Annotated in this window: 29 protein-coding genes, 3 tRNA genes and 2 pseudogenes; 20 read left to right on the plus strand and 14 right to left on the minus strand. The window is 44.9% G+C overall.

What is annotated here, in order from left to right:
• The 4 genes and pseudogenes from AACX68_RS20135 to AACX68_RS07100 form a co-directional block, all read left to right on the plus strand.
• Positions 1-94 (plus strand): annotated as a pseudogene (locus AACX68_RS20135) (IS982 family transposase); the annotation flags it as partial.
• 379 nt (positions 95-473) lie between these two features.
• Positions 474-1,136, plus strand: a pseudogene (locus AACX68_RS20140) (trypsin-like serine protease); the annotation flags it as partial.
• A gap of 237 nt (positions 1,137-1,373) precedes the next feature.
• Positions 1,374-2,657 (plus strand): hypothetical protein, encoded by a 1,284-nt coding sequence (locus tag AACX68_RS07095; protein ID WP_228858632.1) that lies wholly within the window; start codon positions 1,374-1,376, stop codon positions 2,655-2,657.
• A gap of 901 nt (positions 2,658-3,558) precedes the next feature.
• A complete protein-coding gene (locus AACX68_RS07100) occupies positions 3,559-4,470 on the plus strand; it encodes a hypothetical protein (RefSeq protein WP_228858633.1) in 912 nt (303 codons plus the stop codon).
• Between the two features lie 118 nt (positions 4,471-4,588).
• On the opposite strand, the gene AACX68_RS07105 is transcribed toward AACX68_RS07100, so the two are convergent.
• The 6 genes from AACX68_RS07105 to AACX68_RS07130 form a co-directional block, all read right to left on the minus strand.
• Positions 4,589-5,554 (minus strand): SphA family protein, encoded by a 966-nt coding sequence (locus tag AACX68_RS07105; protein ID WP_228858634.1) that lies wholly within the window; start codon positions 5,552-5,554, stop codon positions 4,589-4,591.
• Positions 5,555-5,610: 56 nt separating this feature from the next.
• Complete coding sequence (locus tag AACX68_RS07110) at positions 5,611-7,212, minus strand: phytoene desaturase family protein (RefSeq protein ID WP_228858635.1); 1,602 nt, start codon at positions 7,210-7,212, stop codon at positions 5,611-5,613.
• Positions 7,209-8,009, minus strand: a complete 801-nt coding sequence (locus AACX68_RS07115; RefSeq protein WP_228858636.1) for a cyclase family protein — start codon at positions 8,007-8,009, stop codon at positions 7,209-7,211. The genes AACX68_RS07110 and AACX68_RS07115 overlap by 4 nt, the downstream gene beginning before the upstream one ends.
• Positions 8,006-8,584 (minus strand): flavin reductase family protein, encoded by a 579-nt coding sequence (locus tag AACX68_RS07120; RefSeq protein WP_228858637.1) that lies wholly within the window; start codon positions 8,582-8,584, stop codon positions 8,006-8,008. Before AACX68_RS07120 ends, AACX68_RS07115 begins: the two co-directional genes overlap by 4 nt.
• A gap of 60 nt (positions 8,585-8,644) precedes the next feature.
• Positions 8,645-9,895, minus strand: a complete 1,251-nt coding sequence (locus AACX68_RS07125; RefSeq protein ID WP_228858638.1) for a styrene monooxygenase/indole monooxygenase family protein — start codon at positions 9,893-9,895, stop codon at positions 8,645-8,647.
• 94 nt (positions 9,896-9,989) lie between these two features.
• The gene (locus AACX68_RS07130; protein WP_228858639.1) at positions 9,990-10,778 is read right to left on the minus strand and encodes an SDR family oxidoreductase; all 789 of its coding nucleotides are present in this window, start codon (positions 10,776-10,778) and stop codon (positions 9,990-9,992) included.
• A 931-nt stretch (positions 10,779-11,709) separates the two neighbouring features.
• On the opposite strand from AACX68_RS07130, the gene AACX68_RS07135 reads away from it, so the two are divergent.
• The 5 genes from AACX68_RS07135 (at position 11,710) to AACX68_RS07155 (ending at position 34,072) form a co-directional block, all read left to right on the plus strand.
• On the plus strand, positions 11,710-19,437 hold the full coding sequence (locus tag AACX68_RS07135) for a non-ribosomal peptide synthetase (protein ID WP_228858640.1): 7,728 nt from the start codon (positions 11,710-11,712) through the stop codon (positions 19,435-19,437).
• A 2-nt stretch (positions 19,438-19,439) separates the two neighbouring features.
• Positions 19,440-31,229 carry a non-ribosomal peptide synthetase gene (locus AACX68_RS07140; RefSeq protein ID WP_228858641.1) on the plus strand — a complete coding sequence of 3,930 codons (11,790 nt, stop codon included), beginning with the start codon at positions 19,440-19,442 and terminating at the stop codon, positions 31,227-31,229.
• A gap of 369 nt (positions 31,230-31,598) precedes the next feature.
• On the plus strand, positions 31,599-32,936 hold the full coding sequence (locus AACX68_RS07145; RefSeq protein WP_228858642.1) for a cytochrome ubiquinol oxidase subunit I: 1,338 nt from the start codon (positions 31,599-31,601) through the stop codon (positions 32,934-32,936).
• Positions 32,926-33,933: a cytochrome d ubiquinol oxidase subunit II gene (gene cydB, locus AACX68_RS07150; protein WP_228858643.1), complete on the plus strand. Its 1,008-nt coding sequence runs from the start codon at positions 32,926-32,928 to the stop codon at positions 33,931-33,933. The genes AACX68_RS07145 and cydB overlap by 11 nt, the downstream gene beginning before the upstream one ends.
• A complete protein-coding gene (locus tag AACX68_RS07155) occupies positions 33,914-34,072 on the plus strand; it encodes a DUF2474 domain-containing protein (protein ID WP_228858644.1) in 159 nt (52 codons plus the stop codon). Before cydB ends, AACX68_RS07155 begins: the two co-directional genes overlap by 20 nt.
• 209 nt (positions 34,073-34,281) lie before the next feature.
• Here AACX68_RS07155 and phoH read toward each other — a convergent pair whose 3' ends face one another.
• Both phoH and AACX68_RS07165 read right to left on the minus strand, forming a co-directional pair.
• Complete coding sequence (gene phoH, locus AACX68_RS07160; protein WP_228858645.1) at positions 34,282-35,079, minus strand: phosphate starvation-inducible protein PhoH; 798 nt, start codon at positions 35,077-35,079, stop codon at positions 34,282-34,284.
• A 401-nt stretch (positions 35,080-35,480) separates the two neighbouring features.
• The gene (locus tag AACX68_RS07165; protein ID WP_255705369.1) at positions 35,481-36,485 is read right to left on the minus strand and encodes an endonuclease; all 1,005 of its coding nucleotides are present in this window, start codon (positions 36,483-36,485) and stop codon (positions 35,481-35,483) included.
• A gap of 269 nt (positions 36,486-36,754) precedes the next feature.
• On the opposite strand from AACX68_RS07165, the gene AACX68_RS07170 reads away from it, so the two are divergent.
• Positions 36,755-36,943, plus strand: a complete 189-nt coding sequence (locus AACX68_RS07170; RefSeq protein WP_228858646.1) for a hypothetical protein — start codon at positions 36,755-36,757, stop codon at positions 36,941-36,943.
• 141 nt (positions 36,944-37,084) lie between these two features.
• On the opposite strand, the gene AACX68_RS07175 is transcribed toward AACX68_RS07170, so the two are convergent.
• The 5 genes from AACX68_RS07175 to adiA form a co-directional block, all read right to left on the minus strand.
• Positions 37,085-37,474 (minus strand): nuclear transport factor 2 family protein, encoded by a 390-nt coding sequence (locus tag AACX68_RS07175; RefSeq protein WP_228858647.1) that lies wholly within the window; start codon positions 37,472-37,474, stop codon positions 37,085-37,087.
• A gap of 113 nt (positions 37,475-37,587) precedes the next feature.
• The gene (locus tag AACX68_RS07180; RefSeq protein WP_099111437.1) at positions 37,588-38,025 is read right to left on the minus strand and encodes a universal stress protein; all 438 of its coding nucleotides are present in this window, start codon (positions 38,023-38,025) and stop codon (positions 37,588-37,590) included.
• Between the two features lie 172 nt (positions 38,026-38,197).
• Positions 38,198-38,626, minus strand: coding sequence for a universal stress protein (locus AACX68_RS07185; RefSeq protein ID WP_228858648.1), 429 nt, complete (start codon positions 38,624-38,626; stop codon positions 38,198-38,200).
• A 270-nt stretch (positions 38,627-38,896) separates the two neighbouring features.
• On the minus strand, positions 38,897-40,225 hold the full coding sequence (gene adiC / locus AACX68_RS07190; RefSeq protein ID WP_228858649.1) for an arginine/agmatine antiporter: 1,329 nt from the start codon (positions 40,223-40,225) through the stop codon (positions 38,897-38,899).
• A 3-nt stretch (positions 40,226-40,228) separates the two neighbouring features.
• Complete coding sequence (gene adiA / locus AACX68_RS07195) at positions 40,229-42,511, minus strand: arginine decarboxylase (protein WP_228858650.1); 2,283 nt, start codon at positions 42,509-42,511, stop codon at positions 40,229-40,231.
• Positions 42,512-42,956: 445 nt separating this feature from the next.
• On the opposite strand from adiA, the gene AACX68_RS07200 reads away from it, so the two are divergent.
• The 10 genes from AACX68_RS07200 (at position 42,957) to AACX68_RS07245 (ending at position 49,404) form a co-directional block, all read left to right on the plus strand.
• Positions 42,957-43,565 carry a histidine phosphatase family protein gene (locus AACX68_RS07200; RefSeq protein WP_228858651.1) on the plus strand — a complete coding sequence of 203 codons (609 nt, stop codon included), beginning with the start codon at positions 42,957-42,959 and terminating at the stop codon, positions 43,563-43,565.
• Positions 43,566-43,758: 193 nt separating this feature from the next.
• Positions 43,759-44,532, plus strand: coding sequence for a thioesterase II family protein (locus AACX68_RS07205; protein ID WP_228858652.1), 774 nt, complete (start codon positions 43,759-43,761; stop codon positions 44,530-44,532).
• 122 nt (positions 44,533-44,654) lie between these two features.
• On the plus strand, positions 44,655-45,029 hold the full coding sequence (locus AACX68_RS07210; RefSeq protein WP_228858653.1) for a hypothetical protein: 375 nt from the start codon (positions 44,655-44,657) through the stop codon (positions 45,027-45,029).
• Positions 45,030-45,163: 134 nt separating this feature from the next.
• Complete coding sequence (locus AACX68_RS07215; protein ID WP_228858654.1) at positions 45,164-45,565, plus strand: GFA family protein; 402 nt, start codon at positions 45,164-45,166, stop codon at positions 45,563-45,565.
• Positions 45,566-45,889: 324 nt separating this feature from the next.
• Positions 45,890-46,531, plus strand: a complete 642-nt coding sequence (gene uvrY, locus AACX68_RS07220) for a UvrY/SirA/GacA family response regulator transcription factor (protein WP_228858655.1) — start codon at positions 45,890-45,892, stop codon at positions 46,529-46,531.
• Positions 46,532-46,577: 46 nt separating this feature from the next.
• A complete protein-coding gene (gene uvrC, locus AACX68_RS07225) occupies positions 46,578-48,410 on the plus strand; it encodes an excinuclease ABC subunit UvrC (protein ID WP_228858656.1) in 1,833 nt (610 codons plus the stop codon).
• Positions 48,411-48,466: 56 nt separating this feature from the next.
• Positions 48,467-49,015 carry a CDP-diacylglycerol--glycerol-3-phosphate 3-phosphatidyltransferase gene (pgsA, locus tag AACX68_RS07230; protein ID WP_228858657.1) on the plus strand — a complete coding sequence of 183 codons (549 nt, stop codon included), beginning with the start codon at positions 48,467-48,469 and terminating at the stop codon, positions 49,013-49,015.
• A 142-nt stretch (positions 49,016-49,157) separates the two neighbouring features.
• Positions 49,158-49,233, plus strand: a tRNA-Gly gene (locus tag AACX68_RS07235).
• Between the two features lie 4 nt (positions 49,234-49,237).
• A tRNA-Cys gene (locus AACX68_RS07240) sits at positions 49,238-49,311 on the plus strand.
• Positions 49,312-49,317: 6 nt separating this feature from the next.
• Positions 49,318-49,404 (plus strand) — tRNA-Leu (locus AACX68_RS07245).
• A gap of 273 nt (positions 49,405-49,677) precedes the next feature.
• Here the strand turns inward: AACX68_RS07245 and AACX68_RS07250 are convergent.
• A partial coding sequence (locus AACX68_RS07250) for a tail fiber assembly protein (protein WP_228858658.1) occupies positions 49,678-49,933 on the minus strand: 256 nt, incomplete at its 5' end.

Consider the following 49,933-nt stretch of genomic DNA (forward strand, 5'->3'; position numbering starts at 1 on the left):
ACTGCTTTCCCACACGTTGGGTATTTTTGCTAATTTTAAACAAGGTAAAAGTCAACGCGACTGGCTTCAACAATCCAACGTTATAGGATGTTAAAGTCGAGCATCGCGTTATTTTAAATATTTTCATCAAAAAAGGGGGCGATATGAACGTCTTATTTAATATAAATTTTGATGGACTTATCTTTGATCAGCCAACTCTGACCAACCTATTTGATCGGAGAACATCAAAATGCATCCTACTCACTATCTGAATGCCCGTGTAAAGGGCAAAATTCACGCTGCGAGACTCATCATGCAGCCTGTACAAACTCGTCAGATAAGTTGCCATGCTGGAGTTCCTGATTGTATTTCTACGGGCTACCAGCCGCTCGTCACAGACAAAACACTCTCTTGCCAGTTCCGAATATTTATTCTTACCTTTTTTATTTCAAGAATACGGGAGGCTTATTATCATGAATAATCATGAACTTATTATGAGCCATGCTCCTATAAATCCTCAATTATATCCTTGGATAGTTCGAATAATCATCAGATATACAGAAGAGGAAACCCATCAAAGAGTCCGTGGAGTGGCAACCGGTATAGCCATCAGTCCCCATATAGTTTTGACAGCTTTACATGTATACCCAGATAACGACGATCCTAATGAAGATCTGTCCATTAGAATATATTGGCGTCGAAATTATCTTGGAAGACCAGCTAATCCTGACTACGGTATCAGTATCGAGTATGACAATTTTATAGAGGAAGGGAGGGACGGTGATATCATAGCACTACGCTTAAGTACCCCCCTTCACTTAACGTCATATGCACCGTTAGGTCTATTCTATCGGCTGCCTATCTCCCCTGATGGTAACATTGCACCAGTTGAAATCATGGGGTTTGGCTTTGGGGCCGGCTCAGGTGATCGACGCGCGAATACGGTGATTCCACCCGATACCTTTCACGGGTTCCGGGCGACTCTGGACAGAGTCCAGCCTAATGTGCTTAGAGGAGGACGTGAAGTGTGGGCAGCCTTCGGGCCTGGAACGGGATCATCTACGTATGGAGACTCGGGTGGACCTATAATGTTTAATGATCCGCAACGAGGCCCTGTAGTTATTGGGCTCATCTCTGGGGGAGAGCCGCCAGGATCGAGCACACCGACACACATCTATTTTACTCCTTTAGAAGATAACATTGCTCTTATTGAACATCTTCAGTTGGAATCAGTATCGATAGGATACGCAATAATAATCGCCACTTTTTTCCTTAGCTGGAGGAGAGCTCACTTTCGATATGGAGGAGGGTCTGGAGGAAGCGGAGGATCCAGCATAGCCGATAGTTCAATATCAAATTCTGATTTATCCGGTTGGCGTGTGTTCTGGCAGGAGGTGAAGGACGGGACATCATGGTCGAGTGCGAAATACAAGGATATCCTTGATCCTCAGGCAGAAAAAGCGGAACTAAAGGTAGAACAGGGTGCATTATGGCGGGCAACGGTGTTGCCGTTGATTGGAAACCCACCCCAATTAGTGGGCAAGAATCACTTTCCAGCGGCTAACCTGCCGAGCAGCCTTGTAGGCTCGATTACAGATAAGTACACGATGCCAACTAACCTGAAAGTGATTGCTGCCAACAACGCAGGAAAAAACTCTGTTCACGCATCCTGGGATGAAGCTCTGGCGGCGTCGGGCATACCGGCAGCAGGGTATCGCGTATTCTTTCAGGGGAAAACGGCAAGCGGTGCATGGTCATCGTGGTCACACTTGCCGGATACGGACAAGCGCGAAGCCATGTTTCAGGTGACCAGTGCCACGGATATAGGCCCGTGGCGAGTCGTCGTGTTACCACTGTATACATTACCCAACGTCACTGCTGTCGTGGGCGCCGATGAACACGGCAATCCGTTTGCAGCAGATGCAGACACTCGCGGTGTGCAGATCGATAAACCAATACTATTCAGCCAGTTCCCAAAACCAGAAGAAACGCTCTATATCACCACTGGGACTATAGGTTCGAACTCAGTGATAGCATTATTCAACCATGTGAACCCCGAAGAGAAGGAAGGTTCCCTGCAATGGGAGTGGGCGGATAGCGCGGACGGGAAGTTTATACCCGGTGGCCGGTGGGTAGGAATGTCAGGGCAGAACAATGTGCAGATGGTGTTCGGAACAAAGGATGATCCAGCAACCGAAAACAACTCAGGATGGTACCGCCTGCGAGCAACCAATAACCTGGGTGAAAGCATAAGTCAGCCAGTACATGTGGTCATCAGCGAGCAGGTGTTACCACAGTTACTGGAACAATCTCCACTCTCCTATGGAGAAGCGGTGGGATATACCGACAGTGCCGGGGATGCGGAAATCGAGGTGTTATTTACCGCTTATCCAGCCCCGACCGATGCACAGGTAATGTGGGAAAAATTAGACCCGGCAACCCAAAAATACACTCCGAGCATTAGCGACCGCTTATTCCCATTACCGCTTCAATCATACGGAAAAGAGAAAGAACATAAATACATTGCCACTTTGGTTTTCGGGCAGGAAGACACCTACCCGACTGAAGAGGATTCAGGCTGGTATATCGCTCATATCAAGACCACATTCGCCGACAAAAGTGAGCACGAAACCTATTCGCTTCCCGTCTTCGTCAGTATCGGCGCATCTGTCAACTGAGCTATGAAAACGAAGGAGTAAAACAATGAATAAAAATCGGACAATAGGAGTAAAAAACTCCGCAATACGAGACAACATGTCGACACTACTGCGAATTCTGGCAGGCGGGTTGATGGCCATAGTTCTGGGCTTCGGGTTGAATGCTGCGCCTGCACATGCAGCCGGAACGTGGACGATGTTTATGACAAATTTTTCCGATAAGACTATTACTCTCCACCCTAGCAATTCCACGTGTATGTATAGTACAGGCGGAGAACAGACGGTTCTGCCCAACGGGACAAATACCTTCACGTTCGAGGACTCGAACGCACTTTTTGGTGGTTGTTCATTTAGAGAAAAGTATATCGATTGGGAGGTAACGATCGAGGGCTTACCGGCACCAACCGGCTCCGGTCGCTTCAGTCTGCGCTGGGACCATGTGTATTACTGGTCTGGCTCAGAATGGCGCACAAAGATAACAAGCCCTGATTCATCCTTAGGTATACCGGTAACGGGAGCGAATTGCACCGAAATGGAGGGATTCCCCGAATCTGAGTATAGTTGTTTGAATGTTTGGCAAAAGGCACCGAATAACGATGGAGGTAAAATTTGGCTCTACTTCAACTTCGCACATATCAACCAGCAAGGTGAAAACGCGACTTATATGTATGAAGACGAGGCAAAATTCAGCGGTATTGGCGACATCAGAAATACCATTACCTTACATCAAGGATCTCCTCATGGAAATCCACTCCCCGGCTGCGAGAACATATCTGTCAGTCAAGATCAGGGGGGATACAATGGTAATTGGTCTTGCACTTCGAGCTCCCTTCCCTACGGCATAACTCAGATTGTTGCCGTTCAGAATGATGGTATCTCTTCGCACTCTTCAACACCATACACTATCCTTGCGGAGCTAAAGGTGCATTCCCCCAGAGATAACGAAATTATCTTCAAAACCCTTGGCCCCTATGAGATTAGAGGCCGGGCGACTCCCGGTGCGAAAATCGAGGTGACACCTCGCGAGGGAGGAACTCCGGCAGGAGCATCCCCCTTTAGCTGCTCGGCAACTGCCGATGAATCGGGCGGTTGGTATTGCAAAAAGAAATTCCCCGCGCTTATTGATGGCACCTATCAGTGGGATGTCACACAAACTTTCAATGGATATGGCAGTCAAATCAATACACATACAGGATATTACCACCTGACTGTCGGAGAGCTTAAGGTTTCGATTGATCCGATTGGGGTGGATGGAGTTGTGCCTGACTGGGGTGAGTTCTTGCAGATCCATGGACTGGGAACACCTCGCGATACCGTACACCTTCTTGTACAGAAGGACGGAGATTCTAAGACGATACTAAAATCTCAAAACTGCAGAGAAAGCTCAGATTCCGATCAACCTGATATACACCCCATTTCTGACACGAGTACCTGGGGATGCAACTATCCCATTCCCCCGGTAGGAACTACCTGGGACGTCACTGCTACACAATATCGCCCCCACGGAGAGGAAGTACAGGATCCCGCAAAAACGTCTTTCAGCGTCAAAACTGCGGCTCCTCTCTTAGTACATAAACAAAAGGACTCAAGCGACCGGAACGATAAGATAACCCTCTCTGGAACAGCAACTCCGGGTGCTACCGTCAAAGTTACCACTAAACAAGGGCCTCGGTGTCTGGTTAAAGTGACCGCAAACGCTTCAGGATTGCACATCCCTATGCCTTGGTCATGCACATTGGACAACGCTAATGCCGGAGGATTAGATTTCTCGGCTGTCCAGATATACGGTTCTATCATCAGCGCCCCAATTACTGGTTCAACAAATAACCTATAATGTAGCCCCATTTTAGTGAACACAGAGATAGGCATAATTACCGGCTGACTTCATCGTCAGCCGGTAGCTTCCTTTACTGGAGCACGCGATGATAATGATGAAACATGAAAAATCATTTCTAAAATGGAAGGGCGACTTTTAAAAAGAGTTGCGAGCCTGCCGGGCGATTAGTCACGATCAGGTCTTTTTGCCATTTCAGGGCCACCAGCAAGCCTTTATCATTAGCGTAACGGACGGAAGGACCCAGACCAAATGCGCTCGCTTTACCCTGCGCTGAATTAGGCCCGCTGTCATTTGTGACCTGCTGGAATGCATAACCACCAACCCCAGCGACCAAACCATTACCGAATCCCCAGCCCAGTGCATAATCTATATGAAAAGCCCGACCGGATGTTGTATTGGTCTTTTTATTTTTCAGATTAAAGTCATACATCACTTTTAAGTCAGTATTGTAACCGTAAGCCGGAAAGTAGCTTATCGCCCAGACAGGCTGAAATGCCCAGTGATTTTTCCCCGGACTGGAAGGATCATGGCGATTATAGCTGCCTGTTGGTGCACTGATATCAAGACCGATAACATAACCTAAATCCGGAGCCGGATGATACCCAAGAGCCGGGCCAAAAGTGATATCCCCAATCCCTTTACTGTCGCTGCGTTTACCCCCTGCTTCTGCTGTCACACTCAGTAAAGGCACAATAGTATGATAAGCCAGTTGCCCCCCCATAATTTGTTGATCTGTGACCAGAACCAGCCGGGGAGCAAGAACACTCACATTCACTTTAAAACCGGGAACAGGAAGCCGGGAACCAGTATTTCCCCTGAGTTGGTTATAGTGAATATTGCCACCATAAAGCAGTACATGGACACCCGGCGGAGGCAAGACGCCTGACAGATAATTATCTAACCCATCCGGATAGATACCAACACCACCGCCTTCTGTCGCCATAACAGAATGGCTTACAACTAAAGCACTCATAACGGAAATACTGAGTAGTGATAAAATGGTAAGCTGAATCACTCTCCGATACTTCATTATTGCTGTGTTTATCAGTTTTGCTTTTATTGCTGTGTATATTTTTATCATGACAGATCCTCCGAAGTGGGAAGTGAACAGATATCGCATATGAGGAATGAATGTGATCAGTGCCGCGCAAGCCTGCGAGCAACCAGATAGCCGGAGGTTCCTGCTAATCCGGGTCCGGGATGTGCTGATGCTCCAATATGAAAGACATTACAAATAAAAGTCTGATGTGCTTTCGTCCTTTTTGAAGACGCAAAGGGACGCAGCCAGAAAAATTGGTCAGGGGTACAAATCCCTGAATAGAGATCTCCCTCCACCAGATTACAGTTCAGTGTCTGTAAATCTGCCGGAGAATATGCCCTGCGGCCAACAATAGTGGATGAAAAACCCGGAATGACGCTCTCCAGACGAGCCTGTACGCGATCTGCGAACGCTTCACGAACAGCATCATTCCATCTGCCATCTTCAGAAATAGTGATTTCTCCCAGTGCATCCCCTTTCAGATGAGTGGGCAACTCCTGCATCTGAATCCATAAAATCCATCCACCTTCAGGAGCACGACCCGGATCAAGCGCAACCGGCTGGCCTATAGCTAATGTCGGGTGCTCCGGCAAATAACCATTATTAGCCTGTGTTACCGACAGACAAATTTCTTGCATACTTTCTGCTAAGTGAATAAGCGGTACATGACATAATTCGGGATTACTCCATGACGGGGGAGAATTCAGGGCAAAGTGAACCTGCATTCCACCACGCCCATAGCGATATCCCTGCGCATATTGTTGAACTGTCTGAGGAACGTTATCCAGTAAGTGACCATAAAGCTGTTGCGGAGTGACATTGCAGACCACGGCATCGGTAGCGTGATAAACCCTTTCTCCGGCGATGACACCAGAAGCACGGTACTTTCGCCCCCGCTGATGAGTGATAATGTGATCAACATTGGTATGCGTGAGAAGCTGTCCCCCATGCTGCTCTATGATCGTTTTCAACGCTTCAACAATGCTGATACTTCCCCCTTTAACTACCGGCATTCCTCCCGCTACCACCGCAGCAAAAGTGAGTTTTCCAATCAGGGCTGAACTGGCATCATCCGGTCCCAGACCTGTATGCAAGGCCCATGGCGCAATCAGGGTACGGATGAAATCGGACTGCAATTCACGTTCAGACCAGCGCCGGAATGTTTCCAGTGAATGACCGGCAAATTCCACCAGACCATCAATACCGCGTTTTCGCCATTCACTAAACAGTAACCGGAGTACGCTGAAACCATAAGGGTTTTGCCCCAGCAAACTGAATACCAATTCAGCATCATCATGAAGAATTTGCTGCACCATGTAGCGAAACGCTTTTCCGTCTTTTCCGGCAATTTCATCAAGCTGCAATGCAGCAGGTAAAACGCCCCGCTTTAACGCAATTCCCCGGCCATTCGGCTGAACCAGACCAGTGGAATAATCACTTTGTATGAACTCTACACCCGCTTTTTCTAATTCCGGCTTCAGCACCTGATAAGCCGGGCTACTCAAAAATAACGGATACCAGCAGGAGAGCACATCATGGATATAACCGGGAAAAAGTTCTTCTGTACGGATACATCCTCCCAGCACCGCATTCCGTTCCAGTACCAGAACAGATTTTCCCCAGATAGACAGTAGTGCGGCACATACCAGTGAGTTTATTCCACTGCCGATGATAATGACTTGTGGTTTAGAACTGTTCATAGGGTTGTTCCATCAGGCTGTTCAACCAGTGCCAGAACTCGCAGCGGACTTCCCGAGCCTCCTTCAATTTTAAGGGGAGCGGCAATAATAACGGTTCCGACTGGTGGTAATAAATCGAGGTTTTTCAGGCATTGCAAACCGTATTTATTTGCTCCGTGCATCAGGGTGTGACAAGGATAAGCCACGGGCCATGAATAAGACTGCCCGGCATCAGTATTGATAGTTTCCACCCCAAAGCCCCGGATATTACGTTTATGGATAAGCCACTCTACTGTTTCCTGATCAGGCCCCGGTGTATGGGCTCCGTCATCACGCATATTGAGGAAACGGCTGGGATTATCCGCCCGTTTTGACCAGTCAGTACGGAACAGCAGCCACGCTCCAGCAGGGATCTGCCCGTGTCGATTTTCCCATTCAAGCAGGAAGTCAATTGTCAGCAACCAATCCGGATTGTTTGCCACCTGTTGGCTGGCATCCACAACGACTGCGGGTGCTACAAAATTATGCAGCGGAATGCTATCAACGGTATTATCTGAATAATCTTTGCCGCTCACCCAATGCGCCGGAGCATCAAAGTGTGTGCCTGTATGTTCTCCACAACTGAAATTATTCCAATACCAGCCCGGCCCGTTTTCGTCGTAACACGAAATACGCTCCATTTTGAATGACCAGACTTGCCCATATTGTTCAGGTAACTGTAAAGCCGGAAAATCAGGCGATAAAGTCTGTGTAAGATCAATCACCTTCACTCCCCCCTGATCCAACGCTGTAGTGAACATATTCAGCAGGTTTTTCATGCATCCTCTCCCAGATTGCTTCCCACATCATGCAACTCCGTAAACATACCGCAGTGAAAAACCAACGGCTTACCTTCGAGGCTGGCAATACGTTTCACCTGACCAATCATCAACAAATGATCACCGACATGGGTTTGCTGGTGGTTCGAACAAACCAGTGTTGCTATCGCGCCACAAATTGCTGGGATCCCTTCCGGCGTTTCCTGCACAGGAATATCCTGAAACTTGTTTTCAACCCTCGGATTAGCAAAACGCAGGGCCAGTTCCTGATGGTCGCAACTAAGAATGCTGATCGTGAAATATTCACAGTTCTGGAATACAGCCAGATTGGGAGAGTGGTTGACCAGACTCCAGAGTATCAGCGGTGGCTCCAGTGAAAGTGATGCAAATGAATTGATGGTCAGGCCTACATTGCGCCCGTCAGCCGTTCGTGTTGCCACAATGGCAACACCGGTTGGGTAGCTCCCAAGAATGGTACGCAATGCCCTTGCCTCAAATTCGGTTATTCCCCATTCAGTACCGGGTAACATTGCTTCGCTGTTCTGGATATTCATGGTCATGTTGACTTTTTCCACACTGAAATTCTCCACACTAAAACCCTGCTTTTCAGGTAGCTTGTTAAATCGCTTCCTTAATTAAGAATTAGCCGCCTGTGCATGCTGTGTCTGTGAGTTAATGTAGGCTTCACAGGCATCACTGTCCCGCCACCACGGAAACAGTACAGGGGGATGATTGAAAGCATTGGCAATTGTGCTGGCAAGTGCCGGCAACTGCTGAGCTGCGCCTAATAGATGCAGGATATGAGGTTTGGGTGGGATGAGCAGACTGTTTGTCCATTCCACAACATACTGGCTGTAATCCCAGAATCGCTCAAAGGTATCGTTCATCCACTCTGCCGTAAAAGGTTTGTCACCACGGGCAAGAATCGATTCGTAATAGACCTGGCAGGCTTTGGTCGCATTGTTGGAGCCTTGTCCGGTAAGCGGATCGTTTGTCACTACCGCATCACCCAGTCCAAAGACCTGACGACCAGACGGTAATGTCAGTACTGGTTTGCGCACTACCGGTGCGAAACGTCCGGCCAGAATGCCGTTCTCATCGGTCAGTTCTACTTTTTCGCAACGTGCGGCTTCCCACGGCAGAAAGGTTTTAAGGATGCGGAGGCTATAAGTCAGATGCTCCTGCGGTGTTCTGGCTTCCTGCCAGCCATCCATTGCTCCCCCCGGTATTCCTTCAAAAACCATAATGTCACAGGGACCACTCAGAGTCAGAGCAGGAAAAACGAAATACTCGCCCACTCCGGGGATCAGGTTGAAAGAAACGCGAGAATATTCAGGCACCGGCAGCATACCATTCACATAAGTCAGTGCCAGTGCACGCTGCGGCTTATCATAGGGGGAACGGGTTGCATCACGCTCCAGCAATCTCACAACTTCCCCTTTCCCGCCCGCCAGAATAACCAGCTCATGGGTCGATGCCAGCTGCTCCAACTCATTAACACCTACATCGCGAATCTCCAAATTACCGCCACGGGCAGCAAACAACTCCATCCAGAAAGGCATTTTAATGCGCTGATCAACCGCCTGTGCGTACTTATCGAGCCGGGCGCTCCAGTCAATGACTTTAGCATTCGGCATTTCCGGATGCGGAACAGCGAAACCGATACCTTCAACTGGCGGGCATAGTGCTTCCCATTTATTCAGCTCCAGCTTCCGCTCAAACTGTAAAGAAGAATCGAACATACACTGACTCGACATCACCCGACCATTCCGGACATCATCAGGGGTGCGATTGGTAACTACGGTTACCTGATAGCCCTTGTCAAGTAGACCAAGGGCCAGAGGCAGTCCGGCCTGACCACCTCCCACAATAGCGATACGACGCATGGTATTTTTCTCCTACCTTATGTTTCATTCCGACGATGTTTTGTAACAATCGTGTTTTGTGACAAGCGTGTTTTGTGACAAGAACGATTTGCGACTATTCCGCCAGACGGCAAATGGCAGGTTTTGCCTGCTCAGGTCCCATCACTGAATAACCACCATCAACGGAGTAATCGGCTCCGGTCACAAAACTCGACAAATCAGAAAGAAGAAAGGACACGACCTGGGCAATCTCTTCAGGATCGCCCGCACGGCCAAGTAAGTGATAATCTGCGGCAACTTCATCTGTTTTCCGGCGACTGCCCTGAGTCAGTTCATCCATGACCCGTGACCAGGTCCAACCCGGTGAAACGGAGTTAACACGAATGCGATCAGCGGCATAGTCCATTGCCATGCTGCGGGTAGCTTGTAATAAAGCGGCTTTTGAGGCGGGATATAGCCAACGGCCTGTCTGGGCAACAGAGGATGAAACGCTGGTGAAGTTAACAATTGCTCCGCCTCCGGCCGCCATAAAATAAGGATGTGCAAACTGAGCTGCCTTGATTGCGCTGACCACATTAATATTCAGTGCCGTCAGCCACATTTCGCGGCCGGAGTCAGCACCATTATCCAGATAAGTTGCAGCAAGATTAACGAGACAGTTAAGGTGGCCATAGTAAGCTGCAACCTCTTGTATCCCCTGAGAGAGCTGTTTGTCATCAGTAATATCAACAGGCCAGAAATGAATATCATCAGGTCGGACATCGCAGGCTTTTTTTCCACCTTCACGATCAATATCAAAAATAGCAACCTTAACACCATACTCACTCAATACTCTGGCAACAGCCGCACCTATTTTAGTTGCACCACCAGTAACAATAGCGACCTTATTACTTAATCCTTTCATGAGTGATCCCCTTGTACATATATCTGCCACTATTCAGGGCAAACTATCAGGACAAATTATTCGGTCGGAATTCAGGGCATTAAGAAAAAACAAAATTTTGACTGAATAACTTTTGTTCGATAGATCGTGACTGAATAGCCGATCAGAGATATAAACACCGAATATCCAATATTTTGTATATTTAGTGTTTTTATAATTAATAAATCATGGTGGGTATCATTACGTGAAAAAGATAAGAACAATTAGCCGATATTTGCAGGAAATATCCATCCAGCGCAGGTATTCAAAAATGTATTAATTAGATTTCAGAATTTAGAAATAATATATTCTTTGTTTAACTTATTCCATCACCGAACACGCTGAAATAGTAACCCACGGAACTAATCATCCTGAAGTTCCGGATCTCGTTGATGACATCATGGTTGTGAGTTGCGACTAATCCGTCTCTGGTTTACCGAAGAAAAATACTCCCATCTTGAGCTAGACAATTATAACTTTTGGCTATAAATATATTTCACCCAACACTTCACTAACAATAAAAAGCATCAATAATTAAATTTTCCTATAAGCAATAAAAAAACAAGGATAATAAAAAACAACATAGACATTAATTAAAATAACAACCAGCATTACACTATAAATAACAGCATCCATAAGTAATATAAAACAATTATATTCACATAAAAAATACACTCTGGTATTTTGGGGGAGCAAAATACTAACTATTAAATAAGAACTCTATTTCACGAGGATGAGTGTTGAAAGATTGCAAGGTTATTTGTAAGGACATCATGAGAGATGATGCTACGTTCTAACGTGCAAATTAAGGTCAGGCAAATCATCAGCCCTATTCATTTTGTACTATCAACTATGACTAACTTGTAAGCAGAACACACTCATATAAATAATTATGAGAAAAGCTGAGGATCATTTGAATCCAGATTTATATCACCTCCACCCTGCTCAGGAGAATATATTCTACGAACAACTTCTTTATGAGAATAGCCCAGTACATACCCTAAATTGGTATACCTTAATAGAGGAAAATGTTGATATTACCCTCTTGCAAAAAACATTAAATTTACTATATCAGCATATCGATACTTTACGTTTACGTATATTCATCAATGCCGACAATGAAGCGGTTCAATACATTCAGGAACAAAGTATTCCCGCGTTAATCAATGAATACGATGTTTCAAAACTGCCTGATCCTGAAAGTCACGCACTTCTGTGGATGAAGCAACAAAACAATATCTCTATCGATTACTTAAATGAAATACCCTACCAGTTCACATTAATCCGTCTTGCCAATGAAAAAAATTATTTTTTCACTACATTCCACCATATTTTCATTGACGGTGTCGGATTATACCGATTTCACGAATATGTTTATAAATTGTATACATGCCTTAAGAATCGAACATCCACAGCGTGGTTATCTGAAATTCCGCAATATCTCACAGCAGTAAAAAAAGCAAGAACCTATTTAAATAATTTTGATTATGAAGATGATAAAAATTATTGGCTGGATTTTTTAAAGAAAAATGAAATACACCAATTAACACCTTATTACCATAATAAAGGCTCTGATAATCATGAACTGACATTACCACTCTCAGTTAAAAATGACTTACGTATTTTTTGTCACGAAAACAAAACTCATTTACTTGCCGTCTTTTCTACGCTTGTTTCTATTGTTATCGCTGAATTAACCGGGCAACAAGAAATAAATTTCAACACAACAAGTCATGGAAGAACAACAAAAGCTGAAAAATATGTTGTCGGGATGCAAGCAAACACGTATCCAGTACATTGCCCTATTTCACGAACTTCTTCTATCGTTAAGCAAATTAAGCAAGTAGAATCAGCGCTGAAAAACAGCTATCTACACGGAAAATTTCCCAATTCACACCTTACTCGTCTTGCAAAGCAAGATGGATTCTCTTTACCCAATATTCTAATTTTATATGACCGCTTTTCATCATCGGATACTGAAATTAACCAAACTCAGCATTTTCATATAGACACTGAATTTAATATTAATCCCATCTTATTTCGACTGAAAGATCATGGCTATGATCAAGAATTAAAAATAACTATTCAGTATTTACAAAATTATTTTAGTGATACAGACATCAATAATATCCTTGAACGATTAAATAACCTGCTAACGGCTATTATTGACAATCCGGCTATTTTAGTCAGTGAATTACCTATCTTGTTAGAGCAGGAACGCCATACCCTATTAAATATCTGGAATCAGACCGATGCTCCTTATCCGCAGGATAAAACCCTGCAACAGTTGTTTGAAGCGCAGGTTACAGCTCATCCGAATAACGTCGCACTGGTGTTTGAAGGCAAAACTCTGACCTATCACCAGCTTAATGAACGGGCAAACCAACTGGCGCTTGTGATCCGTGAACGTTATCAACAACAGCATAATATACCGATGCCTATGGATACGTTGGTCGCGCTCTATCTGGATCGCAGCCCGGAAATGGTCATCAGTATACTGGCTGTACTCAAAGCCGGCGGGGCTTATGTGCCGGTATCACCGGATTATCCGCCGGAGCGGGTTCAGTTTATTCTGGACGATACGCAATCACCCTGTGTGGTGACTCAGCAAAAGTTTCTGCCGACATTGCGGGTTTATACCCAAGCACATGTGACACCACCAGCCCTGATTGCCGCAGATGACAGGAGTGTCACTGAACACTATTCAACAGAAAATCTGGCATTAGCTGTTCATGCGACAGATTTAGCCTATGTTATCTATACCTCCGGCACGACCGGAAAACCCAAAGGCGTCTTGCAGACCCACCATAATGTCAGTCGCTTATTTACTACCAGTCAAAAAGATTACCAGTTCGATCAACACGATGTCTGGGTGCTTTTCCATGCGTATACGTTTGATTTCAGTGTGTGGGAATTATGGGGTGCTCTGCTCTATGGCGGGCGTTTAATTATTCCTACGGTTGAGTGCACTAAGGATTTTGGCCAATTCAGCCGGTTATGCTCCGAACAGCATGTGACGGTACTGAACCAAACGCCGGGGGCATTTTATGCCTTTATCGACGAAGCAGTCAGCAACGGCGCAGAATTTCCCCACCTTCGCTATGTAATATTTGGTGGCGATAAATTAAATCCGGTGCAGTTAACACCCTGGTGGGATCGTTATGGCGATCAAAAACCGGCACTCATCAATATGTATGGGATCACCGAAACCACCGTCCATGTGACTTACAAAAAATTAACGCAAGGCGATACCACTGCGATATCCCGCATTGGGTGTCCCCTCAGCGACATGTCTGCCTATGTGCTGGATCCTGCCGGAAAACCGGCTCCGATTGGTGCTCCCGGCGAACTTTACATCGGTGGCGCAGGGTTGGCACGGGGTTATTTAAACCGACCGGAATTAACCGCCGAACGTTTTATCGAAAACCCGTTTGCCACAGAGAAGAACAAAGAACAGGGTTACACACGTCTGTATAAAACCGGTGATTTAGCCCGCTGGCTCCCCGATGGCGAACTGGAATATCTGGGACGTAATGATTTTCAGGTCAAAATTCGCGGCTACCGCATTGAGCTAGGCGAAATTGAAAGTGCGCTGGCGGCACATCCACAGGTTAAACAGGCCGTTGTCATCGATCGCAACTATCAGGGTAATACCGCTCTGATCGCCTATCTGGTGACTGAGAATGAAATTTCTGACGAAGGGTTAATCAGCCATTTATCTTCTTATCTGCCGGATTATATGCTGCCCGCCAGCTTTACTCGGATTGAGGCGATCCCGCTAACGCCGAACGGCAAAGTGGACCGCAGAGCCTTGCCGGAGCCGGTTTTCGGTCACAAAGAACATTACGTCGCGCCGCGTAATGCACTGGAAACCCAGCTTTGTGCTATTTGGCAGGATGTTTTAGAGCTGGAGCGAGTCGGTATTGACGATAACTTCTTCCGTCTCGGCGGCAATTCCCTGACCGCCATTAAACTGATTGCTGCTATTCGCCGTACCCTGTCTACGGATATTTCACTGGCGCAACTGTTTGAATTGAAAACCATCGCCGGGTTAGCCACGCAGATGGACACGCAAATTCGCACCGTTATCCCACCGCTGGCACAAGCGCGCTATCCCTTATCATTTGCGCAGGAGCGGATGCTATTTATCGAACAGTATGAGCAGGGTTCGGATGTCTACCATATTCCGTATCTGGTTGAGTTGGCTCAGGATACTTCGCTGCCTTTACTTAAAACCACCATTAACCAACTGGCTGAACGTCATGCCGTGCTGAGAACCGTATATCGCAGTGATGATCAGGGCCAGCAGTATCAGCAGGCATTGGACACGTATCTCGTGATCCCATCTCAATCCTGTGACGACAAGGAAACATTGCTGGCTAACGTCCGCACCGAGATCGCCACCCCCTTTGATTTAACCACCGAACCGAGCCTGCGCCTGCGGCATTATCAGGTCGCAGACCGTCACTACTTATTACTGTTATGGCACCATATCGCGATGGATGGCTGGTCCATCGACATCTTTATGGCGGAACTGGCGGAGGTTTACCACGCGCTGCAAGCAGGCCATGATAGCCAACTTCCCGCGCTGGATATCACCTACGGGGATTACGCGGCATGGCAACGGGATTATTTGCAGGGAGACATCCGAGAACAACAACTGGCTTACTGGCAACAGGCACTGGCAGGCTATGAATCGCTGGCCCTGCCCACCGATCACCCCAGACCGGCACAGGTCAATTATCAGGGGCAGGATCTCAATTTTGAGCTGGACGCACAGCTGTCTGAACAGCTACGGGAGTTAGCAAAAACACAGGAAACTACCCTGTATACCGTGCTGCTCAGTGCGTTTTACGTCACACTCGCAAAATTATCCGGACAAGACGATATCGTTATCGGCACCCCGACCGATAACCGCCACCATGCGCAAACACAACCCTTATTGGGGATGTTCGTTAACACACTGGCCTTACGTGCACAACTGCAACACACCGACAGCGTAACCGCGCTGATTACACAGGCACACAAACTGGTCGCCGGTGCCAAAGCCCATCAGGATATGCCGTTTGAGCAACTCCTTGATGTCCTGAACATTGAACGGGATACCGCCCGTCACCCGCTATTTCAGGTGATGTTCAGCGTACAGACTTTTGGTGAAAATCATCGCGGTGAAAATTCATCAGCCAATTGCCTGCCATTCAAACCGGTGGAGCTGGATGAACCCTTATACAGCCCCGCTAAGTTCGATCTGAGCCTGTTTTTGTCCGATGGCAAAACAGCGATTACCGGTTGCCTGAACTACGCTCTTAGCCTGTTTAATGACACCAGCATCACCCGTATCGCGGAGAGTTACCAGCGGGTATTGAGGGCGTTTGTGGCCGACCAGCAGCAACCGTTATCCAACATTGATATTTTATCGGCACAGGAACGTCATACTCTATTAACTATCTGGAACCAGACTGACGCCCCTTATTCGCAGGATAAAACCCTGCCCCAGTTGTTTGAAGCGCAGGCGGCAAGAACACCGGACCATGTTGCACTGGTGTTTGAAGGTGAATCCCTGACTTATCACCAGCTTAATCAGCGCGCCAATCAACTGGCCCATGCCATACGCGAACGTTATCAGCAACAGCATCATCAAACGATGCAAGCTGATACACCGATAGCCTTGTATTTTGACCGCAGTCCGGAAATGGTCATCAGTATGCTGGCGGTGCTGAAAGCCGGAGGCGCTTATGTGCCAATATCACCGGAATATCCCACAGAGCGGGTACAGTTTATTCTGACAGACACCGCGACGCCTTGTGTTCTGATCCAACAACACTATCTGACCACGCTCCGGCCACTGGCTGGGTCATCGATCCTTATCGCGGCAGATAATCAGGCAGACACAGCCAGCCAGCCTGTGAAGAACCCCGATTCCATCAATAAACCGACCGATTTGGCCTATATTATCTATACCTCCGGCACCACCGGTCAGCCGAAAGGGGTGATGGTTGAACATAAAAATGTAGCGCATCTGACGGCCGCTCAAAGTGCATTTTTTGATACTGAAAAGACCACTAAAAGTTTAATGTTTGCCGCTTATGTGTTTGATGCTTTTGTTTTCGAACTCTTTCCCGCGTTATTGAATGGCCTGACGCTTTATCTTTGCAATGAAGCAGAACGCCATGCTCCTGCGATTGCACAGCTCATTCAACGGGAAGGTATTCAAATGGCGACTCTACCGCCAGCAATACTCAAATTATTGACGGATGTGGAATTACCCTCACTCCAGTTATTGGTTACTGCGGGAGAATCACCCTCACTGGATTTTATGGATCATTTCAGCCAACACAGCAATGTGATGAATGCTTACGGTCCGACAGAAATCACCGTTTGTGCGACACAGAAGCTATATCAGCATGGGGATATTGCCACCAATATTGGTCAAGCTATTAATAACGTTCGTCTTTACATACTTGATAGTGATGGAAATCCATCACCTATCGGTACACCGGGTGAATTGTATATTGGTGGTGCTGGTGTCGCACGGGGTTATTTAAATCGCCCTGAATTAACGGCTGAGCGCTTTGTTGCTAATCCTTTTGCAACCGCAAACGAAACGGTTAAAGGTTACACCCGTTTGTATAAAACCGGTGATTTAGTACGCTGGTTACCTAACGGCGAACTGGAATATCTGGGACGTAATGATTTTCAGGTCAAAATTCGCGGTTATCGTATTGAACTGGGCGAAATTGAAAGTGCGCTGACGGCGCATCCACAAGTCAAACAAGCCGTCGTGATTGATCGTGAACATCAGGGTCATAAAGTGCTGGCAGCCTATCTGGTTGTCGAGGATACGGTGTCCGATAACATACTGCTTGCGCACTTATCTGCTCATCTGCCGGACTACATGCTGCCCGCCAGCTTTACCTTTATGGAGGCTATACCGCTAACGCTGAATGGCAAAGTGGACCGCCGAGCCCTGCCAGAACCGGTTTTCGGTGACAGAGAAAATTATGTTGCGCCCCGTAATGCCTTAGAAACCCAGCTTTGCACTCTTTGGCAGGCGGTTTTAGGGCTGGAGCGGATAAGCATCCACGATAATTTTTTCCGCATTGGTGGAGATTCGATTATCAGTCTCCAGTTGGTGTCCAAACTGCGTCAGGCTGGTTTTTCGCTTCAGGTGAAAACCATTTTTGAGGCACCAACCGTGGCACAATTAGCGGTATTACTGATGCAAACCGCATCCACTGCCAAAATCGTTGCCGAACAAGGATTATTAAACGGGGAGTTTGCTTTATTACCGATTCAGCAAATTTTCTTTGACTGGCAGTTAGCGCACCCACATCACTGGAATCAGGCCTTTATGGTTCAGATCCCCGGTAATATTCCATCCGTACAGATTGAACAAGCCCTGCTCGCATTAACTGAGCGGCACGATATATTACGCGCCCGCTTTATTGCAACGGAACAGGGGTATCGCCAGTGTTATTCTGCGGAAGTTTCAACTTCACTGCCGCAGTTAAAACACCGTGATATCCGTCAGTGCAATCAGGAAGAACTCCACCAACAACTTACCCAGTGGCAAAGTGGGTTCGATTATCACAACGGGCCACTCTGGCAGGCCGCTCATCTGACTGGCTACGCCGATGGCAGCGCCCGGTTATTTTTTGCCTTCCATCATCTGATTATTGATGCCGTGTCCTGGCGGATTATTGCAGAAGATATGCGTTTGCTCTTACAGGGGAGGGTCTTACCGGCGAAAACCAGCAGTTATCGCCAATGGGTGACCGCTGTTCAACAGTATGCCCGGCAACATCAACATGAAGTGCCTTACTGGCAACAGGTGTTAACGGGCAATAACAGCACTCCTGTGTTGGACTGCCTCACACACCATCAACTGGAAATCTCGGCAGAAATGACCGATATCCTGCTGCATGAAGCTAACGCAGGTTTTCACACCGAAATTAATGACCTGTTGCTGAGTGCGCTGACCGTCGCCTTGCAGGAGACATTCGACCAACCTGTCAACCCTATCCTTCTGGAAGGACATGGACGGGAATCTATTGATAACACAATAGATATTTCCGAAACCGTTGGCTGGTTTACTACGATGTACCCGGTTCGTCTGGAAAAGCAGGCAGATATCGCCGACACCATCATTCATACCAAAGAGATGCTGCGCGCAGTGCCGAATAAAGGCATAGGTTACGGGGCATTACAGCAGGCGGGCTATCTGGCCGAAGATTTGCCACTGATAAGTTTTAACTATCTGGGGCAGTTAGGCAGTGCCAGTCAACAGGACTGGTCAATCACTGACGATGATTGCGGAACGGTGATAGCCAGCGAAAACGACAGTCATTTGCTGTTGGGCATTAATGGCGCCGTTCAGGCCGGAAAACTGCGGTTTTATGTCGATTCCCGACTGCCACAGGCTAAGACAGCCCTGTTTACCCGGGCATTTGAGCAGGCACTCAATCACATCGCCACCACAGCGCAAAAACAGTCACAAACGGGAGAAATAATGACTCCCAGTGATTACGGCATCAAGGGTGTTTCGTTGGAGCAATTCAACCAGATAACTCACCATTTTGAACATACCAATCATGTCAGTTCACACCACGATTCTGAAAATGAAACTACTTTGGATTTATAAAAATGTTGACGCTATTTAAAGAACTTAACAAAAATCAGGCATCAGTATGGGTTTATGAAAATAAGTTGAAACTGACATTCACAGGGGGAACTCCCCCTGATCAACTTATTGATCAAGTTAAACAGAAAAAAGAAAACATTCTTAATTTTTTAAATGAAAAAAATATCTTCTCAGTAGAAGACTTTAGGCATTTTATTTCCCTTGAAAATCATGCTGGTGTGCCTGCGACTTCATCCAACAACAAAAAGATTGAGGCTATTTTCCCTGCCACCAGCTTACAACAGGGGTTTGTCTATCATTATCTTTCTCAGCCACAGGATGATGCTTATCGCGTCCAACTGCTATTGGATTACCACTCTTCTATTAATGTTGATGCTTATCAACAAGCCTGGACATTGGCTTCGCGTCGTTTCCCGACCCTAAGAACTGCCTTTAACTGGGAAGGTAAAATATTACAAATCGTCACAGCCGATACCAGTATTGATGCGGCAAACTTCAGGCACGAAGATATTACCTCGTTATCAGCAGAAGAAAAAAACAGGGCGATTGACAATATTCAACAACATGATCGCACCCTGCCGTTTGATTTACGTCAGCCCGGATTAGCGCGCTTTACCCTGATTAAACAACATCAGCAACTGATGACTGTGCTTATCACACTGCACCACAGTATTGTTGATGGCTGGAGCTACCCTGTTTTATTGCAAACCGTCCATGGCTATTACAACGCACTCGTACAGGGACGCACGCCTGACATCGTCGTGGATAACGCTTATCTGGCGGCCCAGCAATATTACCGCAATCATCAGGCCGATACGGATATTTATTGGTCTGAGCGCAAGACCCAATGGCAGGGCGCGAATGATTTATCGGCGCTACTAAGCCACCGGGTTGACTTAACCCAGATAAAAATGATTGAAAAACCGGCAGAAAAGCGACTCACTGTGCAGGATAACGCTTATGAGCAGCTTAAAAACACCTGCCGGAGACACGGGGTGACACTGAATGTGGCGCTGCAATTTGCTTGGCATAAACTGTTGCACATTTACACCGCTGATGAGCAGACGATTGTCGGTACAACCGTCTCCGGTCGGGATATCCCCGTTGAAGGGATCGAGTCCAGTGTTGGTCTTTATATCAATACCCTGCCTCTAGCGGTGCAGTGGAAACAAACTGATAGCGTCGTCACCGTTTTACAACATATCCAGAAAAATATCGCTGACCTCAACAGCCACAGTGCCGTTTCTCTCGCCAGTCTGCAATCTGGCGGAGAACGGTTATTTCATAGCCTTTTGGTGTTTGAAAATTATCCTACTCCGGTGGCAGACAAGAACCAGACCGGCATCGAACAGACACTGACATTTCGCCGCGCAGTGGAAAAAGTGGATTATCCGTTGTCACTGATCGCGTATGAGCAAAATAACCGTTTAGTCATCAAATTTAATTATGGGAAAGACTGGCTGGAAGACGAACAGGCATTGCGCTTGCTGAGGCAACTTGAACGTATTCTGCACGAGGTTGCCTGTCATCCGGAACAGTCTCATACCGCTATCACCTGTCTCAGTGAGGAAGAGCGTCATACGCTGCTGCACCGCTGGAACCAGACCGCAGAGCCTTACCCGCAGGATAAAACCCTGCCACAATTGTTTGAAGTGCAGGCGGCTCAACACCCGGATGCCACGGCAATCGTATTTGAAAATCAAAGCATCAGCTATGGCGAACTCAACCGCCGTGCCAACCAGCTGGCGCATTATCTGATTGCACTGGGTGTCAGGCCGGATGATCGGGTCGCGGTCTGCCTTGAACGCAGCCCGGAGATGGTGGTCGGGATACTGGCTATTCTCAAGGCGGGCGGGGCTTATCTGCCCCTCGATCCGGCTTATCCCGCAGAACGATTGCGCTATATGCTGGATGACGCAACGCCAGTAGTTTTACTGGCGCAAACCGCACTGGCGGATACACTGACGACGTCAGTTCCCACGGTATGGCTGGATAACCCGTCTCTGGGCTTAGAGACTCAGCCGGACACCAACCCGGATGCACAGGCACTGGGGTTGACTTCTCGTCATCTGGCTTACGTGATTTACACCTCCGGTTCGACAGGAGCACCCAAAGGGGTGATGATAGAGCACCGCAATGTGGTGAATTTCCTTATCTGGGCACAACGGGTATTTAGCCCGGAAGAATTAGCACATACGCTGTTTTCCACATCGTTGAATTTTGACTTATCTGTTTACGAATGTTTCGCGCCTTTAATTTCTGGTAGTACGGTCCACATTGCGCCTGACATTCTTTCATTAATTACAAAAGCATCAGATACAAAGCCACTGTTCAGCCTTATCAATACAGTACCCTCCGCGATTGAGCGATTAATAGAGAACAATGCCATTCCGGCTACCACCCAAACCGTTAACCTCGCCGGTGAGGCGTTGAAATCCCACATTGTTGAGCGATTGTTTGCTCATTCCTCGATACAAAATGTGTATAATTTGTATGGCCCTTCGGAGACCACGACCTATTCAATCTGGACATGCATGAACCGAACGACAGGTTTTGTTCCCCATATTGGCCGTCCTATCGACAACACCCGAATTTACCTGCTTGATGCTCACCAACATCTCGTACCGATAGGTGCCTTGGGCGAAATTTATATCGGTGGTGATGGTATTGCCCGTGGCTATCTAAACCGGCCAGAACTGACGGCGGAACGTTTCCTTCCTGATCCTTTTTCTTCTGTACAAGAGGCAAGAATGTATAAAACGGGGGATTTGGGGCGTTACTTGTCGGACGGCAATATCGAATATCTGGGACGCAATGATTTTCAGGTTAAAATTCGTGGTTACCGCATTGAGCTGGGTGAAATTGAAAGTGCGCTGACAACGCATCCACAGGTTAAACAGGCCGTCGTGATTGATCGTAAACATCAGGATCATAAAGTATTGGCAGCCTATTTAGTTGCCGAGAATGTTGTCTCCGATGACATGCTACTGATGCACTTATCGGATAGCCTGCCGGACTATATGCTACCCGCCAGCTTTACCTTTATGGAGGCGATACCGCTAACGCTGAGCGGCAAAGTGGACCGTAACGCCTTGCCAGAGCCGGTTTTCGGTGACAGAGAAAATTATATTGCGCCCCGTAATGCCTTGGAAACCCAGCTTTGTGCTATTTGGCAGGATGTTTTAGGGCTGGAGCAGATAAGCATCCACGATAATTTCTTTCGCATCGGTGGGGATTCGATTGTCAGTATTCAATTAGTGTCCAAACTACGCCAGGCGGGTTTTTCGCTTCAGGTGAAAACCATTTTTGAGGCCCCGACGGTGGCACAATTAGCGCCATTACTCATGCAAACCGCCTCCACTGCCGACATCGTTGCCGAGCAAGGAATATTAAACGGGGAGTTTGCGTTATTGCCGGTTCAGCAAACCTTCTTTGACTGGCAGTTTGCGCAGCCTCATCACTGGAATCAGGCTTTTATGGTTCAGATCCCCGGCAATATTCCATCCATGCAAATTGAGCAAGCCCTGAGCGCATTAACTGAGCGGCACGATATATTACGTGCTCGCTTTGTTGCTACAGAGCAGGGATATCGCCAATGTTATTTAGCGGATATTTCATCTTCACTGCCACAGTTAAAACACGCTGATGTCCGTCAGTGTCATCAGGAAGCACTCCATCAGCAACTCACCGAGTGGCAAAGTGGGTTCGATTACCACAACGGGCCACTCTGGCAGGCCGCTCATCTGACCGGCTACGCCGATGGCAGCGCCCGGTTATTTTTTGCCTTCCATCATCTGATTATTGATGCCGTGTCCTGGCGGATTATTGCAGAAGATATGCGTTTGCTCTTACAGGGGAGGGGCTTACCGGCGAAAACCAGCAGTTATCGCCAATGGGTGACCGCTGTTCAACAGTATGCCCGGCAACATCAACATGAAGTGCCTTACTGGCAACAGGTACTGGCGGACAATAACCGTAAACCTGTGTTGGACAATCTCACACACCATCAGCTGGAAATCTCGGCAGAAATGACTGATATCCTGCTGCATAAAGCTAACGCAGGTTTTCACACCGATATTAATGACCTGTTGCTGAGTGCGCTGACCGTCGCCTTGCAGGATACCTTAGACCAACCTGTCAACCCTATCCTTCTGGAAGGACATGGACGGGAATCTATTGATAACACAATAGATATTTCCGAAACCGTTGGCTGGTTTACTACGATGTACCCGGTTCGTCTGGAAAATCAGGCAGATATAGCCGACACCATCATTCATACCAAAGAGATGTTGCGCGCGGTGCCGAATAAAGGCATGGGTTACGGGGCATTACAGCAGGCGGACTATCTGACCGGGGATTTGCCACTGATAAGTTTCAACTATCTGGGGCAGTTAAGCAGTGCCAGCCGTCAGGACTGGTCAATCACCGACGATGATTGCGGAACGATGGTAGCCCGCGAAAACGGCAGTCATTTATTGCTGGGGCTTAATGGGGCCGTTCAGGCCGGAAAACTGCGGTTTTATGTCGATTCACGCCTGCCACAGGCTAAGATAGCCCTGTTTATCCTGGCATTTGAGCAGGCACTCAATAACGTCACCATCGCAGCGCAAAAACAAGCTCAATTAGGTGGTCTAAAAACGGCCAGTGATTACGGTGTCAATGGTCTTTCAGACACATTTCTGCGCCAGCTTCAACAACACTATCGGATTGAAACACTGTACCCCGCTACCAGTTTACAACAAGGATTTATTTACCATCATCTGGCTCAGCCACAAGATGATGCTTATCGTGTGCAACTGCTATTAGATTATCACTCTTCTATTAATGTTGACGCCTATCAACAAGCCTGGAAATTGGCTTCACTGCGTTTCCCAATCCTCAGAACCGCTTTTAACTGGGAAGGAGAAATATTACAAATCGTCACAGCCGATGCCAGTATTGATGCGACAAACTTCAGGCACGAAGACATTACCCCGTTATCAGAAGAAGAAAAAAACAGGGCAATTGATACGCTTCAACAACATGATCTCACCCTGCCATTTGATTTACGTCAGCCTGGGTTAGCGCGCTTTATCCTGATTAAACAACATCAACAGTTGGTTACTGTGGTTATCACCCTACACCACAGCATCATTGATGGCTGGAGTTACCCGATTTTATTGCAAACCGTTCATGGCTATTACAACGTACTCGCACAGGGACGCACGCCTGACATCGTTGTGGATAACGCTTATCTGGCGGCCCAGCAATATTACCGGGAGCATCAGGCTGAAGCTGATATTTACTGGACTGGATGCAAGGCCCAATGGCAGGGTACGAATGATTTATCAGCGCTGCTAAGCCATCAGGTTGACTTAACCTCAATAAAAACGGTTGAGAAACCGGCAGAACAACAACTCACTGTACAGAGTAACGCTTATGCTCAGCTTAAAAACACCTGCCGGATACACGGAGTGACACTGAATGTCGCCCTGCAATTTGCCTGGCATAAACTGTTACACACTTACACCGGTGATGAGCAGACGATTGTCGGCACCACCGTCTCCGGCCGTGATATCCCCGTTGAAGGGATCGAGTCCAGCGTCGGTCTGTATATCAATACTCTGCCGCTGACAGTGCAATGGAAACCAACTGACAGCGTGGTCACTGTTTTACAACATATCCAAAAAGATATCGCCAACCTCAACAGCCACAGTGCCGTTTCTCTCGCCGGACTGCAATCTGACGGAGAACGGTTATTCCAGAGCCTGCTGGTATTTGAAAACTACCCGGCACCGGTGGCAAACGGAAACCAGACCAGCATTGAACAGTCGCTGACATTCCGCCGTGTGGTGGAAAAAGTGGATTATCCGTTGTCGTTGCTCGCCTATGAGCAAGGTAACCAGTTAATCATCAGATTTAATTACGGTGAAGACTGGTTGACTGATGAACAGACTCAACGATTACTGAACCAGCTTGAACGTATTTTGCATGGGGTAGCCTGTCATCCAGAACAGCCTCATGCCACTCTCACCTGTTTCAGTGAGGCAGAGCGTCATACGCTGCTGCACAACTGGAACCAGACCGATGCCCCTTATCCGCAGGATAAAACCCTGCCACAGTTGTTTGAAGCGCAGGCCGCACAACATCCTGATGCCATTGCAGTGGAATTTGAAGAACAGGTATTGAGCTATGGGGAACTTAACCGCCGCGCCAATCGTCTGGCTCATTACCTGATAACGTTGGGGGTAGGCCCTGACGAACGTGTTGCCATTTGTGTTGAACGTAGTCCTGAGATGGTGGTGGGTTTACTCGCCATTCTTAAAGCCGGTGGAGCTTATGTGCCACTCGATCCCGCCCATCCGGACGAGAGACTGATTTACATGCTGAAAGATTCGGCCCCCGTAGCTTTACTTACCCAGTCGACTCTTACGCACGTTTTTGATGCTGTGCCCCCCTCTGCCAGCCACATGACGGTATTACTTGATAAACAGACTGCTTATCTCACTGAACAGCCGGATCATAACCCTGATATTCCGACGCTGGCCCCGCATCATCTGGCCTATGTGATCTACACGTCCGGTTCAACCGGATTACCCAAAGGGGTGGAAATGCCACAGTCGGCCTTATCAAACCTGCTGCAATGGCATCATTATGCGCCTGAACATCCCACGACAACCGGTAAAACCCTGCAATTTGCGGCGCTGGGATTTGATGTCGCTTTTCAGGAAATCCTGACCACGCTGTGTGAGGGCAGCTGTTTAGTGCTGATTAATGAAACCCTACGCCGCGCCCCTCAACAGCTCCTAAAACTGGTTCAGCAAAAGCAGATTGAGCGCGTCTTTCTGCCTTATGTGGCTCTTCAGCATTTTGCCGATGCCGTCAGCCTCAGTGAAGAAGACGATTTGTCCTGCCTGAAACATATTATTACGGCCGGTGAACAATTGCGTATTACCCCTGCCATTCAGCGTTTGATGCAACGGGCTGGTCACTGCCGGTTACACAACCACTACGGCCCGACAGAAAGCCATGTTGTGACCTCATACACGCTGGACAATGAGACAGAACACTGGCCAACATTACCGCCGATCGGACGCCCGATAGCCAATACGCAAATTTATATTCTTGACCCGTATGGTCAACCAGTACCTTTCGGTGTCGCAGGCGAAATTTATATCGCCGGTCGGGGTGTTGCCCGAGGTTATCTCAATCGTCCTGAATTAACGGCTGAACGTTTTCTACGTTGCCCGTTCTCTACCGAGCCGGATGCTCGCATGTATAAAACCGGTGATTTAGGCCGTTGGCTACCGGATGGCAATATCGAATACCTTGGACGCAATGATTTTCAGGTTAAAATCCGCGGCTTCCGTATTGAACTGGGGGAAATTGAAAGTGCCCTTGCGGCGCATCCTCAGGTCAAACAGTCAGTGGTGATTGACCGTGAGCATAGCGGCCATAAAGTCCTCGCGGCATATCTGGTTGCCGAAGATGCTGTCTCTGATGATATGCTGCTTGCACACTTATCTGATCGTCTGCCGGATTATATGCTGCCCACCAGCTTTACCTTTATGGACGCTATTCCGCTGACGCTGAACGGTAAAGTGAACCGCAGAGCCTTACCAGAGCCGGTTTTCGGTGACAGAGACAGTTATGTTGCGCCCCGTAATGCACTGGAAATTCAGCTTTGCGCTATTTGGCAGGATGTTTTAGGGCTGGAACGGATCGGTATTGACGATAATTTCTTCCGTCTCGGCGGCAATTCCCTGACTGCCATTAAGTTGATCGCTGCCATTCGCCGTACCTTGTCCACCGATATTTCACTGGCACAACTGTTTGAATGGAAAACCATCGCTGGGTTAGCCACGCAGATGGACGCACAAATTCGCACGGTGATCCCTCATAAGCCCCAAGAGCGCTATCCCTTATCCTTTGCGCAGGAGCGGATGCTGTTTATCGAACAGTATGAGCAGGGTTCCGATATCTACCATATTCCCTATCTGGCTCAGTTGGCTCAGGATACTTCGCTGCCTTTACTGAAAACCGCCATTAACCAGCTGGCTGAACGTCATGCGGTGCTGAGAACCGTGTATCGTAGTGATAAGCAAGGCCAGATGTATCAGCAGGTATTGGATGAGGATTTAGTGATCCCATCTCAATCCTATGACGACAGGGAGACATTGCTGGCTAACGTCCGCACCGAGATCGCCACCCCCTTTGACTTAACCACCGAACCGAGCCTGCGCCTGCGGCATTATCAGGTCGCAGACAACCATTACTTATTCCTGTTATGGCACCATATCGCAATGGATGGCTGGTCGATTGATATCTTTATGGCGGAACTGGCGGAGATTTACCATGCGCTGCAAACCGGCCGTGACAGCCAGCTCCCTGCGCTGGATATCACCTACGGGGATTACGCGGCATGGCAACGGGATTATTTGCAGGGGGACATCCGCGAACAACAACTGACTTACTGGCAACAGACGCTGGCAGGCTATGAATCACTGGCACTGCCCACGGATCACCCCAGACCGGCACAGGTCAATTATCAGGGACTGGACGTCTACTTTGCTCTGGACACCCAGTTGTCTGAACAGCTACGAGAGTTGGCAAAAACACAGGAAACTACCCTGTATACCGTGCTGCTCAGTGCGTTTTACGTCACGCTGGCAAAATTATCCGGGCAAGACGATATTGTTATCGGCACCCCGACGGATAACCGCCACCACGCGCAAACCCTGCCCCTGTTAGGCATGTTTGTTAACTCACTGGCCTTAAGGGCACAACTGCAACACACTGACAATGTGACCGCGTTGATTGCACAGACACACAAACTGGTTAGCGGTGCCAAAGCTCATCAGGATATGCCATTTGAACAGCTCCTTGATGCACTGAACATTGAGCGGGATACTGCCCGTCATCCGATATTTCAGGTGATGTTCAGCGTGCAGGCTTTTGGTGAAGATAATCGTGGGGAAAATCCGTCAGACTACCGCCTACCCTTTAGTCCAGTTACACTGGATGAAACGTTATATAGCCCGGCCAAGTTTGACCTGAGCCTGTTTTTGTCCGATAGCAAAACGGCAATTACCGGTTGCCTGAACTACGCCGTGAGCCTGTTTAATGAAAGCAGCATCACCCGTCTCGCAGAGAGTTACCAGCGGGTATTGAGTGCGTTTGTGGCTGACCAGCAACAAACGTTGTCCGGTATTGATATTTTATCAGCGCAGGAACGCCACATCTTATTACATAGCTGGAACCAGACCGATGCCCCTTATCCGCAGGATAAAACCCTGCCACAGTTGTTTGAAGCGCAGGCGGCAAGAACACCGGACCATGTTGCACTGGTGTTTGAAGGTGAATCTCTGACCTATCACCAGCTTAATCAGCGTGCCAATCAACTGGCCCATGCCATACGCGAACGTTATCAACAACAGCATCACCAAACGATGCAAGCTGATACACCGATAGCCTTGTATTTTGACCGCAGTCTTGAAATGGTCATCAGTATGCTGGCGGTGCTGAAAGCCGGGGGCGCTTATGTACCGATATCACCGGAATATCCCACAGAGCGGGTACAGTTTATTCTGACAGACACTGCGACGCCTTGTGTTCTGACCCAACAACACTATCTGAACGCTCTCCGGCCATTGTCTGAGTCATCAATCCTTATCGCAGCAGATAATCAGGCAGACACGGCCAGTCAACCTGTGGAGAACGCTGAATCCATCAGTAAACCGACCGATTTGGCCTATATCATCTATACCTCCGGCACCACCGGTCAACCGAAAGGCGTCATGATTGAACACAAAAATGTGGCACATCTGGTGGCGGCTCAAACGGCATTTCTTGATGTTGAGCAAGCCACCAAAAGTTTAATGTTCATCTCTTATGTATTTGATGCGTCTGTTTACGAACTCTTTCCCGCGTTATTAAATGGCCTGACGCTTTACCTTTGCAGTGAAACAGAACGAAATGCCCCTGCCATTGCAGAGTTGATTCAGCGAGAAGGCATTGAAATAGCCATCTTACCATCCGCAATCCTCAAATTGTTAACTGACGTGGACTTGCCTTCACTCCGATTATTAGTCACCGGCGGAGAATCCCCCTCGCTGGACTTTATGGAGCATTTCAGCCAACACAGCAAGGTGATAAATTCCTACGGTCCGACCGAAATCACCGTTTGTGCGACACAGAAGCAATATCAGCATGGGGAAATTGCCACCAATATTGGTCAAGCGATTAATAATGTCAGACTTTACGTATTGGACCGTGCTGGAAATCTGGCGCCTGTCGGTACACCGGGTGAGTTATATATCGGTGGCGCGGGTTTGGCACGGGGGTATTTAAACCAGCCTGAATTGACCACCGAGCATTTCGTGGCAAATCCCTTTGCAACCACAGAAGACATCACTCAGGGTTATACCCGCCTGTATAAAACCGGCGATTTAGTGCGCTGGTTACCCAACGGCGAACTGGAGTATCTGGGACGCAATGATTCTCAGATCAAAATCCGCGGCTTTCGTATTGAATTGGGGGAAATTGAAAATGCGCTGACGGCGCATACGCAGGTTAAACAGGCTGTCGTGATTGACCGTGAGCATAACGGTCATAAAGTACTGGCTGCCTATCTGGTTATCGAAGATGCTGTCTCCGACGAGATGCTACTGGTACATTTGTCTGACAGACTACCGGACTATATGCTGCCCGCCAGCTTTACCTTTATGGACACTATTCCGCTAACGCTGAACGGCAAGGTAAATCGTCGTGCATTACCAGAACCTGTTTTCGGTAACAGAGAAAGTTATGTTGCACCCCGTAATGCCTTAGAAACTCAGCTTTGTGCTATTTGGCAGGATATTTTAGAGTTGGGGCGGGTGGGTATTGAAGATAACTTCTTCCGTATCGGAGGAAATTCTCTGCTGGCGATCAAACTCACTTCGGCAATACGCCATAAAATGGCCATTGATATTCCGTTAAATATTTTATTCAGCTGCAAGTGTATCGCTTTATTATCTCAGTGGCTGGCAACGGATAATAAAGAAATCAGTTTATTTAATTTCCTAACACCCGAGTCACTCGCAACGGATAAACTATTTATGATCCATCCGGCTAATGGTGGTAGTGAATCCTATGCCCCTCTGGCAAATATATTAGCTGATAATTATAACTGTATTGGTATCGATAATTACAATCTCAGTACAGATAACCAAATAGATTCATTGCAACGATTAGCTCAGATTTATATGGAGTTAATTCTGACTGAAATCTCTATTGATCAAACTATCCGTATCTTAGGCTGGTCATTAGGCGGACAGTTAGCAATGGAAATTGCCTATCAATTAGAACAGATTGGCGCACAAAAAATCAAATTGTTCTTATTAGATACAGTAATTAACAACGCTGAGATAAAGAAACTTAAAGATAACATTGATATATCATATATAAACCTATTAATCACTGATGAGTTACAAAAAGCGAGTGCCAGTGAAACCTATATCAATAGAGTATTGGAGGCTGCACCAGTTGAATATAAAATAGCTGACTGTAACTTAAGCGGAATATTAAAACATACCCGTATTATGCTATTCAAAGCAGGTGAAATTAATCCTGATTATAATGATCCCTCGCAAATAAAGTTGACTGAATCAATCATAAAAGTGACTGATAATAATATTTCTCAATGGGTAACCACCCCATTAGAAGTTATATTATTGAAAAATCACCATCATAATAACATTCTTGAATGTACTTCTGTTATTCGCAAAGAAATAATTAATGTATTAGGAGTTAATGAAACATCGTTAATATAAATTAATTTGATAATGATTAATGAGGCTGGTATTACCAGCCTCTTATTCAATAAAGTATCCGGTCAGGTAGCTCTGTGGATTGTTTGGGTATTCTTCAATCGTTTTTCTCTTTAAAGTCTTCTTTAGCATTGGCATAGGGTACAGTTTTCACCCTAAATATAAATATCGATAATAAAATATTTATTTTCATATTATTGCTTCTACAAGTTCGATGTTTTCATATTGTGTTCAATATGTTAATAAATTGATATCATCAAACTGTTATATTAAATATATAAAAAACTGTTACTGTTATATGTTAAATATCCATGCTTTACTCATTAGTACTTTTTCATTGGTTTTTCTTATAACAAATAGAATGAGGTAACTATGTTCGGGTTAACTGCCCTTGAACTTGCAAGGATACAATTCGCATTTACCGTTTCTTTTCATATTATCTTTCCCGCTATTACGATAGGTTTAGCCAGTTTTCTTGCTTTGTTAGAAGGCTTATGGCTGAAAACACGTAATACAGACTACAAAACGCTATACCACTTCTGGGCAAAAATCTTTGGGATTAATTTTGGTATGGGCGTGGTTTCCGGTTTAGTCATGGCCTATCAATTCGGTACTAACTGGAGTTTTTTCTCCGATTTTGCCGGAAGCATCACCGGCCCTTTATTAGTCTATGAAGTACTTACCGCGTTTTTCCTTGAGGCAGGGTTTCTTGGCGTTATGCTGTTCGGCTGGAATCGGGTGGGTGAAAAACTCCATTTTTTCGCCACCTGTATGGTAGCCCTCGGTACAATTATCTCCACCTTCTGGATACTGGCATCCAATAGCTGGATGCAGACGCCACAAGGCCATGAAATTATCGATAATCAGATTATCCCCGTAGATTGGCTGGCCGTTATCTTCAACCCCTCTTTTCCTTATCGTTTGCTGCATATGGGAACAGCAGCATTTCTCGCTTCAGCATTTTTTATTGCTGCCTCCGCAGCCTGGCATTTGCTGAAAGGCCATGATTCGTCAGCCATGAAAAAAATGCTGTCAATGGCGATGTGGCTGATTCTGATCATTGCTCCATTGCAGGCATTTATCGGTGATTTACATGGCCTGAATACTCTGAAATATCAGCCTGCCAAAGTTGCTGCGATGGAAGGCCATTGGGAAAACCATCCGGGCGAAGCCACGCCACTGATTATATTCGGTATTCCCGATCAGGAAGCAGAAGAGACTCGTTATGCCGTCAAAATTCCCTATCTTGCCAGCATTATCCTGACACACAGCATTGATAAACAGGTTCCGGCTTTAAAAGAATTTGCACCAGAAGATCGTCCTAATGCTTTTATGGTGTTCTGGTCATTCAGGATTATGGTCGGACTGGGATTATTAATGATTCTGGCGGGAATCTGGGGGTTATGGCTGCGCTATAAAAAACGTTTGTACCAGAGCCGGACGTTTCTCCGCTTTATGCTCCTGATGGCACCTTCTGGCCTGATTGCCATACTCGCCGGATGGTTCACCACGGAAATCGGTCGTCAGCCGTGGGTTGTCTATGGACTGATGCGCACGAAAGATGCGGTCTCTGCTCATGGTGAATTCCATATGAGTATCAGCCTGCTTATCTTCTTTGTCGTCTACGGCGCTGTTTTCGGTGCTGGTTATGCTTATATGATGAAACTTATCCGTAAAGGGCCCAATAAGGAGTTAACAAATGGGTATTGAACTTCCTCTCATCTGGTTCCTGATTATCGTCTTCAGTACCATGATGTATATCGTGATGGATGGCTTTGATCTTGGGATAGGTATCTTATATCCCATGGTTAAGGGGCAGGCAGATCGCGATTTAATGATGAATTCTGTTGCCCCCGTCTGGGATGGTAACGAAACCTGGCTGGTACTGGGTGGCGCAGGTTTATTCGGTGCTTTCCCTCTGGCCTATGCCGTGATTCTGGATGCGTTGGCGATCCCATTAACTCTTATGTTATTAGGGCTGATATTCCGCGGCGTAGCGTTCGAGTTTCGTTTCAAGTCAGCGCCGAAACATCAGCCGATTTGGGATAAAGCATTTATTGCCGGTTCTATCATTGCGACTTTTATACAGGGTGTCGTCGTCGGGGCTGTTATTGAAGGCTTTCCTGTAGAAAATCGTACCTATACTGGCGGGAGTTTCGACTGGTTTTCACCCTTCCCGTTATTTTGCGGTTTTGGGCTGCTTATCGCTTATGGGCTACTGGGATGTGGCTGGCTGGTAATGAAAACCGAAGGGCATTTACAGCAAAAAATGCTCAGACTTCTGCGTCCATTAACTTTATTAATGCTGATAGTCATCACTATCGTCAGTGTCTGGACACCGCTTTCTCAGCCAGCTATTGCTGAGCGCTGGTTTAGTCTGCCTAACCTGTTTTTCTTTCTGCCTGTGCCATTACTGGTTTTATGGTCAGGCTGGAAGCTGCTGATTGCGAACCAAAATAGCGGTCATTACACACCGTTTTTGGCAGCATTATTACTCGTATTCATGGGGTTCAGCGGGTTAGGGATCAGCATCTGGCCAAATATCATTCCCCCTTTTATCAGCTATGAAGAGGCTGCATCTCCCCCTGAGTCTCTGGGTTTTATGCTTGTCGGTGCACTATTTATCATCCCAATAATATTGACTTATACCTATTGGAGTTATTATGTCTTCCGAGGAAAAATCACCCATGAACAAGGCTACCACTAAAACAGAACATTCACATTCTCCGCTATGGAAACGATTGGGCTGGATGATAACTATTTGGTGTTGTAGTGTATTAACGCTTTATGCCGTTTCGACTTTATTCCGTTTCTTAATGACAGCGGCGGGAATGAAAGTGAAGTAATTATTCATTTTCTGCCTGATTTTATTAGAACATAATCAATCGCGATATTTTTATACTAGATATTTGATTTAGTTATTCGGATTCTTTCTACAAATATTTAACGGCTTCATAATTGCAACATAATATAGAAAGCAATAAATGAAGCCGTTCTGTTGAACTATATATCCTTCACCCTTTCAATTACTCTTCTGAGCAATCTTTATTCCCAATTAGACTGAAGAACTATAAGCCTGCAATGCTTTTTGACATAACTTAGAGCGCACACAATCTTCCTGAGAAAAATGAATTACACCAATTGCTTCATCATTAAAAAAACGCTCCAGCGCATCTGCCAGCCCTGATTTGTTGCTGTCCGGTAAATCGCATTGGCTGATATCTCCATTCACAATAACAGTTACGTTTTCTCCCAACCGGGTTAAAAACATTTTCATTTGATTAATCGTCACATTTTGTGCTTCATCAAGGATCACAAACGCATTTTCAAATGTCCTGCCACGCATATAAGCAAAAGGAGCTATCTCGACTTTTCCAATTTCAGGACGAAGACAGTATTGCAAAAACGATGCGCCCATACGTTTTAATAACACCTCATAAACTGGGCGGAAATATGGCGCAAACTTTTCTGCCACATCGCCCGGCAAATAACCCAAGTCTTCTTCCGCCTGCAATACCGGACGTGTCACGATAATTTTATCAACCTCTTTATTAATCAGTGCATCTGCTGCCATTGCTGTACTGATAAATGTTTTGCCACAACCCGCTTCACCATCAGCAATAACCAATTGTTTATTCTTGATAGCGCGCATATAACGGTACTGCACTTCATTGCGTGGGCGAATTTCAGAGGTATCCCTGTTTTCACGTGCCATTCCAATCGCTTCTATTCCGCCAATCTGTACTAATGAGGTAACGTTATTATCATTGCGATAACGAGACTGACGCATATCTTTTTTTAGCATTCTCCTGACTTCACGGCGAGATTTCATCACTGCTTTTTGTCTACTCATAGTCGCACACCTTATCGTTGGCTTCACACTTGCGGTGTTCTATCACCGATATAGAATAACTGCGTTATATTGAATAGAAGTGAGCTCCCTTTTCAGCTCATTAAGACCCATAAAAAAACCGGTGATGAGACAACCGCCTTTCTGTTGGCAGTTCGGTCTTCATCACCGGTTCACTTCCTGACTGAATTGTAATTGTTTCAGTATCTGTCATCGGCATTCCTCGCATATCCGCTTTACCGTAACGTAACCAGACTAAATTTAGCGGACTATGATGTCAGTATAATGACAATTTTTTATTTATGACAAGGTAACAATTTAAATTTCACTGAAACATTTTTTAACTTTTGACTAATAAATCACAAAGCAATAAAAACATAAAATAACAACTCAGCCAATGTTAATTATTTTTTACAATTAGCGGCTAAATGATACCCGGCTTTCTGAGCTTCAGATTCTGAACGAAAATAAACCGCATTCTTATCTGAAGTGGTTTTATACCCTGAGCACTGAGAAAGATGATATATCATGCTATTTTTATTACCTTTAATGGCTTCATTTGCGGCGGGTTTAGCTGTTGATTTAGTCACTGAAACCGGTTCAGATACTGACCGTGCAGTATTTACATTTCGGCTATCAGTTTGCCCGGTAATCCCCTGACCTGAATTTTTATGCCCTAACTGCCACTTTTTGCTTCCAGTAACGAATGGATTGTGATGCCCCATAATCCGGGCGATACGATTATCTCTTTCCCGCTCCCAGGCTTCCACAGGATATTGCCGATCCCAGGCCATCATTAACTGCTGCTGCTGACGCGACATTGTCAGGTTATAACGGTCGTGCATATAGAAATAGACTCTGGCAACCATGCCTTTCACTTTGTCACGCGGTTCAAACAAACGTGATTTAAAATCAACTTTACTACTACAGGCGCCATACATATTGGGCAGATTTTTGGCAGCCATTCCATATCCTAAATTGCTGCGATCCCCATTTACTTCGCCAATAGAAGGGGCCAGATTATGCAGATCCGATTCTATTACACGAAATGCAGGGTCACTATCAACGCAGTTTTTTCTCCCGCCATTCTGCCAGCATTGTCTCTGATGACCGAATACCCATGCTGGTACAATATGCTCCCACTCGATGCGTTCAGCTCGGTTCTGCTGCGACCTTACATGATAGTTACATGAAGGCAAGTCAACGCGTCCGCCACTTTTACCAACCCATTGCCAGTCACAGCCACAATACAAAGTACCAACACCTGACTTTTCCAGCCCCGCATAAACATATTTTCGTGATTCGACTTTAGCCTGTTCAAAGTTGGCCGGAGCACTCCATGCGTTAAAAGATACAATAAACCCAAAAAATAAAAGATAATTTGCCCAAAGGCGAATATTATTGCTCAAAATAATACCTATTTACTTGTTGTATAATACCAATCTGTTATCCTGCCTGAATAGACAAATAAATGACACATTTTTTATGTTTTGAATCTTGTTTAATTTTTATTACGGGACCGGCTTGTTATTTTAGTTTGTCAAAACTAATATCACTTAATTCATCGAATAAGTTAATTTATTACAACTTTAAAGGCTCAAATACCTTGTTTATTAAGCTATTACACTCAATTTATTTGGGTAAAATTAAATCAACTTTAGAATATTTAATACTATAAATGACAATTAACGCTAAAATTGAACAGCTTGAACACGAGCTACTGGATGTTGTGAAAAAATATTCAGGAAATGAAGAAGTTACAATTAACACAATTAATACTTCAGAAAACAACTTACAAATTCAGGTTATCATCGCAGGTAAAAATCAGTTAGATATTACTTTAAATTCATTTTCTGATGAACAATGACTACATTACATGTCTGAAAAATAAGCAAAGGGAACCATCGTCGAATTAATGGCTCCCTTTATTGCTAATCTGTTAAGATTAATTAATACTTAAAATTGACATAATAAAAGTTAAGCAATATTAAAGTGATAATAACTGATATTATTTCCTAAACCCCAAATCATCATCCTGTTCATCACCGATGATCTTTCTGGTCAGTTCATAGCAGTGGGTAATTTTGCCTTCGCTAAGCAGGAACCTGGCAAATACTTCAAATTCCGCATGAGTTCCATCTTTTTTAACTACCTTGACTCGATGATGAGTATGAACATTATTCCCATTTTCCGCTACGGATAAGATATTAATATTCGTACTTATTAAAGTTTCTTTTAATACATTAATATGTGAAACGAAATCATTGAAGAGAAGCTCATTGCCATTGGCTACCTGAATATAATCATGAGAAAAATAGCTTTCAATATCTGAAGTAGTAACATTATCTGTTTCAAGCATATATTTTAAAGCACTTACTACAACAGTAGAATAAGACATAGTATACCCTTCTATAAACATAAGAAAAAATAATATTTATTGCCATTAACTATTAACCCCGCCAGATAAAAATATCTGACGGGGTTAATAAATAAACATTGGTACAACTTAGCTTAACGAACAACTAATACGGAAATATTCGCGTACCCCACGATCCCCGATGCATTAGAACCCAGTAGATGAGTTGAAATATCAGGCCTGCGTGAACCGACAATGATCAAATCAGCCCCGATTTCACGGGCAGTAGAGAGCACTTTATCTCTTGGTGAACCAAAGGCGACGGAAAACGATACTTTATCCTTCGGCAAGTTGATTTTTTCTACAACTTTCTTGAGTTCCTCTTCGGAATTTGCAATGGCTTTTTTCGCAAAGGCGCTCAGTAAATCATAATGATAGCTATAGCTTACAGAAAATCTCGAAATATCAGGCACCGAGTGAAACAGATGAACCTTTGCATCAGAAATTTTTGCCAAAAACTCCGCATGCTTGAGTGCATTGTCAGTCAGGTGATCTTCAGCAATATCTATTGGAACCAAAATCGTTTTATACATATTTACTCCCCTGTAATCGAATATTTCCCATCGTTTTCCAAGCCGTAGCTTTTTTCTGGCTGCATCTTGAAATGCGTGGGGTATAGCCGCTATACCATTACGTTTTTACAATTAGTGAAACCACAACAAAAACCACTAATAGCCGCTAAGCTGCAACAGTTAATTCAGATAACTACCTCACAACCAATACGGACGTCTTCGCATATCTGACGACTGCCGCAGAGTTGGACCCCAGTAAATGAGTGGTAATATTCGGCCGCCTTGAACCAATCACAATAAGATCAGCGCCCAGCTCATCGGCCATGGCAGTGATTTCATCTCTTGGTGAACCAAAAGCAATAGAGTAACTAATACGCTCAGCAGGTAGATCAATGGAAGCAACCAGCTTACCCAGATCCTTCTCAGCAGTAATAGTCGCTTTATCTTTAATTTCCATATAGCCTAATGCGTAAGCATTAATAATCGCGGATGAAATGGGTAATACATGTAAAATATGTAATTTAGCACCTGTTTCTCTGGCTATGTTAAGCGCGCAGTGAACAGCTTTGCTTGTCAGTTCATCCTCAGAGATATCTACCGGTAATAAAATAGTTCTGTACATAATGCACGCTCCTATTAACTCAACTACCTAAATTAGCTGATTCTACGAGTATATTAAGATCCGGTACTACTTACTGTGAGTTGTCTAACAACTCAACAACTTAGGGTTAAACCAGACTAATAAACAAATAGTTATATTCAGTGGATTTCAATATGTATTGGGTTCTATATCCCCCGGCCTGCAATATATTGTATTAACGAAATCAGTTTAGCCTAAAAAATAAAACAAAAAAGGTGCTGATATGCAGCACCTTTTTAAATATAAATTAGGTTAATCTTTTTTCTCTAACGGAAAAGGAGCCGGGTGTTTCGTATTGTAGTTAAAGGTGTACATGGCTGTGATGACCATCATAGCCACCAGCGTCCAGACGACTTCTTTTGCACCTGTACCCACTACAGCCCAGATACAGTAAACAAAGGCGATAAATGTAATCGCAATATAACGCCCTTTTTCCTGACCAAAATGGCCGTGACCAAGTAACAATAACGCAGCACAGGTATACAGATAAGGTATCAGGGTAAAAATCACTGAAACAGATGAAACCAGACTGAACTCTTTTGCCGCATTAGGAGAAATACTGCTGAATTGGACAACAGTCATTAAAACACCCAGTATCAACAGACCTACTACCGGGGTTCCGGCTTTGTTCACTTTGGCAAAGACTTTAGGAAATAAGCCATCATCAGCTGCGGCTTTTGCCGTCTGACCGGCAAGCAATGTCCATCCCCCCAGAGACCCCAGACAACCTGCTGCTGCACAGAATGCCACGATTGCGCCGGCTGTATCCCCCAGCGCCAGACGGGCAGCATCACCAAATGGCGAAGATGAAATAACCAGACTCGCATTCGGGATCATTCCCATAATCACACTACTGGATAAGACATAACACACAGCAGCAATTAATACGCCACCAATCGTGGCAATCGGTACATTTCGTTTGGGATTTTTAACGACACCCGCAGCAACTGAGGCACTTTCAACACCGATAAAAGACCATAACGTTACGTTTAAAGTACTTTGAATGGCGCTAAACGTATCCATGCCGCTGACGTTCCAGGCATCCATATAGGTTGAGCCGTTGAACCAGAACCAGCCAAATACAGCAACAGCGACAATCGGGATTAGGGCCAGCGTTGTCGCGACCGCCTGAACCCGGGTAATAACATGAGGGCCAATAATATTCAGGAAAACAAATATCCACAGTATTGCTATACAGGTAAATGTTGAAATAACCGGATCTTTCAGAATGGGGAAAAAGTAGCTGATATAGCCTACTCCAATCACAACCATCGCAATATTGCCAATCCAGCAGGCCAGCCAGTAAAGGACGTTAGTCTGATAACCTAAAAATGGCCCGAAAGCCCTCCTCGCATAAGCATAAGAACCGCCCGGACTATCATCCAGCGAAGAGATTTTGGCATAGACAATGGATAACCCGACGGCACCAATGATAGTAACCAGCCATCCAAGAATCGCTATTCCTCCTGTTGCCGCCAGACTCGCCGGTAGCAGAAAAACGCCCGATCCCATGATATTTCCCGCTACCATTAATGTAACGGGGATCAAACCCACTTTTGTTGATTCCGCAACTGTAGCCATAATTTATTTTCCCTTACGCTTTACGCACATAACGTGGTAGATACCATTAATGATTTCCGTCCCTTCCGTTTCATGCTCAAAGCCGGGAAATTCATGATCCCATTTTTGCAATGCATGCAGATAGCTAATCTGCGGACTGTTTTTATCACCGAAGTTTTCCCCTGACATCAACATAGGAATACCGGGTGGATAAGGAATAATTGAGTTCGCAGCAATACGATGAGGAAGTTTATCGAGCGCGACCAATTCCACATCATTGGTCACAATCGCCTGATAGGCTGCCCTGGGTATCATGTCAACTTCAGGCAGCATCGCGTATGCCTGATTCAGTTTCTCACCCGGGTTATTTTTGTGTAAATAAGCGAACATTTTGTCGCCCAAATCTCTTACTCCTGATGTGCTATAGACATCCGGATAATCGTGGACTAAATCAGGAAATACCTTACTCAAAGGCGTATTAGCATCATAATGATGTTTAAATGAAAGCAGGGTATTAAGTAATGTGCCCCATTTCCCTTTGGTAATTCCCATTGAAAACAGGAACATGATCTGGAAATCTGTGGTACGCGTCGGCACTATACCATGCTGGCTTAACCATGCTGTCACCAGTGCTGCCGGCACCCCCTGTTTCAATAAATTACCGTTGTCTCCCATACCCGGAGTGAGGATGCTGACTTTAATGGGATCAAGCATACTCCAGTCATTCGGCAAATCTTCAAACCCGTGCCAACTGTCACCAGGGTTCATCGTCCAGCAGCTCTGTTTTGTGGTCAGCAAATCCCGTGGAGCATCTGCAAAAAGCATTTTCTTGCCTGTGGCAGGATCTGTCACTTGCTCCTGATTCCACGGTTTAAAGAACCAGTCACCTTTTTTACTGAAATCCCGATACAAACGCGCTAATGCCTGACGAAAATCGACCGCTTCTTCAATAACTTCCTGAGTAAGCGAATAACCACTGTTGCCATCCATCATTGAGGTAGCAATATCATTTGAAGCACAGATCGCATACAGAGGTGACGTTGTCGCATGCATCATATAGGCTTGGTTAAATCTTGAAAAACCTATCGGATTACGACCATCACGCACATGGATAAAAGAGGCCTGTGATAGTGCATTCAAGAGCTTATGGGATGAATGTGTAGCAAAAACGGTTGGCCCTTTATGTGTTTTGGGGTCACCCCGCATGGCATAATGATCATGATAGATAGGATTAAAACGGGCATAACCATACCATGCTTCATCAAAATGAATTCTATCAACGCTTTTATCCAGCAGGTTTTGTACATGTTTGGCGTTATAGCAAACACCATCATAAGTACAGTTTGTCACCACAGTATAGACAGGTTTTTTCTTCACCATATCTTTGGTCAGCGGGTTCTGTTTCAGCTTTTTCTGGAGTGTTTTTGTCTCCATTTCCTGCGGATAAATCGGGCCGATAATACCGTATCGATTGCGGCTCGGTAGCATATAAACCGGCTTTGCGCCTGTCAGGATCAGCCCCTGCTCAATGGATTTATGACAATTACGGTCAATAATAACAATATCATCTTCTGTCATACAGGCCTGCATAATAGTTCGGTTAGAACCTGATGTTCCGACTACAACAGAATACGAATGATCGGCACCAAACACTCTGGCTGTATTTCTTTCACTCTCGCCGAACGCTCCGGTGTGATCCAGCAATGATCCCAAAGAAGATCGTTCAATTCCCATATCAGAGCGAAAAAGATTTTCTCCATAATAATCATGGTAAATACGACCAACAGGCGTTTTATTAAACCCTACTCCTCCCTGATGCCCGGGTGCCGCCCATGAATATTCATAGATTTTTCTGTAATTCATCAAAGCTGACATTAATGGCGGCAATAATTGCTGACGATAACGGTGCATCGCGGCAATAGCCCTGCCCGTAATAAAATCTGAGGAATCTTCAAGTATCCATGCGAATTCAGTTAATTGTTCCAACATCGCATGATCCAGTAAAAAGACCGCCTTTTCCCGATCACTTAATAAAAATACCGGTACATCTTCCTGACGCTCAAATAGCTTATTCAGTAATTTTTGGATCTGCTGATATAAATCGTCATCCATCAATGCACAACTGACCATTAAGCAATCAATGGGTTCATTAGCAGCAATTATCGTATAGCTATCATCAAAAGAGTCCGCAATAACAACTTCAACATCCCGTTCAATTAATTTATCTGCCAAGCGATGTATTGCGTTTTCAATATAATGACTATGATGCTTTGTACCCACCTCATTTTTTGCTATCAATACCTTCATGACATTTTTCCTTATTCTATCTTTACACGAAATAAAAAATAGACTTAATATTCTCTGGCGATTCCCCATAGGATGGTTGACACAATCAGGAAAATTAAACGGCTGTTATCACTTATGGTATTGCGTCAATTTTTTCACAGTGCTGTATGAGCCGTAACATCAATATTGATGATTTAATCACATCAGATAACTATTTGTGAGCATATAAGCTTTTGAGTTTAAAATTACTTTGATTAAATATAGTGGCTATTTTTTATAGTGCAATTCAGCAAATTCCATCCAATTAATCACCATTAATAATATAAACAGTGTAAATATAAACAAAAATCTTTTAATATTTATTTTTTAAGACCTATATGAAATTAGTTATTTTCCTAATTTGTTGCAGTATTAATTCATTTTATTTATAGATAAATTTAGTGATATTGAATGTAAGGAAGAAATAATGCGCATCATTGCAATACGGCATGCAGAAACTCAATGGAATATAGAAAGAATTCTTCAGGGACGTCTTGATAGCCCTGTGACTGAAAATGGTTTCCGACAGATAAATTCATTATTATCAGCAATAAAAGATTTTCCCATCAGCAAAGTGATTTCATCTTCTTCCGGTCGGGCCTGTACGACAGGTCAGGTTGTAGCAGATTATTTCGGTTGCAGGATGGAAATTAATGAAAATTTATGTGAGCAAAATTTTGGGATATTAGAGGGATTGCCCTTTGAACAGGCCGATTATCATTATCCCGACATTACATCACGGCTTTTTGCCGGAGATCCAACGGTAACTATACCTGAAGGCGAATCTACAATTGAAGTAGCACAAAGAGCCATCAGTTACATACAAAATCTGGCAACAAATAATAGTAATGCTACGATATGCTTGGTTACACATGGCCGTACTCTGCAATCCCTGTTATGGCAACTAAAAGGCGGTAATTTACAAGAGGAAACAACACGATATAGTCACCAAAATTGTAGTTACTCTGTTATTGATGTTAAAAATGAGAGAATTCATGTGGTTCGCTGGGGTGTTGCAACGCATTTATTAAAATAAAAACATAATCGTAGAAGAATCTTCGCTACCCTGTTTCATAAAACCTCAGGACTATAACAAAAAACCCTAAAAGCATTGTATTTTAATATTCGATAGTATGTTCCAAAGACAGTAGCTTTCTGTTAATGAAAATACAGAAATAATGAAAATCCTTTATTTTAAGGTATCTAAAAAATAACAATGGGATTCTATTGTGCACAACGAATACTCACCATACTTTATTAACCTCAGTCAGGTTTTTAACCCAGAAATCAGAATATTTTGCTTCCCTTATGCGGGAGGTAGCAACTCAACTTTTGTTCCTTTCGCCAGAAAAATCACAGAAAATGTTGAGTTTTTAGTCAGCCAGCCTCCGGGTAAAGGGGCTAGGTTCAAAGAAAAACCTTATGACAATATGCAAAACCTGGTTGAGGATATATATACCAACATCAAACCACTGTTGGATAAGCCATATATATTTTTAGGGCATAGCTTAGGAAGCCGGGTAGCTTTTGAACTGTTAAGAAAAATCGCTGCGGAATCATTGCCATTACCCATTGAATTTATTGCTTCCGGCAGCAGAGGGCCACAGGTTTCTGCCATTCGCAAACCAATAAGTTCGTTAAGCGACAAAGAATTTGCAATTGCATTGAAGGATTTCGGCCGCGTAAATCAGCAAATTCTTGAGAATGAAGAGTTACTCTCGCTGATTTTACCTGCCATAAAAGCAGATTTTAAGATCTCCGAAGAGTATTACTATATTGGAACAGAATCTTTCGCTTGCCCCTTGACAGTATTTGGCGGAACAGATGACCCGCTGGTAGCTGAGCATGAACTTTATTCCTGGTTTGATTTATTCGAACAGGATAAAAATGTTATTTTGTTTCAGGGTCGTCATTTCTTTATTGATGATAATCACGATTTGGTTATTGATGCTCTAACAAAGATAATTCATTCCAAAATATCCAAACGACCATTTAAAACCTGATCAGGTAATTAAAACGATACAAAAATTACGGGCTTCACATTATCTATGTAGCCCGTAAATTAATATTGATAAAAATAAAAACCAACGTACAATTATAAAAATTTATTGGTGGAGGCCCCGGCATGGAAAAATTTACTGATAAATTAATTAGTCTGGATCGTTTTCTCCTGCGAATACTTCGTTTCCTTTTACATGCGCTAGCTATTTTTTTAATTGGCATTATTCCCGGTGTATTAGGTTTTTTCCTCATTGAAAGCCATGCAATTCCTGATGCACTGTTAAATTCTGTTTCAATGATTGGCACACAGACCCTGCATATACAACCAACCAGCACACTGGGGAAATATTTCGCTGCTATTTATGGGTTATTTCTACAGGCTATCTTTTTTATTGCCGTTGGATTAGTAGTGACGCCATTCGTTCACCGTATTCTTCACAATTGGCATATTGATGATGGTGATGAAAGCGATAATAAAGAAAAGGAAACTAAACCTTAACGTTTTCTCTTTATGATTTAATATCAATAATTGTGATAAATATGGCATATTCAACAAAATAAATAATTAAACAACAACTGTATTTGATATAGAATTTTATTACTCACGTTTATCTAAAACACATAGGTAATACAATGAATAAAGGTCGCTGTTTGTGTGGTGCAGTAGAAGTAAAAACCAATGATCCTATTGATACTATCAATGCATGCCACTGTAAAACATGCCAGAATTGGGGAGGGGGACCATTTCTCTCTGTAGAGTGTAAAAATAATTTACAGATAACAGGAGATGAAAACATTGCAACTTACCCCTCTTCAGAATGGGCAGAACGCGCTTTCTGTAAAAAATGTGGAACTCATCTTTTTTATCACCTGCATCATCCCAGTACTTATTATGTCCCAGTAGCCCTATTTGAAAATAGTGATTCTGGAAAATTATCTAATCAAATATTTATCGATAGCAAGCCCAGCTATTACAATTTTGTTGAAAAAACACCAATGCTAACTAAACAAGATATTCTTAACTTATTTAGTTAATTAGCATTATGAGGGGAAACTCCCCCTCATAATAATTATCAACTTCAATACTCACGTAAAATTCATATTTCCTCTTCCCTGCTGAAATCAGTATAAATAGTTTTCATCGCAAACAAATCTCGTGTAAATAATTATTTCTATATTTATTTTGTTGATATGTAACAATTTCTTTCTGTTTCTTGCTAATACCAGTATAATGTTGTCCTTATTAGGCAAAATGTTTTATACCCGTTGGATTTCATGCGATGGCAATCATGTTGCAATTTGGAAAACAGTGGGAGACTTGAAAATCGAAAGTAGGTGTTACGTTGGTGGAGAAGTTGTTTGATTAATGTTTTGTTAGTTGATGATCACGAACTGGTTCGCATTGGCGTGAAAGGCATACTTGATGATGTACGGGGAATTAAAGTTATAGGTGAGGCTGGAAGCGGAGAAGATGCTATTAAATGGTGCAGATCCAATAGCACAGATGTTGTTATGATGGATATGGGAATGCCCGGTATAGGAGGCCTTGAAGCTGCGAAAAAAATAATTCGCTATTCACCTGATACCCGGATCATTATGTTGACCATCCATACCGAAAGCTCTCTGCCCACAAAAGTTATGCAGGCCGGTGTCAGGGGTTATTTAAGTAAAGCTGCCACACCTCAGGATATGATCAACGCTATCCGGAGTGTTTATGCCGGGCAACGCTACATTTCTCCTGATATCGCCCAACAAATGGCCCTCGATCAGCTATCTCCACAAAAAGAGAACCCATTGGATGATCTCTCTGAACGAGAATTGCAGATCATGACAATGATTACTCAGGGCAAGAAAGTGAATGAAATATCAACACTTCTTAACCTGAGTCCGAAAACCGTTAATAGCTATCGCTATAGAATGTTCAACAAATTAAATATCAAGGGTGATGTAGAATTAACCCATATAGCAATACGCTGTGGTTTACTTGATGCCCCAATATGATAAATCATAGTGGATGATAAAATGAGTCGGTGATGGGTGGTAAATCGTGGCAGAGCAATTTGATTCAAAAACATTTTTAAAAACAGTAACCAGCCAACCCGGTGTTTATAGGATGTATGATGCAACCGGGACTGTGATTTATGTCGGCAAAGCTAAGGATTTAAAAAAACGGCTTTCCAGCTATTTTAGGGTGCAGGTTAGCAGCCGAAAAACAGAATCTTTGGTGAAAAATATCGCTCAGATTGATGTCACTATCACCCATACAGAAACAGAAGCTCTGTTGCTTGAACATAACTACATCAAGCTTTACCAGCCTCGCTATAACGTATTGCTCCGGGACGATAAATCTTATCCTTATATTTTCTTAAGTGGTGATACCCATCCCCGCCTGACTCTATATCGCGGAGCCAAACACGCTAAGGGAGAATACTTTGGTCCATTCCCAAACTCCCATGCAGTACGTGACGCATTAGCACTTCTGCAAAAATTATTTCCCATTCGTCAGTGTGAAAATAGCGTATATCGCAATCGTTCCAGGCCTTGCCTGCAATACCAGATTGGTCGCTGCCTTGCTCCGTGCGTCGAAGGATTTGTCACAGATGAAGAGTATCAGCAACAAGTAGAATACGTTCGTTTATTTCTGTCTGGTAAAGATCAACAGGTACTGTCTGAACTCGTTAAAAGAATGGAAAACGCAAGCAAACAGCTTCACTTTGAAGATGCAGCACGCTACCGCGACCAGATTCAGGCTGTACGACAAGTCACAGAACGACAATCTGTCTCCGGCGAAGGAGATGATTTGGATGCTATCAGTGTTGCCTTTGAAGCAGGCATGGCATGCGTTCATGTTCTATTTATCCGGCAAGGTAAAATTCTTGGGAGCCGGAGTTACTATCCTAAAATTCCGACAGATACCAAATTAGATGAAGTCGTACAGACTTTCCTCGGGCAATTTTATCTTCAGGGTAGCCAGAACAGGACATTACCAACCGCAATCTTACTGGACTTCTCACTACCGGAAAAAGCGTTGCTGGAAGACTCTCTTTCTGAATTATCCGGCAGAAAAGTACATATCCAGCCCCGCCCCAGAGGCGACAGGGCTCGTTACCTCAAACTGGCACGCACCAATGCTGCTACTGCATTAACAACCAAACTTTCCCAGCAATCAACAATTCATCAGCGTCTGACAGCCCTTGCTGAATTTGCAGGTATCGGAAAAATCCGCCGGATGGAATGCTTCGACATCAGCCATACTATGGGAGACCAGACAGTTGCATCCTGTGTTGTATTCGACAGTAATGGCCCTTTACGCTCGGAGTATCGGCGCTATAACATAAGCGGAATCACAGCAGGAGATGACTATGCTGCAATGAATCAGGTATTACGCCGTCGATACAGTAAAGCTATTGATTCAGCGAAAATCCCGGACATCATCTTTATTGATGGTGGTAAAGGTCAGTTAAAGCAGGCAATAGAAGTCTTTCACTCGTTAGACGTTGAATGGGATAAAGGGCATCCTAAACTTATTGGTGTAGCCAAAGGCAGTGACCGCAAAGCCGGGCTGGAAACGCTATTTTTCTCTATAGAAGATGAAGGAATAGCCCTTCCTCCTGACTCACCTGCTTTACATGTCATTCAACATATACGTGATGAGTCTCACAATCACGCAATTACAGGTCATCGCCAGCGTAGGGAAAAAGCAAAAAAGACCAGTACACTGGAATCTATCGAAGGAATCGGACCAAAACGTCGGCAAATGCTGTTAAAATATATGGGAGGGTTACAACCTTTACGTAATGCAAGTGTTGAAGAGATCGCAAAAGTACCGTCTATCTCTTATTCACTGGCAGAAAAAATTTATAATGCGTTGAAACACTAAGATTCTTGATGCACCATACCGATAAACTTCACTTGGCCAGATAGTTACTAAGCATTATGCAATTAAATATTCCAACATGGCTTACTCTATTTCGTATTGCCTTAATCCCATTCTTTGTTTTGGCTTTTTACCTGCCTTTCCAATGGGCGCCGATGTTATGTGCCATCATCTTTGTGATCGCTGCGGCGACAGATTGGTTTGATGGCTTCCTTGCCCGTTTATGGAAACAGACAACACGCTTTGGCGCATTTCTGGATCCTGTTGCAGATAAAGTCATGGTAGGCACTGCATTAGTACTAGTGGCAGAGCATTATCATACTTGGTGGATAACATTACCGACAGCAACCATGATTGCGCGAGAGATTATCATCTCATCCCTTCGGGAATGGATGGCGGAATTAGGAAAACGTAGCAGTGTAGCTGTCTCATGGATGGGTAAAGTAAAGACAACGGCACAAATGGCAGCATTGGTTGCTTTACTATGGCGTCCAAATGCTGAACTTGAAATCGGTGGTTTCATCTTATTATACGCTGCGACAATCCTGACATTCTGGTCAATGTTTCAATATTTGAGCGCCGCATGGGCTGATTTGCGCGAAAGTTGATCCGAATGATGCAAAAACCATCGAACGAACGAGTTTTATAAATAATTGTGTTGACTCATTTCGGGAAATAAGTAGAATGCAACGCATCGAACGGCACATGAGGTTTACGAAATAAGTTAAGTAAATCAAGCGGTTTGAAAAGGCGGGAATAGCTCAGTTGGTAGAGCACAACCTTGCCAAGGTTGGGGTCGCGAGTTCGAGTCTCGTTTCCCGCTCCAAAAAGGCGCGTTGGCAGAGTGGCCATGCAGCGGATTGCAAATCCGTCAACCTCGGTTCGACTCCGGGACGCGCCTCCAAATTTAGCCCAGGTGGTGAAATCGGTAGACACAAGGGATTTAAAATCCCTCGGCTGTAAGGCTGTGCGGGTTCAAGTCCCGCCCTGGGCACCAAATTAAAAACCACTGATAAAACAGTGAGTTCGGGAATAAAAAAGGCCACCGCAAGGTGGCTTTTTTCTTTTCAAAAAACGTGTTTCACTATTCGTTCACTATATGTTTTCACTATATTTGTTGACCTCCGATTTAAGACCTCCGTTCTCGTTTCAATAACTCAACTCTTTGAAAACGCATATCTACTTATATATTTCCCCTATTCATCTAGAATCATCTATCGCATTTGCGCGTATTGGCAGCGCTGCCATTAAATCAAAGAAATCCTTTCCATCACTCCGGCTGTTCAGGCCAGACGATATCGGGGGCAGTGGAACAATCCACCCGGTTGAGCAGGACACGGTATTTTTTCCATTTGAGCAGTGCGGCTTTCTCTTCTTTCGTCGCCATCTCAAGGTCAACGGCGTCTTGCCAGATGTCGATTTTTTCTTTGGCTATATTGAGCAAGTAGCGTTTTTCCTGTTCTGCCTGTTGTACTTCATATGCGCGTTGGGATGCAATATCTGTTACCCAGCGTTTACCGTGCCAT

The sequence above is a fragment of the Xenorhabdus sp. PB61.4 genome, from assembly GCF_963894935.1.
GTDB classification, from domain to species: Bacteria; Pseudomonadota; Gammaproteobacteria; order Enterobacterales; family Enterobacteriaceae; genus Xenorhabdus; species Xenorhabdus stockiae.

Coding starts and splice junctions, on each gene's coding strand:
- AACX68_RS07145 (WP_228858642.1), top strand. CDS start 31,599: ATGTTCGGGTTAACTGCCCTTGAACTTGCAAGGATACAATTCGCATTT.
- AACX68_RS07180 (WP_099111437.1), bottom strand. CDS start 38,025: ATGTATAAAACGATTTTGGTTCCAATAGATATTGCTGAAGATCACCTG.
- AACX68_RS07185 (WP_228858648.1), bottom strand. CDS start 38,626: ATGTACAGAACTATTTTATTACCGGTAGATATCTCTGAGGATGAACTG.
- AACX68_RS07215 (WP_228858654.1), top strand. CDS start 45,164: ATGAATAAAGGTCGCTGTTTGTGTGGTGCAGTAGAAGTAAAAACCAAT.
- adiA (WP_228858650.1), bottom strand. CDS start 42,511: ATGAAGGTATTGATAGCAAAAAATGAGGTGGGTACAAAGCATCATAGT.
- cydB (WP_228858643.1), top strand. CDS start 32,926: ATGGGTATTGAACTTCCTCTCATCTGGTTCCTGATTATCGTCTTCAGT.
- AACX68_RS07130 (WP_228858639.1), bottom strand. CDS start 10,778: ATGAAAGGATTAAGTAATAAGGTCGCTATTGTTACTGGTGGTGCAACT.
- AACX68_RS07110 (WP_228858635.1), bottom strand. CDS start 7,212: ATGAACAGTTCTAAACCACAAGTCATTATCATCGGCAGTGGAATAAAC.
- pgsA (WP_228858657.1), top strand. CDS start 48,467: ATGCAATTAAATATTCCAACATGGCTTACTCTATTTCGTATTGCCTTA.
- AACX68_RS07105 (WP_228858634.1), bottom strand. CDS start 5,554: ATGATAAAAATATACACAGCAATAAAAGCAAAACTGATAAACACAGCA.
- AACX68_RS07140 (WP_228858641.1), top strand. CDS start 19,440: ATGTTGACGCTATTTAAAGAACTTAACAAAAATCAGGCATCAGTATGG.
- phoH (WP_228858645.1), bottom strand. CDS start 35,079: ATGAGTAGACAAAAAGCAGTGATGAAATCTCGCCGTGAAGTCAGGAGA.
- AACX68_RS07210 (WP_228858653.1), top strand. CDS start 44,655: ATGGAAAAATTTACTGATAAATTAATTAGTCTGGATCGTTTTCTCCTG.
- AACX68_RS07200 (WP_228858651.1), top strand. CDS start 42,957: ATGCGCATCATTGCAATACGGCATGCAGAAACTCAATGGAATATAGAA.
- AACX68_RS07170 (WP_228858646.1), top strand. CDS start 36,755: ATGACAATTAACGCTAAAATTGAACAGCTTGAACACGAGCTACTGGAT.
- AACX68_RS07125 (WP_228858638.1), bottom strand. CDS start 9,895: ATGCGTCGTATCGCTATTGTGGGAGGTGGTCAGGCCGGACTGCCTCTG.
- AACX68_RS07115 (WP_228858636.1), bottom strand. CDS start 8,009: ATGAAAAACCTGCTGAATATGTTCACTACAGCGTTGGATCAGGGGGGA.
- AACX68_RS07175 (WP_228858647.1), bottom strand. CDS start 37,474: ATGTCTTATTCTACTGTTGTAGTAAGTGCTTTAAAATATATGCTTGAA.
- adiC (WP_228858649.1), bottom strand. CDS start 40,225: ATGGCTACAGTTGCGGAATCAACAAAAGTGGGTTTGATCCCCGTTACA.
- AACX68_RS07155 (WP_228858644.1), top strand. CDS start 33,914: ATGAACAAGGCTACCACTAAAACAGAACATTCACATTCTCCGCTATGG.